Source organism: Salmonella sp. 741265055_HSA, assembly GCF_046569525.1.
GTDB classification, from domain to species: domain Bacteria; phylum Pseudomonadota; class Gammaproteobacteria; order Enterobacterales; family Enterobacteriaceae; genus Salmonella; species Salmonella enterica.
On sequence record NZ_JBKFSQ010000013.1, the window covers coordinates 57,079 to 106,644 of the forward strand.

General features: G+C 51.6%; 45 protein-coding genes, 1 tRNA gene and 1 pseudogene (1 of these 47 only partly in view). 24 read left to right on the top strand and 23 right to left on the bottom strand.

Annotated elements, in window-relative coordinates:
- Positions 1 to 39, top strand: partial view of an NAD-dependent dihydropyrimidine dehydrogenase subunit PreA gene (gene preA, locus ACLD4K_RS09625; RefSeq protein ID WP_000956097.1) — the final stretch only. 1,197 nt of this gene lie to the left of the window's left edge; 39 of the gene's 1,236 nt are visible here — the last part of the coding sequence; its start codon lies off the left edge, out of view; the stop codon is at positions 37 to 39.
- 74 nt (positions 40 to 113) lie between these two features.
- Here the strand turns inward: preA and mglC are convergent, their stop codons facing one another.
- The 6 genes from mglC to folE form a co-directional block, all read right to left on the bottom strand.
- Positions 114 to 1,124 carry a galactose/methyl galactoside ABC transporter permease MglC gene (gene mglC / locus ACLD4K_RS09630; RefSeq protein ID WP_001275101.1) on the bottom strand — a complete coding sequence of 337 codons (1,011 nt, stop codon included), beginning with the start codon at positions 1,122 to 1,124 and terminating at the stop codon, positions 114 to 116.
- 15 nt (positions 1,125 to 1,139) lie between these two features.
- Positions 1,140 to 2,660, bottom strand: a complete 1,521-nt coding sequence (gene mglA / locus ACLD4K_RS09635) for a galactose/methyl galactoside ABC transporter ATP-binding protein MglA (protein ID WP_000535907.1) — start codon at positions 2,658 to 2,660, stop codon at positions 1,140 to 1,142.
- Positions 2,661 to 2,793: 133 nt separating this feature from the next.
- The gene (gene mglB, locus ACLD4K_RS09640; RefSeq protein WP_001036942.1) at positions 2,794 to 3,792 is read right to left on the bottom strand and encodes a galactose/glucose ABC transporter substrate-binding protein MglB; all 999 of its coding nucleotides are present in this window, start codon (positions 3,790 to 3,792) and stop codon (positions 2,794 to 2,796) included.
- 498 nt (positions 3,793 to 4,290) lie between these two features.
- Positions 4,291 to 5,313 (bottom strand): HTH-type transcriptional regulator GalS, encoded by a 1,023-nt coding sequence (galS, locus tag ACLD4K_RS09645; RefSeq protein ID WP_000628634.1) that lies wholly within the window; start codon positions 5,311 to 5,313, stop codon positions 4,291 to 4,293.
- 149 nt (positions 5,314 to 5,462) lie between these two features.
- Positions 5,463 to 6,605, bottom strand: coding sequence for a DUF418 domain-containing protein YeiB (gene yeiB / locus ACLD4K_RS09650; protein ID WP_023224104.1), 1,143 nt, complete (start codon positions 6,603 to 6,605; stop codon positions 5,463 to 5,465).
- 14 nt (positions 6,606 to 6,619) lie between these two features.
- A complete protein-coding gene (gene folE / locus ACLD4K_RS09655) occupies positions 6,620 to 7,288 on the bottom strand; it encodes a GTP cyclohydrolase I FolE (RefSeq protein ID WP_183059265.1) in 669 nt (222 codons plus the stop codon).
- Positions 7,289 to 7,617: 329 nt separating this feature from the next.
- Between folE and fghA the strand changes: the two genes are divergently transcribed.
- Positions 7,618 to 8,475: an S-formylglutathione hydrolase gene (gene fghA, locus ACLD4K_RS09660; protein ID WP_411011758.1), complete on the top strand. Its 858-nt coding sequence runs from the start codon at positions 7,618 to 7,620 to the stop codon at positions 8,473 to 8,475.
- Here fghA and ACLD4K_RS09665 read toward each other — a convergent pair.
- Positions 8,464 to 8,853 (bottom strand): helix-turn-helix domain-containing protein, encoded by a 390-nt coding sequence (locus ACLD4K_RS09665; RefSeq protein ID WP_000876817.1) that lies wholly within the window; start codon positions 8,851 to 8,853, stop codon positions 8,464 to 8,466. The genes fghA and ACLD4K_RS09665 overlap by 12 nt on opposite strands.
- Before the next feature lie 4 nt (positions 8,854 to 8,857).
- A complete protein-coding gene (locus ACLD4K_RS09670) occupies positions 8,858 to 10,225 on the bottom strand; it encodes an L-serine ammonia-lyase (RefSeq protein WP_411011759.1) in 1,368 nt (455 codons plus the stop codon).
- Between the two features lie 216 nt (positions 10,226 to 10,441).
- Between ACLD4K_RS09670 and serB the strand changes: the two genes are divergently transcribed.
- Positions 10,442 to 11,329 (top strand): phosphoserine phosphatase SerB, encoded by an 888-nt coding sequence (gene serB, locus ACLD4K_RS09675; protein WP_183059263.1) that lies wholly within the window; start codon positions 10,442 to 10,444, stop codon positions 11,327 to 11,329.
- A 32-nt stretch (positions 11,330 to 11,361) separates the two neighbouring features.
- Positions 11,362 to 12,684 carry an MFS transporter gene (locus ACLD4K_RS09680; RefSeq protein WP_411011760.1) on the top strand — a complete coding sequence of 441 codons (1,323 nt, stop codon included), beginning with the start codon at positions 11,362 to 11,364 and terminating at the stop codon, positions 12,682 to 12,684.
- A gap of 43 nt (positions 12,685 to 12,727) precedes the next feature.
- Here the strand turns inward: ACLD4K_RS09680 and cirA are convergent, their stop codons facing one another.
- From cirA to yieE, 3 genes are all read right to left on the bottom strand, one after another.
- Positions 12,728 to 14,719 (bottom strand): catecholate siderophore receptor CirA, encoded by a 1,992-nt coding sequence (cirA, locus tag ACLD4K_RS09685; RefSeq protein ID WP_411011761.1) that lies wholly within the window; start codon positions 14,717 to 14,719, stop codon positions 12,728 to 12,730.
- Between the two features lie 346 nt (positions 14,720 to 15,065).
- Positions 15,066 to 16,535: a lysine-specific permease gene (lysP, locus tag ACLD4K_RS09690; protein ID WP_079945176.1), complete on the bottom strand. Its 1,470-nt coding sequence runs from the start codon at positions 16,533 to 16,535 to the stop codon at positions 15,066 to 15,068.
- 189 nt (positions 16,536 to 16,724) lie between these two features.
- Positions 16,725 to 17,588, bottom strand: a complete 864-nt coding sequence (gene yieE / locus ACLD4K_RS09695) for a DNA-binding transcriptional regulator YeiE (protein ID WP_000548316.1) — start codon at positions 17,586 to 17,588, stop codon at positions 16,725 to 16,727.
- A 120-nt stretch (positions 17,589 to 17,708) separates the two neighbouring features.
- On the opposite strand from yieE, the gene ACLD4K_RS09700 reads away from it, so the two are divergent.
- Both ACLD4K_RS09700 and nfo read left to right on the top strand, forming a co-directional pair.
- Positions 17,709 to 18,758, top strand: coding sequence for a YeiH family protein (locus ACLD4K_RS09700; protein ID WP_000137966.1), 1,050 nt, complete (start codon positions 17,709 to 17,711; stop codon positions 18,756 to 18,758).
- A 78-nt stretch (positions 18,759 to 18,836) separates the two neighbouring features.
- Positions 18,837 to 19,694, top strand: coding sequence for a deoxyribonuclease IV (nfo, locus tag ACLD4K_RS09705; RefSeq protein WP_411011762.1), 858 nt, complete (start codon positions 18,837 to 18,839; stop codon positions 19,692 to 19,694).
- Positions 19,695 to 19,758: 64 nt separating this feature from the next.
- Here nfo and fruA read toward each other — a convergent pair whose 3' ends face one another.
- Genes fruA through fruB form a run of 3 tightly spaced genes read right to left on the bottom strand, consistent with a single transcriptional unit; the run spans position 19,759 to position 23,532 of the window.
- Positions 19,759 to 21,447 carry a PTS fructose transporter subunit IIBC gene (fruA, locus tag ACLD4K_RS09710; protein WP_000854412.1) on the bottom strand — a complete coding sequence of 563 codons (1,689 nt, stop codon included), beginning with the start codon at positions 21,445 to 21,447 and terminating at the stop codon, positions 19,759 to 19,761.
- Positions 21,448 to 21,463: 16 nt separating this feature from the next.
- Positions 21,464 to 22,402: a 1-phosphofructokinase gene (gene fruK / locus ACLD4K_RS09715; RefSeq protein ID WP_000091249.1), complete on the bottom strand. Its 939-nt coding sequence runs from the start codon at positions 22,400 to 22,402 to the stop codon at positions 21,464 to 21,466.
- Positions 22,402 to 23,532, bottom strand: coding sequence for a fused PTS fructose transporter subunit IIA/HPr protein (fruB, locus tag ACLD4K_RS09720; protein ID WP_411011763.1), 1,131 nt, complete (start codon positions 23,530 to 23,532; stop codon positions 22,402 to 22,404). Before fruB ends, fruK begins: the two co-directional genes overlap by 1 nt.
- Before the next feature lie 367 nt (positions 23,533 to 23,899).
- On the opposite strand from fruB, the gene setB reads away from it, so the two are divergent.
- Positions 23,900 to 25,081: a sugar efflux transporter SetB gene (gene setB, locus ACLD4K_RS09725; protein WP_000551939.1), complete on the top strand. Its 1,182-nt coding sequence runs from the start codon at positions 23,900 to 23,902 to the stop codon at positions 25,079 to 25,081.
- 64 nt (positions 25,082 to 25,145) lie between these two features.
- On the opposite strand, the gene ACLD4K_RS09730 is transcribed toward setB, so the two are convergent.
- The 3 genes from ACLD4K_RS09730 to ACLD4K_RS09740 all read right to left on the bottom strand — a co-directional run bounded on the left by ACLD4K_RS09730 (position 25,146) and on the right by ACLD4K_RS09740 (position 26,577).
- Complete coding sequence (locus ACLD4K_RS09730) at positions 25,146 to 25,811, bottom strand: GNVR domain-containing protein (protein ID WP_411011764.1); 666 nt, start codon at positions 25,809 to 25,811, stop codon at positions 25,146 to 25,148.
- Between the two features lies 1 nt (position 25,812).
- A complete protein-coding gene (locus ACLD4K_RS09735) occupies positions 25,813 to 25,935 on the bottom strand; it encodes a membrane protein (protein ID WP_024134661.1) in 123 nt (40 codons plus the stop codon).
- 387 nt (positions 25,936 to 26,322) lie between these two features.
- Positions 26,323 to 26,577, bottom strand: a complete 255-nt coding sequence (locus ACLD4K_RS09740) for a zinc/iron-chelating domain-containing protein (protein ID WP_057459919.1) — start codon at positions 26,575 to 26,577, stop codon at positions 26,323 to 26,325.
- A gap of 323 nt (positions 26,578 to 26,900) precedes the next feature.
- Between ACLD4K_RS09740 and yeiP the strand changes: the two genes are divergently transcribed.
- The 9 genes from yeiP to yejF all read left to right on the top strand — a co-directional run bounded on the left by yeiP (position 26,901) and on the right by yejF (position 37,969).
- Positions 26,901 to 27,473, top strand: coding sequence for an elongation factor P-like protein YeiP (yeiP, locus tag ACLD4K_RS09745; RefSeq protein ID WP_001136822.1), 573 nt, complete (start codon positions 26,901 to 26,903; stop codon positions 27,471 to 27,473).
- 212 nt (positions 27,474 to 27,685) lie between these two features.
- Positions 27,686 to 28,672, top strand: a complete 987-nt coding sequence (locus tag ACLD4K_RS09750; RefSeq protein ID WP_000169350.1) for a CobW family GTP-binding protein — start codon at positions 27,686 to 27,688, stop codon at positions 28,670 to 28,672.
- Between the two features lie 29 nt (positions 28,673 to 28,701).
- Positions 28,702 to 29,421: a phosphatase PAP2 family protein gene (locus ACLD4K_RS09755; RefSeq protein ID WP_411011770.1), complete on the top strand. Its 720-nt coding sequence runs from the start codon at positions 28,702 to 28,704 to the stop codon at positions 29,419 to 29,421.
- A gap of 413 nt (positions 29,422 to 29,834) precedes the next feature.
- Positions 29,835 to 30,407, top strand: coding sequence for a bifunctional murein DD-endopeptidase/murein LD-carboxypeptidase (gene mepS, locus ACLD4K_RS09760; RefSeq protein WP_000241015.1), 573 nt, complete (start codon positions 29,835 to 29,837; stop codon positions 30,405 to 30,407).
- A gap of 373 nt (positions 30,408 to 30,780) precedes the next feature.
- Entirely contained in the window at positions 30,781 to 32,337 is a 1,557-nt protein-coding gene (locus ACLD4K_RS09765; RefSeq protein WP_411011765.1) for a cyclic di-GMP phosphodiesterase, read from the top strand.
- 106 nt (positions 32,338 to 32,443) lie between these two features.
- Positions 32,444 to 34,249 carry an extracellular solute-binding protein gene (locus ACLD4K_RS09770; RefSeq protein ID WP_000561742.1) on the top strand — a complete coding sequence of 602 codons (1,806 nt, stop codon included), beginning with the start codon at positions 32,444 to 32,446 and terminating at the stop codon, positions 34,247 to 34,249.
- Between the two features lie 9 nt (positions 34,250 to 34,258).
- Positions 34,259 to 35,353 carry a microcin C ABC transporter permease YejB gene (locus tag ACLD4K_RS09775; protein ID WP_000501623.1) on the top strand — a complete coding sequence of 365 codons (1,095 nt, stop codon included), beginning with the start codon at positions 34,259 to 34,261 and terminating at the stop codon, positions 35,351 to 35,353.
- Positions 35,353 to 36,378 carry an ABC transporter permease gene (locus ACLD4K_RS09780; RefSeq protein WP_411011766.1) on the top strand — a complete coding sequence of 342 codons (1,026 nt, stop codon included), beginning with the start codon at positions 35,353 to 35,355 and terminating at the stop codon, positions 36,376 to 36,378. The genes ACLD4K_RS09775 and ACLD4K_RS09780 overlap by 1 nt, the downstream gene beginning before the upstream one ends.
- 1 nt (position 36,379) lies before the next feature.
- On the top strand, positions 36,380 to 37,969 hold the full coding sequence (gene yejF / locus ACLD4K_RS09785; protein ID WP_000203619.1) for a microcin C ABC transporter ATP-binding protein YejF: 1,590 nt from the start codon (positions 36,380 to 36,382) through the stop codon (positions 37,967 to 37,969).
- 3 nt (positions 37,970 to 37,972) lie between these two features.
- On the opposite strand, the gene ACLD4K_RS09790 is transcribed toward yejF, so the two are convergent.
- From ACLD4K_RS09790 to rsuA, 3 genes are all read right to left on the bottom strand, one after another.
- Complete coding sequence (locus ACLD4K_RS09790) at positions 37,973 to 38,317, bottom strand: YejG family protein (protein ID WP_001094639.1); 345 nt, start codon at positions 38,315 to 38,317, stop codon at positions 37,973 to 37,975.
- A 390-nt stretch (positions 38,318 to 38,707) separates the two neighbouring features.
- On the bottom strand, positions 38,708 to 39,898 hold the full coding sequence (locus tag ACLD4K_RS09795; protein ID WP_000213349.1) for a Bcr/CflA family multidrug efflux MFS transporter: 1,191 nt from the start codon (positions 39,896 to 39,898) through the stop codon (positions 38,708 to 38,710).
- A gap of 27 nt (positions 39,899 to 39,925) precedes the next feature.
- A complete protein-coding gene (gene rsuA / locus ACLD4K_RS09800; protein WP_001234836.1) occupies positions 39,926 to 40,621 on the bottom strand; it encodes a 16S rRNA pseudouridine(516) synthase RsuA in 696 nt (231 codons plus the stop codon).
- Positions 40,622 to 40,772: 151 nt separating this feature from the next.
- Here rsuA and ACLD4K_RS09805 point away from each other — a divergent pair, with 151 nt between their 5' ends.
- The gene (locus ACLD4K_RS09805; protein WP_000578115.1) at positions 40,773 to 42,533 is read left to right on the top strand and encodes a DEAD/DEAH box helicase; all 1,761 of its coding nucleotides are present in this window, start codon (positions 40,773 to 40,775) and stop codon (positions 42,531 to 42,533) included.
- Between the two features lie 124 nt (positions 42,534 to 42,657).
- Entirely contained in the window at positions 42,658 to 42,942 is a 285-nt protein-coding gene (gene rplY / locus ACLD4K_RS09810; protein ID WP_183059257.1) for a 50S ribosomal protein L25, read from the top strand.
- 108 nt (positions 42,943 to 43,050) lie between these two features.
- Here rplY and ACLD4K_RS09815 read toward each other — a convergent pair whose 3' ends face one another.
- The gene (locus ACLD4K_RS09815; RefSeq protein ID WP_000033440.1) at positions 43,051 to 43,671 is read right to left on the bottom strand and encodes a hypothetical protein; all 621 of its coding nucleotides are present in this window, start codon (positions 43,669 to 43,671) and stop codon (positions 43,051 to 43,053) included.
- Positions 43,672 to 43,698: 27 nt separating this feature from the next.
- A complete protein-coding gene (yejK, locus tag ACLD4K_RS09820; RefSeq protein ID WP_000050812.1) occupies positions 43,699 to 44,706 on the bottom strand; it encodes a nucleoid-associated protein YejK in 1,008 nt (335 codons plus the stop codon).
- A 179-nt stretch (positions 44,707 to 44,885) separates the two neighbouring features.
- Here yejK and ACLD4K_RS09825 point away from each other — a divergent pair, with 179 nt between their 5' ends.
- From ACLD4K_RS09825 to ACLD4K_RS09845, 5 genes and pseudogenes are all read left to right on the top strand, one after another.
- Positions 44,886 to 45,113, top strand: coding sequence for a YejL family protein (locus ACLD4K_RS09825; RefSeq protein WP_001135904.1), 228 nt, complete (start codon positions 44,886 to 44,888; stop codon positions 45,111 to 45,113).
- Positions 45,114 to 45,144: 31 nt separating this feature from the next.
- Positions 45,145 to 46,905 carry an LPS biosynthesis-modulating metalloenzyme YejM gene (gene yejM, locus ACLD4K_RS09830; protein WP_411011767.1) on the top strand — a complete coding sequence of 587 codons (1,761 nt, stop codon included), beginning with the start codon at positions 45,145 to 45,147 and terminating at the stop codon, positions 46,903 to 46,905.
- A 73-nt stretch (positions 46,906 to 46,978) separates the two neighbouring features.
- Positions 46,979 to 47,055: transfer RNA gene (locus ACLD4K_RS09835), tRNA-Pro, on the top strand.
- Positions 47,011 to 47,103, top strand: a pseudogene (locus ACLD4K_RS09840) (hypothetical protein); the annotation flags it as partial. The gene ACLD4K_RS09835 and the pseudogene ACLD4K_RS09840, both read left to right, overlap by 45 nt.
- Positions 47,097 to 47,285: a DinI-like family protein gene (locus ACLD4K_RS09845; protein ID WP_350387976.1), complete on the top strand. Its 189-nt coding sequence runs from the start codon at positions 47,097 to 47,099 to the stop codon at positions 47,283 to 47,285. The pseudogene ACLD4K_RS09840 and the gene ACLD4K_RS09845, both read left to right, overlap by 7 nt.
- 192 nt (positions 47,286 to 47,477) lie before the next feature.
- Here the strand turns inward: ACLD4K_RS09845 and pagL are convergent, their stop codons facing one another.
- The gene (pagL, locus tag ACLD4K_RS09850) at positions 47,478 to 48,041 is read right to left on the bottom strand and encodes a lipid A 3-O-deacylase PagL (protein WP_411011768.1); all 564 of its coding nucleotides are present in this window, start codon (positions 48,039 to 48,041) and stop codon (positions 47,478 to 47,480) included.
- Between the two features lie 820 nt (positions 48,042 to 48,861).
- Between pagL and narP the strand changes: the two genes are divergently transcribed.
- On the top strand, positions 48,862 to 49,509 hold the full coding sequence (narP, locus tag ACLD4K_RS09855) for a nitrate/nitrite response regulator protein NarP (protein ID WP_001115500.1): 648 nt from the start codon (positions 48,862 to 48,864) through the stop codon (positions 49,507 to 49,509).
- Positions 49,510 to 49,566: the final 57 nt, after the last annotated feature.

The following is a 49,566-nucleotide window of genomic DNA, read 5'->3' on the forward strand; positions in this document are numbered from 1 at the left end:
TTTAAAAAAGGCGAAAAAGAACACGCGTTAACGCTGTAGCTCACGGTATGAAGCCCGGCGCGCAGTTTCGCTGCGCCGGGTTATCTGATAAGCAAAGCAATAGGTCTGGAGAACTACTTCTTACGCGCGTATTTCAGCGAGTCCAGCGCCACGGCGAAAATGATAATGCCGCCTTTGATAATGTACTGCCAGTACGGGTTTACCCCGATATAGGTCAGGCCGTAGTTGATGACGGTAAAGATAATGACGCCGGTCACCACGCCGAAGACCGTCCCCACTCCGCCGCTAAACGATACGCCCCCGACCACGCACGCGGCAATCGCATCCAGTTCATACATAAAGCCGAGGTTGTTGGTGGCAGAACCAATACGCCCTGCTTCCAGTAAGCCGCCGAAGGCATAAAACACGCCGGAGAGCGCATAAATCATCAGCAGGTTCAGCGCCACGTTTACGCCGGAAACTTTTGCCGCTTCCGGGTTGCCGCCAATAGCAAAAATGTTTTTACCAAAGCGGGTCTTATTCCACAGCACCCAGACAAACGCTACCGCAATCAGAGCGTAAAAGGTGATGTAGGAGAGCCGGAAACTGCCCATCGCCACAAAGCCCTGCGCAAAGGTGGAAAAGCCGCTGTCAAAGCCGGAAATGGGCGAAGCGCCGACAAAGTCATAGTAAAGGGAGTTGATCCCATAAACGATAATCATCGTGCCAAGCGTGGTAATAAACGGCGTCACGTTCAGGTAAGCAATGATGATGCCGTTCACCAGGCCAATCACCGCGCCAATCGCGCAGACAATCAGGATGACCAGCGCAATCGGCATGGTCGCCATTTCCGGAAACACTTTATTGGCGTTTTCCATTGATTGCAGTAATGTGGCCGCCACGACCGCCGCCAGCCCCACCTGACGCCCAGCCGACAGGTCTGTCCCCTGGGTGACAATGAGTCCCGCCACGCCCAGCGCGATAATAATACGTACCGAAGATTGCGTCAGAATATTACTTAAATTCAACAAACTTAAAAAAGTCGGGTCCTGGAAAATAATAATCGCCAGCAACACTAAAAGAACGACGTAAATTCCGCCCTCTTTCAGCCAGGTCAAAAAGCTTTTCTTGTTTAACGCACTCATAAGGAGCCCCTGATCTTAAAGGTGCAAAGAAGCAAGACGCAAAATTTCGTTTTGCGTTGTTGTTTTAGTATCGACAATGCCGGAAACGAGACCGTTACTCATCACCAGGATACGATCGGTAATCCCTAACAGCTCCGGCATTTCAGAAGAGATAATGATGATCCCCTTGCCTTTTTTCGCCAGTTCCGCAATAAGCTGATAAATTTCAAATTTTGCGCCGACATCAATGCCGCGGGTCGGTTCGTCCAGCATTAGTATTTCCGGCTGCGTTAATAGCCAGCGACCAATGATCACCTTTTGCTGATTGCCGCCGGAAAGCGAACCAATTTGCGTGCGATGCCCCGGCGTTTTTACCCGCATGGAATCAATGACCCATTGGGTGTCGCTTTTCATCCGGGAATTATCCAGTAAGCCCACTTTATTTTTATAATTACGGATATTCGAAATTAATGAGTTAAATCCGATATCCAGATAGGCGTAAATTCCGGTGGAACGACGTTCTTCCGTCACCAGCGCAAAACCGTGGTTAATCGCTTCGTTCGCAGTGTGATTATTAATTTTCTTGCCATGTAAAGTGATTGTCCCGGACGACTTCTCACGAATGCCAAACAGCGTTTCGACGATATCGGTACGCTTTGCCCCAACCAGACCGGCAATGCCCAGAATTTCGCCCTTGTGCAAATCAAAGGAGACATCGCGAATGGAAGGCTGGCGCAGCGAGGTCAGGTGACGAACCTCCAGAATCACATCGCCCGGCTTATTTTCTTTATCCGGAAAGCGCTGGTTCAGGGAACGCCCGACCATCATCGCAATGATCTTATCCATATCCAGCCCTTCCAGCGGCTGGGTGGCAATCCACTGACCGTCGCGCAAGATAGTAATTTCATCGCACAATTGAAAAATTTCTTCCATTTTATGCGAGATATAAACAATACCGCAGCCGCGTTCTTTCAGCTTGCGAATAATGGTGAACAGATGATTAACCTCTTTCTCAGTTAACGATGAGGTCGGTTCATCCATAATAACGATCTTAGCGTTATAGGAAAACGCCTTCGCAATTTCGATCATCTGCATTTGCGAAACGGATAACGTTCCTACGCGCGCGCGTGGGTCAATATCGATATCCAGTTCATCAAATATCGCTTTGGTATCCTGGTACATTTTATCCTGGTCGACAAACATACCTTTGGTGGGATAACGTCCCAGCCACATGTTATCCATGACCGAACGTTGTAATACCAGGTTTAACTCCTGGTGTACCATCGAAATCCCATTCTCCAGCGCTTCTTTCGCCGAATGGAAGTCCACTTCTTTTCCCTGAAATACAATGCTGCCGGAGTCTTTTTGATAAATACCGAAAAGACATTTTAATAATGTTGATTTGCCTGCGCCGTTTTCGCCCATTAATGCATGAATAGAGTGCGGACGAACGTTTAAGTTGACATTATCAAGCGCTTTCACGCCGGGAAATGATTTGTTAATGCCACGCATTTCCAACAAATATTCACCCGACGGCGGAGAGATCGTGCTGCCCATAATGATACCCTGTCGGCCTTTTTAATTATGACTATCCGCGCCGGATGGCAAAAGAAATACGTTATCCGGTCTGCGGCGCGTCACCCTTCCACGGTTTCAGGGCGCAACAAAATTGCGCCCACAGACGGAAAAGTTATTTTTGGGTAAATTCGCTCAGATTATCTTTGTCCACGCCGACATAAGGCACGCGCACGATTTTATTCTCAATCTTCCAGTTGGTGCCGTCAGCCGCGCCCTTGCCTTCGGCGAGGTTTTTCGCCAGATCGAATGTCGCTTTCGCCTGATTGTTAGCGTCATTCAGTACCGTACCGGCCATCGCGCCTGATTTCACCAGCGCCAGCGCTTCCGGTAACGCATCGACGCCAAAGACCGGAATCGACGATTTATTATGCGCTTTCAGCGCCTCTACCGCGCCCATCGCCATCGCATCGTTATTCGCGATAACCACTTCAATCTTGTTAGCGTTCGGGCCAGACAGCCAGGCATCCATCTTATCTTTTGCCTGCGCGGTATCCCACATGGCGGTGTCTAACGCCAGTTGCTCGGTCTGAATACCTTTATCATTTAACTCTTTCACCACATACGTCGTACGGGCTTCAGCATCCGGGTGCCCCGGCTCGCCTTTCAGCAGAACATACTGAATTTTACCGTCTTTATTCAGATCCCAACCCTGATTCGCCTGCCAGTGTTTGGCAATCAAGTCGCCCTGAATCACCCCGGATTCTTTAGAGTCAGTCCCGACATAATACGCCTTGTCATAGCTGTCCAGCGCTTTGCGGGAAGGCTCTTTGTTAAAGAACACCACCGGCACATTTTGCCCGCGCGCTTTCTCAATCACCGTACCGGCGGCTGCCGGGTCGACCAGGTTAATCGCCAGAGCTTTAACCCCTTTCGCCAATAAAACGTCAATTTGATCATTCTGTTTGGACTGATCGTTTTGCGAGTCATTCATCAGTAGCTGAACATCCGGCGCGGATTTGCCATCTTTTTCAATAGCCTTACGCACCACGGACATAAAGTTATCGTCATATTTATAAATCGTCACGCCAATACGAGTATCAGCCGCGTGCGCGTGCGCGCCGAATAACAGACTTGCCATCACGGCAGAAAGGGTCAGTACCTTCTTATTCATGGTAGCTCCGGTTTTATTATGTAGGGTATAGCGTAAAAAAATGCCCGGCTGTTCAGCACGTTAACGCGTGTTACTGAACGCCGAAGCGTATTTAGAGCCTATCCCACCAGGCGTTATTGGCGCAGCCAGTTTGGACACGGACAGCGCGCAAAAACCGGAGCGTACACGTAGTACGTGAGGTTTGACTCGCTACGCTCGCCCTTCGGGCCGCCGCTAGCGGCGTTCAAAACGCTAACGCGTTTTGGCGAGCACTGCCCAAGTCCAAAATGGCAAGTAAAATAGCCCTAATGGGATAGGCTCTTATTCAACTCTTTATTTTTGTCCGGTAGTCGCGGGATATTGTGATAACGGTTTTTATAAGCGAAATACCCCAGCAAAACTGACAACTAACTGTTACACATTAGTTACAGTGCGACAAACGTTGTCATCATAGCTATCACAATGTTAATAAACTGTGAATTTACTCACAGATTGAAAACGGTTACATGCGGGGCGTAATCAGTTAGTGATCAGTACCGCATTCTGTCGCCACGCCACCGAATGGCGCCGTACCAGGGTCGGCATAAAGCAGTGCGTCGCCGTGATATCCAGCGTGCCTGCGGCCCCCTGTAACGCCAGCTCGGTCGCGATTTTCGCCATAGAAGCAATAGGATAGCGCACGGTAGTCAACTGAGGATCGGTATAACGAGCAATAGGGATATCATCGAAACCGATGACAGACAGATGCAAGGGAATGGCGATGCCGTTATCTTTTAACGCCGTCAGCGCGCCCGCCGCCATGTTATCGTTATAGGCAAATACCGCCGTCAGTTGCAGATTGCGTCCCAGCAACTCAACCATTGCCGACTCGCCGCCCTGCATATCCGGCGTACCGGTGCCAATCCAGCTCTCCGACGCAGCAACCCCCTGCTCTTGCAGCGCGTGTAACCACCCTTCTCTGCGCATCGCGTCATCTTCAATACGGTGGCTGGAGGCCAGGTAGCCGATGCGTTGATGTCCATTATTCAGCAACATTCGGGTCGCCATTCTGGCGCCGCTCACATTGTCGAGACAGACACAACGATGCGCATAACCCGGCACGATACGGTTAATCAGCACCATACCGGGGATCTGATCCATAAAGTCGCTCAGCTCGCGATCGGTTAAGGCTTTTGAGTGAACAATCAATGCGTTACAACGCTGACGGATCAAGACTTCAATCGCATGGCGCTCTTTTTCCGCCTCATGATAACTGTTGCCAATGAGAACATATTTCTGGTGCTGCTGCGCGACCAGATCTACGGCTTTCACCAGAGCGCCGAAAAAGGCATCGGAAACATCCATGACCACGACGCCGATGGTGTCGCTCACCTGGGTGGCCAGCGCTTGCGCATTCGCATTTGGCCGATATCCCAGCAGGGTGACGGCCTGCATAACGGCGTCACGGGTGTCGGGACTGACCAACGCGCTGTTATTCAGTACGCGGGAAACGGTCGCTACAGACACGCCAGCCTGGCGCGCTACATCACGAATGGTGATCATATTCACAGCCCTGTTTGAGTTCAAAAATGCTCACAAATGCCCCGTTAGCAGGCGGCTATTTTGTCAGCACCCTGCCCAGGGCTGCGTGAGAAACATCACAGGGATGGAAACGGTTACAGCCATTTTGTTAATGAATGTGATCCAGATCGTTATCTGAGCGATCCTGACGCGCGCAACGTCAGTTGACGCCATAACCACTCGACCGGTCCCTGTCGCCAGAAACGTAGCCAGATGACGGAAAAGAGAAGGTTTATTGCCCATACCGGAACGACAAAGAACAAGAGTTCCAGTCGATTGAATTTCATAAATAAGCCAAACTGATAAAACAGCGTGGTACAGATGATCGTCTGCAGCAGATAATTGGTCAGCGCCATTCGCCCTACGCAGGCAATGGCAAGCGTCAGTCTGCATCGGCTAAGCTGCGGCCAGAAGCCAAACATCAGCGCGGCATAGCCCAGCGTTTGCAACGGCGCGCTCAGTTCGCGCGGCGCCTGCAATAAGAAGGCGCACCAGCGGTACGCCCAGTCCAGCCGCCATTGTAAAATGACCGCAGGCAGGTTGATCATTAGCCCTAACGCCACCAGCAGAACCCCGGTACGGCGATAGTGCCGCAGACTGTACTGACCTTTCAGCCAGCCGCTACGCATTAGCGCAGCGCCCAGCAGCATCATACCTGCCAGTTGCCAGCCATACTGCGCGCCGAGCGCCAGTAAACTATTTGACAGCATCTCTGCCCGGTTGCTGATAGCCTCCATGCCGCCGTTCAGCTTCCAGTATTTTTCATACAATATTGCCGACGCATCCGGCGTCCAGGCGCGGCTGGTTTCGCTACTCGATACCACGCCCAGCAGCAGCAGCACGCCAATCCCGACCAGATAAAGGAGTATGCCGGTATTGAACAGGCTTTTTACCGAAGGCGCGTCGCGTATCAGTCGCCAGCAAATTAATCCGACCAGACCGTAGGCCAGCAGAATGTCGCCGTCCCAAAAGAATAACGCATGGATAAAACCTAACAGTACCAATAGCGTTAAGCGCGACTGAATCCACTGTTTACCACGCGGAAGCAGCATTTGTAGCCCCGCGCCAAACAACAATGCGAACAGCGTAAGAAATTTAGCCTGCGCCACAATATCGAGAATCGCCCAGGACCAGGCGTCTTCGGGAACGATCGCGCCATACCAGGCGGGATTGAGATAAGCCGCCTTCGGCAATCCAAAGGCGCTAATGTTAAGAAGCAGGATACCGAGGATGGCAACGCCACGTACAAAATCCAGCGTGACATTACGCTCCATCGTCTCCGCCTTAATCATGGATGATGGCGAACGGCACGCAGAAACTCCTGGCGCGTATTCTGGCTGGACTTAAACAATCCGCCCAGCGACGTCGTCGTCGTGGCGCTGGTTGCGTCACGAATACCGCGCGCTTTCACGCAGTAATGCACCGCATCAATCGATACCGCTACATTATTGGTGCCGAGCAAGGTTTGCAGCGCCGTCAGAATTTGTTGGGTCAAACGTTCCTGAACCTGCGGACGCTGGGCGAAGAATTGCACGATGCGGTTAATTTTCGACAGGCCGATCACGGAATCTTTGGGGATATACGCGACGGTCGCTTTGCCATCAATGGTCACAAAGTGATGTTCACAGGTGCTGGTCAGCGTGATATCGCGGACGGTGACCATTTCATCCACCTTCATTTTATTTTCAATGAGGGTAATTTTCGGGAAATTGGCATAGTCGAGGCCGGCGAAAATCTCGTCAACGTACATCTTAGCGATACGATGCGGCGTTTCCATCAGACTGTCATCGCTCAAATCGAGATTCAACAACTGCATAATCTCAGTCATATGCCCTGCGATAAGGCTTTTTCGCGTTTTATTATCCAGTTCATCCATAGGCGGGCGCAGCGGCGTTTCCAGCCCCCGGGCAACCAGCGCGTCATGAACCAGGGCCGCTTCTTTACTGAGTGATGGCATTAATCGTGTTCTCCTGCAGGTGTGGCGCCTCTGCCCTACATGGGGCAAAGTTTGTCAATATTGTGACAGTGTGATTATTGTGCGTGAGGTAGCGCACATAATCCAGTATTCACGCCCATAATTGTTGAAATTGTCGCTGCCTTTCATGACATCTTTTCCGGTGCGAGAATGCTGGCAGGACAAAGGGCATATTTGTTAACGCAACGTTATTTAAATGATGAAGCATGTTTATGTATTACGGAAGTGAAAGTTACTCACAACGCGGTGAATAATCTGTATTATGAAGAATCTGCATACCTTATCAGGTTCACCATAAAAGGAGCCCCCGCATGGAAATGCTCGAAGAGCACCGATGTTTTGGCGGCTGGCAGCAGCGCTGGCGTCATCATGCCGCCACGCTAAACTGCGCCATGACATTCAGCATTTTTCTTCCGCCGACTCAGGATAATGAACCGCCTCCGGTACTGTACTGGTTGTCCGGATTGACCTGCAATGATGAGAATTTTACCACCAAAGCAGGCGCGCAGCGTATCGCAGCAGAACTGGGCATTGTATTGGTGATGCCGGATACCAGTCCACGCGGTGAACAGGTCGCCAACGATAGCGGATACGATTTAGGCCACGGCGCCGGGTTTTATCTCAATGCCACACAGCCGCCCTGGGCCAGCCATTATCGTATGTACGATTACCTGCGCGATGAGCTTCCGGCGCTTATCCAGACACAGTTTAACGTCAGCGACCGTTGCGCCATCAGCGGGCACTCGATGGGCGGCCACGGCGCGTTAATCATGGCGCTGAAAAATCCGGGCAAATACACCAGCGTCTCTGCTTTTGCGCCCATCGTCAACCCCAGCCGCGTGCCGTGGGGAATCAAAGCGCTTACCGCTTATCTCGGCGACGATGAATCAGCGTGGACTGAGTGGGATAGCTGCGAATTAATGCTGGCCAGCCAGCCGCAGGACGCCATTCCTGTGCTCATCGATCAGGGCGACAGCGATCAATTCCTCGCCGATCAACTTCAGCCCGCCGTACTGGCGGAAGCCGCGCGGCAAACCGCCTGGCCGATGACGCTACGAATCCAGCCCGGTTACGATCATAGCTATTATTTTATTGCGTCCTTCATCGAGGACCATCTGCGCTTTCATGCCCGGTATTTACGGGACGAGCGTGAGACGTCACCAACATAATGAATTTTCCAGCGCCGCGCTGTAATTCACCTCCTCCGACTGCGGCGCGGAAGATTTATTATTTAAATCCGCGGCCTGCTGGCGTACCTGAAGGCGGCCGCTGCCCTCTCCGCCTTCATAACTTTCGTGAAAATTACGCAGCTCGGATTCAAACAGCACCGCATCAAGATTATGCAACTTATCCAGCGCCCGCAGGAGAGAAATTAACGTATCAAGATTGAGCCCTCCCCCCTTCTCGATACGCTTGATGGTGGCAATGCCAACGTGCGCGCGATCGGCAAGCTGCTGCTGGGTCATCGAAAGAGACAGACGCGTCTCCTTTAAGCGGGCGCACAACGACAGGATAATCTCGTCGTTATTCATCGTATTGTATTTCACGCTGTTACCCTCTCTTGCGCGGCTGAATTTTCCCCAGCGAACCATGATACGTTTCACGGTATTTAGCGCTCATGTCTTTACCGGTCTCGTACATCGCAGCAATGATCTCATCGAGCGAAATACAGGGTTCGCTTACACGACTCATCGCCATCGTCGCCGCGTTTATCGCTTTCACGGCAGAGATGGCATTTCTCTCTATGCAGGGAATTTGTACCTGTCCGCCCAGCGGATCGCAGGTCAATCCCAGATGATGTTCCATGGCAATTTCAGCGGCGCTCAGCGTTTGCTCCACGGATGCGCCCATCAGTTCAGCCAGGCCCGCAGCCGCCATTGAGCACGCCACGCCGATTTCCCCCTGACAGCCAACTTCAGATCCCAGAATAGAGGCGTTTTGTTTAAACAACATCGCGATAGCGGCGGCGGTCAGGAAGAAACGGGTCAGAGCACCGGGCTCCAGCGGCGTGACAAATTTATCATACCAGCAGAGCGCTGCCGGAATGATGCCGCACGCGCCATTAGTTGGCGCGGTAACAATCTGTCCGCCGCTGGCATTTTCTTCGCTTACCGCAATCGCGAAGGCATTGACCCAGTTCAGCGCGGTTAAAAAATCGCTGGCGGAACGGTTAGCCTGTAACGTCTTATGTAACGCACAGGCACGCCGCGGTACCTGATAGGGACCGGGTAATACCCCCTCAGTATGCAGGCCGCGATAAACCGCCTGCTGCATCACGTCCCATATTTGCACCAGATAATTCTGCAATGTCTGTGGCGAGTGGCGGCACAGCTCATTTTTCATCATCAGCGCCGCCACGGACAGGCCGTTATGCCGACACAGCGCCAGCAACTGCGCGGCATGACTAAATTCAAAGGGCGACACTGTACGCAAAGGAAGCGATGGCGTCAGCGGCTCGCCATGCTTGCGAACCTGCCCGGCGCCGGTCGAAAACCAGGTCTCTGCATACACCGTGAAATAATCATCTCTGGCGCGAAACGTCATGGCATAAGGATGGCCTGGATGCGCCTGGTGATTGGCGATAATCTTGACTTTTATCGTGATTCCGCCCGCGTCGGAGAGCGGGAGTTCGATTTTGTTTTCATTTTCCGCACGCTTAATCACCGCCATATGCGAACGGAGATTGACATTCTCCGGCTGGTAGCCCAGCAGCCCAAGATAAAGGGCGGTATCCACATTGTGGCACTTGCGGCTTAACGATAACGCGCCATACAGCTCGATTTCAACTTCCCGAATTAGCGGCAACGTCTCTTGTTCTCTGAGCAATGAAATAAAGTGACAGGCGGCGCGCATCGGCCCTACGGTACGTGAGCTGGATGGACCTATTACTATTTTGAATATATCAAGGCAACTCTCCATCGTTATATCAATCCTTTCAGTCTCATTCGCGTTCAGTAATAAATAACATCCTCGCACAGTTGGCATATCAAAAGTGATACCTTTTGTGTCTGAACTTTACCTGGTATCAAAAACAACGCTTTTTTAGCCCTTTTCTGGCGGTGATATCTGTGATAGCACAAGATTCCACGCCGCAAAAGAGCCATTATAATACCCGTAAATTAAGGGAGTTATCATATGAGCATTATTTATTTTATTACTACACAGGATATCGATACGTTTCAGAAAAAATTACAGGAAACGTTATTTAATGCCGTCACCATGCCGTTTCCGCTATTATTTGATAAACGTTATGCCGCGCTTATCAATACCGCTTATTTAAAGCTTACGCTGCCAGCGGAATGTCTGACGCCTGAATTTTATCGCTATTTACGCGAACTCTCATTGCAATGGCAGTTTGATTTTTTTATTAAGCCGCAGCCACTGCCTGCTAACGGTATTATCGCGTTTGATATGGACTCGACATTTATTGCGGAAGAAGGCGTGGATGAAATTGCCCGCGAGCTTGGCATGTCGACGCAAATCACCGCCATTACCCAACAGGCGATGGAGGGCAAGCTTGATTTTAACGCCAGTTTTACCCGACGTATCGGAATGTTGAAAGGCACACCGAAAGCAGTGCTGAACGCCGTATGCGATCGCATGACCCTTTCGCCAGGCCTGTTAACTATTCTGCCAGTCATCAAGGCCAAAGGATTTAAAACCGCGATTATCTCCGGGGGACTGGATATATTCACCCAGCGTCTAAAAGAACGGTATCAACTGGATTATGCCTTTTCGAATACGGTTGAAATACGCGATAACGTTCTGACGGATAACATTACCTTGCCGATTATGAATGCCGCAAACAAAAAACAGACTCTGGTTGACCTGGCTGCCCGGTTAAATATTGCCACGGAGAATATTATTGCCTGCGGCGATGGTGCCAACGATCTGCCGATGTTAGAACATGCTGGCACCGGTATTGCCTGGAAGGCGAAGCCGGTTGTACGGGAAAAAATCCACCATCAGATTAATCATCACGGTTTCGAATTGCTTCTTTTTCTTATTGAAGATGAATTATAACGCGACTCACCTCGCCGGAAGGGAATTTTAAAATGAGTATAAAAACATTTATTTTCAGCCAGCCCGATAAGCCGATTGTAAAAGAGAAAAAAGAGATAGACCAGACCTATAAAAAATTTCGTCTTGAGATTATCGCCTCGGTCTTTATCTCTTATGCCGTCTTTTATCTTACCCGTAAAAACTTCTCCGCCGCGATGCCGGCCATGCTGACGGAAACGTCGCTGACCGCAGAAGACTTCGCCATTATGTCTTCTATTTTTTACATTCTTTATGGCGCGATGAAGTTTGTCGGCGGGATGCTGGTCGATAAAATTAACCCGAAAGCCATGACCGGCCCGGTGCTGATTGGCGTGGGGATTGTAAATATTCTGTTCGGCTTTTCCGATAGCGTGGCGGCATTCTACGTGTTGTACAGTCTCAATGCGATATTACAGGGCACCAGCTTTCCGCCGATGGCGAAAATTATGGCCTCGTGGTTTTCGAAAAACGAACGGGGACGCTGGTGGGCTATCGTTGAAGCGGCGCACAATATCGGCGGCAGCCTCGCGCCGCTGCTGACCAGTTTTGCTATCGCCTTTAGCGGTAGCTGGAAAATGGGGTTTTATGTTCCCGGCGCCATTTCGCTGCTGATGGGGATAGTGGCGCTATTTACCATTAAAGATCGTCCCGGTACGTTAGGTTTGCCCAACGTGGGGCGGTGGCGTAACGACCCGACGGAACTGGCCCAGGTCAAGGCCAGCCCGGTCAACCTGAGCTTCTGGCAGATTTTTGTGAAATATATCCTGACCAATCCACTGGTATGGATCATTATTATCGGCGATATGTCGGTTTATATTGCGCGCACCATCCTTAACGACTGGCCGCAGATTTACTATTCGCAGGTTCACGGCTGGAGCCTGATAAAAGCGAACTCGATTATTTCCTGGTTTGAGGCGGGCGGACTGGCAGGTGGGTTGCTGGCAGGCTACTTGTCTGACTTTATGTTCAAAAGTAACCGCTGGATGACCGGGTTAATCTTCGCGTTAGCGCTGTGCATATGCATCGTGCTGGTGCCGCTGGTTCAGGATACCTCTTACACCCTCACCGCGATTCTGTTCACCATCATGGGCTTCGCCTTATACGGACCGCATATGCTTTTTGCCGTCGGCTGTCTGGATGTGACCCATAAGGATGCGGCGGGATCGATTACCGGCTTTCGGGGATTGTTCAGCTATGTCGGCGCGGCAATGGCCGGTGTGCCGGTAATTATGGTGAAAAATAGCTGGGCGTGGTCGGGCGTTTATATCTATGCGTTAATCGCCATTCTGCTAACGACTCTGTCGCTGGCGCTGCTCTCCAGGCTGCATCGGTTATAACATTCTGGCGACAGCGGCAAAACGCGGCTGTCGCCAGTCTCTGTCAGAAACGGTAATCCACCGCCATAAAGTAACGACGTCCGTCTTCGGTATAACCGTAGTCGTCGCGTTTGAGATCTTTATCGCCCACGTTCAGAACGCCCGCACGCAGTTTAACGTTTTTCGTCGCCTGCCATGCCGCGCCGGTATCCCAGACCACGTACCCACCCGGCGTTTTCGCCGTTGCGCTGTCGGCCCGCTTACGCCCGGTATAATTCCCTGATACGTAGAATGACCAGTCTTCGAGCTGCGTCGGTTTCCAGTCCAGCGTACCGTTCGCGGTGTGGAACGGCAGATCGGAAAGCGGCTTGTTCCCGCCATTACTGACGTCGCGTCCGTCGTTATAGGTGTAATTCAACGACAGTTTCCACGCCTCGTTAAACGGAACTTTCAACTCGGTTTCCACGCCCTGAATACGCGCTTTATTCACGTTGTAATAACGGAAGACCGGAACGCGCTGTCCCCGACTGTTGGTTTCGAAACCGACAAAGTTGGAATAGCCGGGCGCGGCGTTAACGTCAGCGGTACGGCTAATGCTGATGCGATCGTCTACATCGTTACGGAACGTGGTAACGCTCGCTTCCACGCCCTCCAGTATGCCCTCTTCACCCCGGTAATAAAGGCCGAGCTCCCAGCTTTCACTGGTTTCAGGTTTCAGATCCGGGCTACCGACAATGCGGCATCCGCCACGGCAGGAGTTGGTCGTCCAGTCCGGACTTAATTGCAATAGCGACGGCGCTTTAAAGGCCGTGGCCCACCCACCTTTCACCGTCAGGGTATCCGTTGCGTTATAGACCAGATAAGCACGCGGGCTCCAGTGATCGCCATAGGTTTCATGGTCATCCATACGAATACCGGTGGTCAGCGCCAGCGGTTCGAAGATGCGCCACTCATCTTCAAGGAACAGAGCATACTGGCTGGCGGAGGTTTTAGTACTGGAACCGCCGGTCAGGTTCACCGCATCGCTCAGTTTATCGTGACGCCATTCGCCGCCGAAGGTGAGGAACTGGTTGACAGGCGCTAACGGCAGAACGTATTTCCCGTCAATCGAATTGCTTTCTGACGTGATAGGGCTACTGTTGCCGGGGTTTTTGTTTTCCACTTTTTCGCCGTAGAACTTGAGCTCGCTGTTGCCGAGATCCCAACGTCCGTTATGGCTCAACGCGTAGTTTTGCCGTTCCAGACGGTTTTTATCCAGCGAGTCGGAGTCCCGGTCCTGGCGATCAAAACCGTAGCCTGCGGTAACGTCATGATTTTCGTTTGGTGTCCAGGCAAACTCGACGTTTCCATCCCGGCTGGTAAATCCTTCAATGCGCGGCGTTTCACCCGTAGCAGTGGTGGCGGAACTCTGCTGCTCGTCTTTTTCGCGTTTCGCCAGGCTACCGTAGGCTTTCATTCCCAGCACGCCGTCGATCAGCGGACCGCTGGTAAAGAACTGACCGTTATAGGTATCGCCACGGTCGCGATGTTCCTGAATAGTGGAGTCAACCGTGACGCTGCCATGCCATTTCTGACCAATCTTTTTGGTGATAATGTTGACCACACCGCCCAGCGCATCGGAGCCATACAGCGAGGACATGGGGCCACGCACCACTTCAATGCGTTCGATAGCGTCAACCGGTATCCAGTTCAGATCAAAATCATTATGGCGGAAGACCGCGTTACGGGAGTTAACGCGCTTACCGTCGATCAGGATCAGCGTATAACTGCTGTCCAGACCACGAATACTCACGCCTTTACGGTTATCCCCTTCGTTAGTGAGCTGTACGCCCGGCACCTCTTTCAGGACATCTTTCAGGTTTTGCACGGGCCTGCGCTGTAAATCTTGCTGGGTAATGACGCTGATACTTGCTGGCGCATCTTTCAGATTTTGTTCGATGGCGGACGCGGTAACGACCATGGTTTCACCATCATCCGTTGCCGCGGCAACCGGCCAGGCCAACGTAACTGCGGACATACAAAGCCCTACCCGAACGAAAGGGTTAAACCTAAACATTCCATTTCTCCATGAGGTAAATACGACAAAAAAAAATCGGTTATCGCTCACAACGCATTACGTTTCGCCTGCGATAACGGTTATCACGGCGAACTCTTTTTATGCAGGCGAGTCGGGCTCATGAGTGACGGTCGCGCCCGAATCTTCATCCTTTCTGATTTCGAGCGTAACGATAAAGCAAACGATAATAATTATCAATTTAATTGTTAATAATTATGTCATTTGAACCAATCATGAAGAAAAAACAAAAAACCCTCTCGAATGAGAGGGTTAGAAGGGTCAGGTTCAGGCAGTCCGTGCCGAATAGCGGCATAAAGCCTATCTGGCCTATGACGAGAATACCGCGTTACTTTTTAACGCGTTCCGGGAAGTGCATTTCGCTATAGCGCACGAAATGCGTACCTTTTATCAGCTTGTAGCCGAACCAGATAATCAGGAACAGCGGAATACCGATATAGGTCGCCGCGACGCCGCCCCAGTCGATGGTATCTTTCAGGAACGCTTCATAGTTCTGCCCCAACGTAATAATCAGGCACAGTACAAAGGCGAAAATCGGCCCCAGCGGGAAGAACCCGGAACGGTACGGCAAATCATTCACATCATACCCTTGTATCACGTAACCGCGACGGAAGCGATAATGGCTAATAGCAATCCCCAGCCAGGCGATGAAGCCCGTCATACCGGAGGTGTTCAACAGCCACAGATAGACCGTCTGGTTGCCGAACATTGAGGTCAAAAAGCAAAGACCGGCAATCACGGTGGTGGCATAAAGCGCATTGCGCGGTACGCCGCCGCGGGACAATTTCGCAAAAATACGCGGGGCCTTACCGTCACAGGCCAGGGTGTAGAGCATACGGGTCGAGGCATACATCCCGGAGTTACCCGCAGACAGTACCGCTGTCAGGATAACCGCATTCATTACCGCCGCCGCAGACAACAAGCCCGCATGCTGGAACACTAAGGTAAACGGACTGACGCTAATGTCTTTGACGTCGTTACGCAGCAGATTTGGATCGGTATAAGGAATGATCAGGCTGATAATCAAAATCGCGAAAACATAAAACAGCAGAATACGCCAGAACACCTGACGCACCGCGCGCGGAATATTCTTCTCCGGGTTTTCAGATTCCCCGGCGGCAATACCAATCAGCTCAGTTCCCTGGAAAGAGAAGCCCACGATCATCGCGACGCCAATCATTGCCGCAAAACCGCCAGCAAAAGGCGCATCGCCCGTCGTCCAGTTGCTCCAGCCGACCGGCTCGACACCTTTAAAGATACCGATAATCATCGCTACGCCAACGATGATGAAGATAATAACGGTCGCGACTTTAATTAACGAGAACCAGTACTCCGCCTCGCCAAAACCGCGCACGGAAATGTAGTTCAGCAAGAAAATGACGCAGAGGAATAGCGCGCTCCAGATCCAGCCCGGCGTGTCCGGGAACCACCAGCCCATCACCAATTGCGCGGCAACCAGGTCAACAGCGATAGTCACCGCCCAGTTGTACCAGTAGTTCCAGCCCAGCGCGAAACCAAAGCCTTCTTCCACATAGTTCTGACCATATGTCGCAAACGAGCCAGATACTGGCATATAGGCCGCCAGCTCGCCAAGGCTGGTCATCAGGAAGTAGACCATCAAACCAATCAGAATATAAGAAAACAGCGCGCCGCCTGGCCCCGCCTGAGAAATTGTCGCACCAGATGCAACGAAAAGACCTGTCCCGATGGAGCCGCCAATGGCAATCATCGTCAGGTGACGCGCCTTTAATTCGCGACGTAGCGCGGGCGCTTCTGTGGTTTTAGTTTTGGAACCCATGTGAAAATGCTATCCATCCAAAAAATGAGGCGCGATTGTAACAGACGAAATACTATCCTTCCGACACAAATGCGCGGTTATAAGAGACCTTCATGACCGGCCACGGATTATAAGTAAAGCAGAGAATAACGTATACGTAAGCGGATACTAAAAATGGCGATGCCGCCCGGGCAGCCCTCCTCTTCACCTTTATTCACAGTAACTCAAAAAACGCTGCAACGCGTTAGAAAGATGTTTCTGCCGATGATGAACACGCCACAACGTGCGCACCAGGCGCGGTAACGGCACCGCGACTTCGCCCAGGGTTCCCGCCTGAAGTTGTTCAGCAATCACCCGGCGCGATAAACAGCTTATCCCCAGTCCATGACGCACTGCATGTTTGATCGCTTCTGAATTCCCCAACTCCATCGCCATATGAAAGCGCGGCAAATGCGACAACAGCAAATAATCGACAATTTCCCGCGTACCGGAACCGCGCTCGCGTAAAATCCATGGGGATGCCGCAAGCTGTTCCAGCGTCACCGGCCCCTGCGTCAGCGGCGAGGACGGCGCGGCAAAGACCACCAACTCATCTTCCAGCCACGGCTCAGAGATAATCTCTGTACTGTGACACGGCCCTTCAATCAGGCCGATATCAACCCGAAAATCCAGCACCGCGTTAATCACGTCCTGGCTGTTTCCCACGCTGAGTTCCAGCGGCAAGGCCGGATAATGCTGGCGATAGCGGGCAATCATGGCGGGTAAAATGTAATTGCCGATGGTGCTACTGGCATAAACCCGTATCGCGCCGTTATCTTCACGAAATAGCTGCTCAATTTCTACCGCTTGCTCCAGCAATGCCAGCGCGCGCGGATATAACAAGCGCCCATGTTCGTTGACCACCAGCCGTTTCCCCACCCGATCAAACAACTGTACGCCGAGCTGACCTTCCAGATCGGTGAGCGCGGCGCTAACGGCGGACTGCGATAATGACAGCATGACCGACGCCTGGGTTGTTGAACCGCTTTTCAGTACTTCAGCAAACACTTCAAGTTGTCGTAGCGTAATATGCATAGTCGTATCCCACCGATAGCGTTTCACTTACCACTTATAAAGATTAATTATAAATATATAATCAATTTTATTTTTAAACCAGATCACCGTAACCTTATTGTCCATATACAGGAGAAGGTTATGACAGAACTCACCTTGCAGAATCATCGTCGTACAATGTGGCATTTTATACCGGGGCTCGCTCTGAGCGCCGTCATTACAGGAGTCGCCCTGTGGGGCGGCGCTATCCCTGCCGTTGCAGGCGCGGGGTTCAGCGCCCTGACCCTGGCTATCCTGCTGGGTATGGTTATCGGGAATACCGTCTATCCACAAATATGGAAACAATGCGACGGCGGCGTGCTGTTTGCAAAACAACATTTACTGCGTTTAGGGATTATCCTTTACGGCTTCCGCCTTACCTTTTCACAAATCGCCGATGTGGGTATTAGCGGTATTGTGATTGACGTATTAACGCTTTCCAGCACGTTCATGCTGGCCTGCTTCTTAGGCCAAAAAGTCTTTGGTCTGGACAGGCACACCAGCTGGCTGATTGGCGCCGGTAGCAGTATCTGCGGCGCGGCGGCGGTACTGGCGACAGAACCGGTGGTAAAAGCGGAAGCCAGTAAGGTTACTGTAGCCGTCGCGACTGTCGTTATTTTCGGCACCATCGCCATTTTCCTTTACCCGGCAATGTATCCGCTGCTGGCGCACTGGTTCAGCCCGGAAACTTACGGCATCTATATCGGCTCAACCATGCATGAAGTCGCGCAAGTGGTCGCAGCGGGTCACGCCGTTAGCCCGGATGCGGAAAATGCGGCAGTTATCGCTAAGATGCTGCGTGTCATGATGCTGGCGCCGTTCCTGATCATTCTGGCGGCGCGCGTTAAACAGCTTTCACCGGCGACCGGCGCGGAAAAAAGCAAAATTACCATTCCGTGGTTTGCTATTTTCTTCATCGTAGTGGCGATCTTCAACTCTTTCCACCTGCTGCCGAAAGCCGTGGTGGATATGCTGGTAACGCTGGACACGGTGCTGCTGGCGATGGCAATGGCGGCGTTGGGTCTGACCACTCACGTTAGCGCATTGAAAAAAGCGGGGGCGAAACCGCTGCTGATGGCGCTGGCATTATTCGCCTGGCTGATTATTGGCGGTGGCGCCATTAACGTCCTAATCCATAGCCTTATCGCATAAATTATTACGTTTCACGCCTGTTAACCCGTTATCATAGCGTTCGTAATGAACCGTTAGCGGGTTTAACAGGAGTCTTTTATGAAATACATCGGAGCGCACGTCAGCGCTGCTGGCGGTCTGGCTAACGCCCCTGCCCGCGCGGCTGAAATTGGCGCAACGGCCTTTGCGCTTTTCACAAAAAACCAGCGTCAGTGGCGTGCCGCCCCCCTTACTCCCCAGGTCATTAATGACTTTAAAATCGCCTGTGAAAAGTATCATTTCTCGGCGGCGCAAATCCTTCCCCACGATAGTTACCTGATTAATCTGGGCCATCCGGTCAGTGAAGCGCTGGAAAAATCACGCGATGCCTTTCTCGATGAAATGCAACGCTGTGAACAACTCGGCTTAACCTTGCTTAATTTTCATCCCGGTAGCCATCTGATGCAGATTGCACAGGAGGATTGCCTGGCGCGGATCGCGGAATCCATCAATATTGCCCTCGCGCAGACCGAGGGCGTTACGGCGGTTATCGAAAATACAGCCGGTCAGGGCAGTAATCTGGGGTTTGAGTTTGAACAGTTAGCCGCCATCATCGACGGCGTGGAAGATAAGTCGCGCGTTGGTGTCTGTATCGATACCTGCCATGCCTTTGCCGCCGGATACGATCTGCGTACGCCAGAGGCGTGCGAAAAAACGTTCGCCGAATTCGGGAAAATTGTCGGATTTCAGTATTTGCGCGGAATGCATCTTAACGACGCCAAAAGCGCCTTCGGTAGCCGCGTTGACCGTCATCACAGCCTGGGTGAAGGCAATATCGGCCACGATGCGTTTCGTTGGATTATGCAGGATGCGCGTTTTGACGGTATTCCGCTGATACTGGAGACCATCAATCCTGATATCTGGGCGGAAGAGATTGCGTGGTTAAAAGCCCAGCAAATTGCCGAAGCGGTGGCCTGACGCTCAATGTTCTTCAGGCAATAAAAAAGGCAGAGCGCGCTCTGCCTTTTTTAGCGTGTTTCTCTTACGCCGCTTTTGCCGCGACTTCCGTCTCCGGACGTTTCAGGACGGCATAAGCCAGCCCTGCCACCAGCGTACCGGCCACAATTGCCAGCAGGTATCCCAATACCGGCGTAATTGCGCCTGGGATAAGCAGAACAAACAGACCGCCATGCGGCGCCATCAATTTTGCGCCTACCGCCATAGAAATGGCCCCGGTCAACGCGCCGCCAACGATACAGCACGGCAGTACACGCATCGGGTCGCGTGCCGCAAACGGAATAGCACCTTCAGTGATAAAGCACAGCCCCAGCACCAACGCCGCTTTACCGCCTTCCTGCTGCGCTTTGTCGAACTTACGACGCGCCACCATCGTTGCCAGACCCAGCGCTAACGGCGGTACCATACCTGCGGCCATGATCGCCGCCATCGGCGCGTAAGTTTGCGTACTCAGCAGACCAACGCCAAACGCATACGCCGCTTTGTTCACCGGGCCGCCCATGTCGGTACACATCATCCCGCCGAGAATCGCGCCCAACAGCACCGCGTTTGCCGTCCCCATGGTTTGCAACCAGTGGGTGAGCCCTTCCAGAATCCCGGCAACCGGTTTACCGATCAGGTAAATCATCGCCAGCCCCACCACGAGACTGGAAATTAACGGGATGATCAGGATTGGCTTCAACGCTTCCATACTTTGCGGAAGTTTCAGTTTGGTACTGATAAGCTTCGCCATATACCCGGCAAGGAAGCCGGCAATGATCCCGCCGATAAAACCGGAACCGGTGCTAACCGCCAGCATACCGCCAATCAGACCTGGCGTAAGGCCTGGGCGATCCGCGATGGAGAAAGCGATATAACCCGCCAGTACCGGCACCATCAGCGCAAACGCCGAACCGCCGCCGATCTGCATCAGCGCCGCCGCCAGCGTGTCCGGCACCTTAAAGGCTTCAATACCAAAGGCGAAGGAAAGCGCAATACACAGTCCCCCGGCAACCACCATAGGTAGCATGTAAGAAACGCCCGTCAACAGATGCCGGTATGCGCCAGCGCTCTCTTTCTTCCCTTCGGTCGCCGCTTGCGATGCCTTACCCGCCGGTTGATACGGCGTCGCTTCCGCTACAGCTTTATCCAGCTCCTGCGCCGTCTTTTTCAGCGCCAGGCCGGTCGACGTGCGGTACATTGGGAGACCGGCAAACTTCGCCAGATCCACTTCGATATCCGCCGCCACAATCACTAAATCCGCTTCCGCCACCTCTTCCGGGGTGATGGCATTGCCGGCCCCCACGGAGCCGCGCGTTTCGACTTTTACCCACCAGCCGCGTTTTTTCGCTTCTGTTTCAATGGCTTCAGCCGCCATAAAAGTATGAGCGACGCCGGTCGGGCAGGCCGTTACCGCGACCACGCGTTTCGGACCGCCGCTCGCCGCAGGAACAGCCGCAGCAGGGGCGCTGTAAGGGGTCGCATGGCTTTTGGCTTCACTCAGAAACAGTTCCGGATGCGCGACGGCGCGACCAATATCCCCCAGCCAAACCTTTTTGCCGTTCAGAGCATTGTCGTTCGGCAGAGATTCGCCCAGCACGATCGCCAGCTCAGCATCATTCGGATTGTCGATAATTTCCAGATTTGCTTTATGCGCCGCCGCTCCAAGCAGGGTTTTCGCCATGTAAGCGCGAGCCTGGCCGAGATTAGCGTCAATTATCAGCAGCGTTTTCATTATGCCTCTCCTGCTGTCAGTTAAACGGTTGTAAGTCGACACGCGCCATCATTGCGGCCAACTGAGGACGATCGGTAATACCCACATTGCTCTGGCTGACCGCCAGCGCGGCAACCGCCGTCGCCAGACGCAGCGTATGTTCGCTGGACTCGCGCATCAGCAGGCCGTAAATCAATCCGCCAACCATGGAATCGCCTGCGCCGACGGTACTTACCACGTCAACCGCCGGTGGTTTAGCGATCCATTCTCCTGAGGCGTTAACCCACAGCGCGCCTTCCGCCCCCAGCGAAATCACCACATGAGCGATACCCTGTTCGCGTAACGCGTGCGCCGCATCAATTACATCTTTCATTTCCGGGAGCTTACGACCCGCCCAAATTTCCAGTTCGCGGCGATTCGGTTTCACCAGCCACGGCGCAGCTTTAAGACCGGCGACTAACGCTTCACGGCTACTATCAAAGATAATGCATGGACACTGGCTGCGCAGACGCGTCATCCAGTCGGTGAACGCTTCCGGGCTCACACCAGCCGGTAAGCTACCGCTGACGCAGACCATATCGAACTGACCCAGCCAGCTCAGGGAGTCGTTAACAAAGCGTTCCCAGTCTGCGGGGGTCACGTCAAAGCCGGAAAAGTTGAAGTCGGTCACTTCGCCATCTTTTTCCGTCAGCTTCACGTTGATGCGGGTCCGGCCCTGAACCACCTGAAAGCGGTTAGCGATACCCAGTTCGCTGAACAATTGCTGAAAACCGTCCTGGTTATCTTTACCGAGAAAACCGCCGACGGTGACGTCGATGCCTAAGTCTTTCAGCACTTTGGCAACGTTAATGCCTTTGCCCGCCGCGTGCAGACCCGTGGTTTTCACCAGGTTCACTTCGCCGCGTTCGATTTCAGGGCAAAACCCAACCAGATCATAAGCCGGATTAAGGGTAATGGTGGCGACACGCCTGCTCATTATGCGCCCTCCCCGAGACCGGCGGCGATCGCATCGCCAATCGCTTTCAGCGCCTGTTCAGCATCTTCACCCTGCGCGGTAAAGCGCAGACGATGGCCTTTCTTCACGCCTAATGCCACCACTTTCATCAGACTACGTCCGTTTGCCGGTTTGCCGGTTCCATCAAGGTTTGTCACGGTAATTTCACTGTTAAATTGTTTAATCGTATTCACCAGCATGGTGCCCGGACGGGCATGGAGACCATGCTCATTACGCACTACAAATTCCGCACTCAGTACGTCATCCGTCAGCGCATCATCACTGGTCAGCAACGCCAGCAGCGTCGCGGCGTCGGCGTTCAGCAGACGATCGGCTTTATTGTTCAGCAACAGGTCGCTGAGGCGTTTTAGCACGGCAATCGGCTGCTCGTCGTTCATCGCGACAGTGACTAATAAGGCTGCTTTTTCACCCTCTACGTCAAACGCCTGTGTCGCACGGCTTACCGCAACAGCGCTGCGCAAATTGCCTTCCGCGCTGTCGTTCAGCCAGATGCCTTGTCCCAGATTCATCGGACTGTCGTTAATCGTTTTTGCGACGAATGCCGCATCAACCGCTCCCGCCTCTTTCAGACGCGCCGCATTTAGCGCCTGCAATGTGACCAGCGAGCTGGCGATGACATCCAGCGTCATCGTCTCGTTATCAAGTTTTAATTGTTCACTTTGCTTCTCGCCCATCAGCAATGCGCGCAGCTCTTCCGCCGTTGTCGCGGATTTCAGCTGTTCAGCCACGGAGTCATCACTCAGCACATGCGTCAACTGACGCAGCAGGCCGAGGTGTTCGTCCGAACTGGCGGCAATACCAATCGCCACGTAGGCGACCTGGCCTTCTCCCCAGGTAACGCCCTGCGGGAATTGAAAAACCTGGACGCCGGTTTTCAGCACCTGATCGCGCGTGTCTGTTGTGCCATGGGGAATCGCAATACCATTGCCAAGAAAGGTCGAGGTTTGCTGTTCGCGCGCCAGCATACCGTCAACATAGCCGCCCGCCACATTCCCCGCCTGCGCTAACGCGGCGGCGATTTGCCGAATGGCCTCTTCTTTATTTCCGGCCTGCTCGCCCGGATGGATGTCCTGAACCGATAACTGGAACATGTGTCTCCTCTCCTGCTGAATTGAAACGATTCAGCCACTATGAGAAAAAAAGCGCCAATCTGGTTGGTCTAAAAAACAAGATCGCGCTGAAACGTTTCAAGAAGTCTGGATCTTTCTGCTTCAGCACGCAAGAAAAGTTACCGGTTTTGTAGCGATTTTTTGAGGTAAAGCACATTTTTTCTCCAACAGACCCTCAATAGCTGACGCATAAAAGGCTTCAATTTTTTCTTTCAGCTTGCGTCAGCACACCCTGGTAACAAACTGGAATGCTATTTTGATTTTTCGTGTCGATTTTGATTCAGACGCCTGTTTATTTTCTGACGGGCAGCGTAAACTCCGCCTCTCTTCACACCACTGATATAGAAACATGCACAACAGTCCCGCCGCCGCTGCGCCCAAATCGTTTGACCTGACGTCTACCGCCTTTTTGATCGTGGCCTTTCTCACCGGTATTGCCGGTGCGTTACAGACGCCGACGCTCAGTATTTTTCTGACGGATGAGGTTCACGCCCGTCCCGGCATGGTGGGATTCTTTTTTACCGGCAGCGCGGTTATCGGCATTATCGTGAGCCAGTTTCTGGCGGGTCGCTCAGATAAAAAAGGCGATCGCAAAAAACTGATCGTTTTCTGTTGCGTGCTGGGCATGTTGGCCTGCGTGTTGTTTGCCTGGAACCGCAACTACTTTATTTTGCTGTTCATCGGCGTCTTTCTCAGTAGCTTCGGCTCTACCGCCAACCCGCAGATGTTTGCGCTGGCCCGCGAACATGCCGATCGTACAGGTCGTGAAGCGGTGATGTTCAGCTCAATCCTCCGCGCCCAGGTCTCATTGGCCTGGGTCATTGGGCCGCCGCTGGCCTATGCGCTGGCGATGGGTTTTAGCTTTACGGTGATGTATTTGAGCGCGGCGGTAGCTTTTATCGTCTGCGGCGTCATGGTGTGGTTCTTTTTACCATCAATGCGCAAAGATGCGCCGCTGGCGACCGGCACGCTGGAAGCACCGCGCCGTAATCGCCGCGATACGCTGTTGCTGTTTGTCATCTGTACGTTAATGTGGGGAACTAACAGCCTGTATATCATTAACATGCCGCTGTTTATTATCAATGAGCTGCATCTTCCGGAAAAACTTGCAGGCGTGATGATGGGCACCGCCGCCGGGCTGGAGATTCCCACAATGCTGATTGCAGGTTACTTCGCTAAACGGTTGGGAAAACGCCTGTTAATGCGCATCGCCGTTGTCGCCGGACTGTGCTTTTATGCGGGTATGTTGCTGGCGCACGCGCCGGCGACGTTGCTCGGCTTGCAGTTGCTGAACGCGATTTATATCGGCATTCTTGGCGGGATTGGCATGCTCTATTTTCAGGATCTCATGCCAGGCCAGGCGGGTTCAGCCACCACGCTGTATACCAATACCATTCGCGTCGGCTGGATCATTGCCGGTTCGCTGGCGGGAATCGCCGCAGAAATCTGGAATTATCATGCGGTCTTCTGGTTTGCGTTAGTTATGATTGTCGCCACCATGTTCTGCCTGGCGCGTATTAAAGATGTTTAACTTGCAAGCCTGATACTTTTATTCTTCGACACATTTCAGCGCAGAGTTTATCTCTGCGCAATGTTCATGCGCGGTCATTCATTGTCTTTTTCTCAATACGATATTCTGTTAGCGCCCTCCTACATAAGAGACCAGTTATTGAGAAAATTACGCCCATCAGCCCGCAAAGGACCAATACCAGCCGCATCTTATATTTTGGTGTAACAGCAACATCTATCATTTCAATGTTAGCATTATTTTTAACCGCCTCCGACAACAATGATAGCTTTGCATATGTTTCCGTTTGCAACATATTTTTATGCACGCTATAGCGTTTAATGTCACCATCATCGATATACCATGCTGCCATTTTATCGACACTATTTTTCAGGGTGGAAATAATATTATTGACGCTTTCCTCCCTCCCCTGCGCCTTAAAAAGGATAAGCTGATTTTTTGCGTCAAAACTTATTTTATTTTTATAGTCCGCAGGCAAGAAACGGCTAAACTGGTTAAGGATAACCGTTGTTTTACATTGAATATCATTAGTATAGCCACATAACGCATAGGTAGCAGGCGTATCCAGATTGGGTTTGATTGTCATACTCACAACCCTGGTATCATGCTGCACGCTCACAAAAACATAGCCAATGGCAACAAAAATAAAGGTAGCGATCATGATACTTAGCCATTTTCTTATAAGGAATAAGGAAACGTCGACTAAATCAATTTCACTATTCTCTCCCCGCATTTCACATCCCTTTTAAAACGCTAATAGTCAACCCGAATATTGAAATAACAAAAAGCAACACCAGAGTGAAAATAAACGCCCTGGCTGCGAACGTATATTTCTTCATAAGATAAAACCCACACATAAGAATTCGAGTATTTTAAAGGAAAATAACAACACATTCACACTGGTTATATCGATCGGTAAATACATTAATTATAGATATAAACTATCAAATTCATGATATCGATCGCTATAAATAATTAAAATCGATCAAAATTCCTCTTTTTAATAGATAAAAACTATCATATAAGTAAAATTGATCGTTTTTGTTTTATGTGACGGTTTATTCGGTACACGTTCAGGCACCAACGGGGTTGAGCGGCAACATCTACCGTTTCAGAAGCCACGAAATAAGGGAATCATGTATTACGCTATTTAATGGTAAAAGGAGGTAATTTGATGCGCAGCTTTTGCAGACTATTTCGGGATATAACGTAAGCCCCTGCACGTTTATCAAAAACGGCTTAGCTCATGGTAAAGTTTTCTGTTCGAGTTCCAGCAAATAAATAATGGCCTCTTCCCGGGTCGTTAAACACATGTCCTCTGTCGGTTGCAAACCAGAGCACACTTTTGGGCGTAAAGGCGAGCCAAAGATAAGGCACAAGTTATCTTCCGAAAGCTGCACGCATCTGGTATTCATCGGCTTGCCATTCGGCATTCCGGGTATCGGCGACGAAATTGAAGGCGCAATACAGCAAGCGCCACAACCGCTACGACAGTCCATGCTTAGCCCCTCTATTTATAACCAAATGAAAGATAACAGAATTTGTCCAAAGAAAAATCCAGATTTAAAATATGGACGTCATCATAATCAGGCCTGCCCTCAGACATTCCGAAGACAAGGCTGGAAACAGAAGGGACAACACAGCACACTCCCCCCTCCGGGCGACATGCCATCGCGTATTTTCGTTGAATGCGGGGCGGAAAGCGGGCGAACAGTATCACCTTTTTTGCACCAGCAAAAGTGACAATTCCACTTGCCTGGACGGCCCGGCGCGAGTAGTTTTACGCGATATTTTAGATAATCTCTACAACAGGATCTCCTCGATGCCAAGAGCGAACGAAATCAAAAAAGGTATGGTACTGAACTACAACGGCAAATTGCTGATTGTGAAAGATATCGACATTCAGTCGCCTACCGCCCGTGGCGCCGCCACACTGTATAAAATGCGTTTTTCCGATGTCCGCACCGGTCTGAAAGTGGAAGAACGTTTCAAAGGCGACGATATCGTTGATACCGTCACCCTGAGCCGTCGCGGCGTTGACTTTTCTTATGTCGATGGCAACGAATACGTGTTCATGGATAAAGAAGACTATACGCCGTATACCTTCACCAAAGATCAGATTGAAGAAGAGTTGCTGTTTATGCCTGAAGGCGGAATGCCGGATATGCAGGTTCTGACCTGGGACGGCCAACTGCTGGCGCTAGAGCTTCCGCAGACCGTGGATCTGGAAATCGTCGAAACCGCGCCGGGTATTAAAGGGGCGTCAGCCAGCGCACGTAACAAACCCGCGACATTAAGCACCGGTCTGGTGATTCAGGTTCCCGAATACCTGAGCGCAGGTGAGAAAATCCGCATTCATATCGAAGAGCGCCGTTATATGGGGCGCGCGGATTAAGTTTCGCATTTTTCGGCTGCGCCCCAGGGCACAGCCTGACCCTTTTCTTTATTGACTGTTCTGCACCAGGAAAGAGAAACGTTAAAAATTTAACATTTTCTGCTCTTAAGATGGCAGAAGCGCGACTTCGTCAACTCAGCGCTTCTCTTTTTCACGTTTATTCGCCAGGATTATTAAAAGTTGTTATGTTGTATCAATATTCTGGAGCTGACGTGACCAAAACCAATCTTATTACTGGATTTCTCGGTAGCGGAAAAACCACCTCTATCCTTCATTTATTAGCTCATAAAGATCCGGCTGAAAAGTGGGCCGTCCTGGTTAATGAATTTGGTGAAGTGGGTATTGACGGCGCGCTGCTTGCCGACAGCGGCGCACTGCTAAAAGAGATCCCCGGCGGCTGCATGTGCTGCGTCAACGGATTGCCTATGCAGGTGGGGCTCAACACGCTGCTGCGCCAGGGCAAACCTGACCGGTTGCTGATTGAACCAACCGGACTGGGACACCCAAAACAGATTCTGGATTTATTAACTGCGCCGGTTTATGAGCCGTGGATTGATTTACGCGCCACGCTCTGCATCCTGGACCCTCGCCTGCTACTGGACCAACAGAGCGTCGCCAATGAAAATTTCCGCGATCAGCTCGCCTCAGCCGATATTATCATCGCCAATAAGACCGATCGCGCCACGGCGCAGAGCGATGCCGCCCTGCAACAGTGGTGGCGACAGTACGGCGGCGATCGTCAACTGATTCATGCCGAACATGGACAGATAGACGGTAAGCTTCTGGATTTACCACGACAAAATCTGGCGGAACTGCCGGCCAGCGCCGCGCACTCTCACACTCATGCCAGTAAAAAAGGACTCGCCGCGCTAAATCTGCCCGCCCAGCAGCGCTGGCGACGCAGCCTCAATAGCGGACAGGGTCATCAGGCCTGCGGCTGGATTTTCGATGCCGATACCGTGTTTGACACCATTGGCCTCCTCGAATGGGCTCGTCTGGCGCCGGTGGGCCGGGTGAAAGGCGTTATGCGCATACAAGAGGGGCTGGTACGCATCAATCGCCAGGGCGATGACCTGCACATCGAAACACAGAGTGTCGCGCCGCCGGATAGCCGGGTTGAACTTATCTCAAACACAGAAACCGACTGGAATACGTTACAGACGGCCTTGTTGAAGCTTCGTTTAGCGACGCACGCGTAAGGTTGCCACCGTTTAAAAACTATGGCGAAATAACGATGAAAACCCGCTATTCCTTGATAATTCTGCTTAATGCCGCCGGTCTGGCGCTGTTTTTGTCATGGTATCTTCCCGTCAATCACGGTTTCTGGTTCACCATTGATTCCGGCATATTCCACTTCTTTAACCAGAAACTGGTGGAAAGCCACGCGTTCCTCTGGTGGGTCGCTATTACCAATAATCGGGCGTTTGACGGCTGTTCGCTGCTGGCGATGGGGGGACTGATGCTCAGTTTCTGGCTAAAAGAAAACGCATCGGGCCGGCGGCGCATTGTGATAATCGGATTGGTCATGCTGCTAACAGCGGTGGTGCTTAACCAACTCGGTCAGGCGCTGATCCCCGTCAAGCGCGCCAGCCCAACGCTCTCTTTTGAGCATATTTATCGCGTCAGCGAGTTGCTGCACATCCCGACAAAAGACGCGTCAAAAGACAGTTTCCCAGGCGATCACGGTATGATGCTGCTGATATTTTCCGCCTTTATGCTGCGTTATTTCGGCAAAACGGCGGGGATTATCGCCCTTATTATATTTGTGGTTTTCGCGTTTCCGCGCGTTATGATTGGCGCTCACTGGTTCACCGATATTGTGGTCGGGTCGCTCACGGTTATTTTGATTGGCCTCCCCTGGTGGCTGATGACCCCGCTCAGCGACCGGGCGATAGCGCTTTTTGAGAATTATCTTCCGGGCGGAAACAAACAAATTCCAAACAAATAACCCATGTAATTAACATTACCTTCAGCGATAGTTTTACATCGTTGAAGGTAATTTATGATGATATTCCCCCAACCCATCATTTTTCGGTCATATTATTCCTCTGCAAAATGAACAGGTTGCCCGATTTTTAAACGATTTGCGCTTAATTTGACCCGTGCTGATAGTTCACTTTTCGTATCATAAATTCTTATAAAAAATCACGCGAAATCGCTCGCAATGACAACAACAATCGGGTAATCTCAAACTCGTTTTGCCTCGCCAGATAATTATTCTCATTGCGAATAAATTTGTGCGTTCCGCCACAGATTTGTGCTCAAAGAATTGTCTCAAGCTGTGCAGGTAATTAGTCTCATCACGTTTGGCATTTTTATAACGATATTTATCGTTAAGGACTTCAAGGGAAAACAAACAACATGGTCAAATCTCAACCGATTTTGAGATATATCTTGCGCGGGATTCCTGCGATTGCAGTTGCGGTTCTGCTTTCTGCTTGTAGCACAACCACCAATACCGCAAAGAATATGCATTCTGAGACGCATGCTGTGGGCAATAGCGATAGCTCTTCACTGCAAGCCTCTCAGGATGAATTTGAAAATATGGTGCGTAACCTCGACGTTAAGTCGCGGATTATGGATCAGTATGCTGACTGGAAAGGCGTGCGTTACCGCCTGGGCGGCAGCACTAAGAAAGGCGTCGACTGTTCCAGCTTTGTACAGCGCACCTTCCGTGAACAGTTTGGTTTAGAGCTTCCGCGTTCAACCTATGAACAGCAGGAAATGGGCAAAGCGGTTTCACGCAATAACCTGCGTACGGGCGATCTGGTTCTGTTCCGCGCCGGCTCCACTGGTCGCCATGTCGGTATTTATATCGGCAATAACCAGTTTGTCCATGCGTCTACCAGTAGCGGCGTCATTATCTCCAGTATGAACGAACCGTACTGGAAAAAACGCTACAATGAAGCGCGTCGAGTTCTGAGTCGCAGTTAATCTTCATCAGGCAGCACCTCCCTTGGCTTACTTGATGAGACGACATAAAAAGCACTGCTTCGGCAGTGCTTTTGCTTATTATCCCTTCTGAACCCGTTTTGCCAAATAGCGTATCCGGCCTGACAGAATAGCCGTCAGGCGGCACTGTGCCGAATGGCGACGTGTCGCCTCTTATCCAGCCTACAACACACGAACGTAGACCTGATAAACATAGCGCTATCAGACATTCAGGTCGTTTCCCCCAACGGTTACTGCGACAATACGCTTTCCTGTGCATCACAGAAAAGCATGACTATCCGGGGTATTCCAGGCTATAGTCTTATAAATCAACCAGTTTAACCGGCATCCGCCTTTTCAGGTCACACCAGGAATTATGCTTACACGCGACTCCTCTTCCGGTCGGAAAATCCTGCTTACCTGTATCATTACGGGGATGGCGGCAGCATTACTTATTGGTAGCCTGCAATTTTTCCTGTCGTGGCATAAACGGGATGTTAAATACAATACGCTCCTTTCTGATGTACAACATTACCTGGTCAGCTATTTCGCCGACCTGAAAGCCACCACCGATATTCTTCAGCCGTTGACGATCAACACCTGTCAGCAGGTTGGCGCAGAACTCACCTCAAGAGCCGCTTTTAGCCTTAATGTCCGCGCCTTCTTATTAATTAAAGATAAAAAAGTGTTCTGCTCTTCCGCCACTGGCGCCATGAATATGCCGCTTCAGCAACTAGTACCGGATATAGATATCCGCAAAGACGTTGCTATGGCGATTCTGCCCGGCACGCCAATGATGCCCAACAAACCGACAATGGTGATTTGGTATCGGAACCCATTATTAAATGACAGCGGCGTATTCACATCGCTGAATATTAACCTGACGCCCTACTTACTCTATACCACGCGCCAGGACGATTTTAACGGCATCGCGCTGATTGTCGGCAATACCGCGCTGTCGACCTTTTCTTCGCGTCTGCTGACCGTCGCGGAGCTGCCGGGCACGCCATCACGACAGGCAACTATCAACGGCCTGCCGCTTAAAATACAGCTTTATGCCGATAGCTGGACCTACAATGACTTGTGGTATGCGTTGATGCTGGGCTGCATTAGCGGCATCGTAGCGGGGTTTATCTGTTACTTTATCTATGCCCTCCGGACGCGACCGGGCAAAGAGATTTTAATGGCGATCAAACACGAGCAGTTTTATGTGGTTTATCAGCCCGTCGTCGATACTCGTACGCTGAACGTCACCGGGCTTGAAGTCTTACTACGCTGGCGTCACCCTACGGCAGGCGAGATTCCGCCGGATGCCTTTATCCACTATGCCGAAGCGCAGCAACTTATCGTACCGTTAACGCAGCATCTGTTCGAGCTGATCGCCCGCGACGCGCCCACGCTACAGAAGGTGATGCCCGTCGGTGCCAAATTTGGCATTAACATCGCGCCGGAACATCTGCACAGCGACAGTTTTAAAGAGGATATGCACCGGCTCAGGGACGCCCTGCCCGCGCACCATTTTCATATCGTGCTGGAAATCACTGAACGCGATATGCTTCAGCAGTATGAAGCGGCCAAACTGTTCGAATGGCTGCATTCCGCCGGGTTTGAAATCGCTATAGATGATTTCGGTACAGGCCATAGCGCCCTGATTTATCTGGAGCGATTTACTTTAGATTATCTGAAAATCGATCGCGGCTTTATCCAGGCGATCGGCACGGAAACCGTCACGTCGCCGGTTCTGGATACCGTGCTGACGCTCTCCAGACGCCTGAATATGCTGACGGTGGCCGAGGGCGTTGAAACGCCGGAGCAGGCCCGTTGGCTACGCGATCACGGTGTTAATTACTTGCAGGGGTACTGGATTAGCCGTCCTTTACCCCTTAAAGATTTCGTGCTGTGGATGTCGGCGCCTTCTGTGCCTGAATGGTAGTCCCCTTACGGTTTTAACGGATTCACATCAGACGCAACGTCACTTATTATTCAGCGAAACGCCTGCCGGTTTGCAGCGGGCAATACGATAAGGAAACCGCCTTCAGATGATTGCGCGCGTAATGCTTCTGCTTGTCGCACTGGTTAGCGCTGGCGCCCAGGCCCAGGAAATCAAAGAAAGCTACGCTTTCGCCGTACTCGGCGAACCTAAGTATGCTTTTAACTTTGATCACTTTGATTATGTGAATCCTGCTGCGCCGAAAGGCGGTCAGATGACGCTTTCCGCCATTGGTACGTTCGATAATTTCAATCGCTATTCACTGCGCGGCAATCCCGGCGTACGTACCGAAGCCCTTTACGATACGCTTTTTACCACCTCGGATGATGAACCCGGAAGCTATTACCCGCTGATTGCCGACCATGCCCGCTATGCCGCCGACTATTCCTGGGTGGAAATCTCGATTAATCCCCGCGCTCGTTTTCACGATGGCACGCCCATTACCGCCCGCGATGTGGCCTTTACCTTTCATAAGTTTATGACCGAAGGCGTACCGCAATTCCGTCTGGTCTATAAAGGTACTACCGTGAAGGCGATTGCGCCTTTAACCGTGCGAATTGAACTGGCGAAGCCTGGTAAAGAAGACATGCTTAGTCTGTTTTCATTACCGATCATGCCCGAAAAATTCTGGAAAAATCACAAACTCAGCGATCCGCTTTCAACGCCGCCCTTAGCCAGCGGGCCATACCGGATTACTCAGTGGAAAATGGGCCAGTACATTGTCTATTCACGCGTCAAAAACTACTGGGCGGCTAATCTGCCGGTCAATCGTGGACGCTTTAACCTCGACACTATCCGCTACGATTACTACCTTGATGATAATGTCGCTTTCGAGGCGTTTAAAGCGGGCGCATTTGATCTACGGCTGGAAAACGACGCTAAAAACTGGGCAACGCGCTACATCGGTAAAAATTTCGATAATCATTACATCATTAAAGAAGAGCAGAAAAACGAGTCGGCGCAGGACACACGCTGGCTGGCCTTTAACATTCAGCGCCCGGTATTTAAAGACCGGCGGGTACGTGAAGCCGTCACCCTGGCCTTCGATTTTGAGTGGATGAATAAAGCGCTGTTCTATAATGCCTGGAGCCGAACCAACAGTTACTTCCAGAATACCGAGTACGCCGCCAGAAATTACCCTGACGCCGATGAGCTGGTATTACTCGCGCCGATGAAAAAAGATCTTCCTCCTGAAGTCTTCACTCAGATCTATCAGCCGCCGGTCTCTAACGGCGACGGCTACGATCGCGAAAATCTTCTTAAAGCTGACGCCTTGTTGACGCAGGCCGGATGGGTGATCAACGGACAGCAACGGGTCAATAGCGTCACCGGTAAGCCTCTGACGTTTGAACTTCTCCTTCCTGCCAGCAGTAATAGCCAGTGGGTTCTGCCCTTCCAGCATAATCTTCAGCGTCTGGGCATTACGATGACTATCCGTCAGGTTGATAATTCTCAACTCACCAACCGGATGCGTAGCCGCGACTATGACATGATGCCGAGGCTATGGCGGGCGATGCCCTGGCCCAGCTCCGATCTACAAATCTCATGGGCGTCGGAATACATTGACTCCAGTTATAACGCTCCCGGCGTACAAAGCCCGGTGGTGGATAAACTGATCGCGCAAATTATCGCAGCGCAGGGTGATAAAGCGAAACTGGTGCCGCTGGGACGGGCGCTGGATCGCGTGCTGACCTGGAACTATTACATGCTGCCGATGTGGTATATGGCGCAAGACAGGCTCGCCTGGTGGGATAAATTCTCCCATCCGGCGATTCGCCCGGTATATACCATCGGGTTAGATACCTGGTGGTATGATGTCAACAAAGCCGCCAAACTACCGGCAGCCAGGAGGTAGTAAGAATCAATGGGCGCCTATCTTATCCGCCGTCTGTTACTGGTGATCCCCACGCTATGGGCCATTATTACCATTAACTTTTTTATCGTGCAGATCGCTCCCGGCGGCCCTGTCGATCAGGCTATTGCCGCGATTGAATTTGGCCAGGGCGGCGCGTTGCCCGGCGCCAGCGGCGAAGGCGTTCGCGCCAGTCATGCGCAAACCGGCGTCGGCAATATCAGCGACAGCCATTATCGCGGCGGCCGGGGACTCGATCCGGAGGTGATCGCGGAGATCACCCATCGCTACGGCTTCGACAAACCGCTGCATGAGCGTTATTTCAAGATGCTACGGGACTATCTCTCTTTTGACTTCGGCGACAGTCTGTTTCGCAGCGCATCCGTACTAACGCTGATCAAAGACAGCCTTCCCGTCTCCATTACCCTGGGATTATGGAGCACGCTGATTATTTATCTGGTGTCTATCCCGCTGGGGATTCGCAAAGCCGTCCATAACGGCAGTCGCTTTGATGTGTGGAGCAGTGCGTTTATCATTATTGGTTATGCGATCCCCGCCTTTCTGTTCGCTATTTTATTAATCGTCTTTTTTGCCGGCGGCAGCTACTACGATATCTTTCCGCTACGTGGCCTGGTCTCCGCCAACTTTGACACGTTACCGTGGTACCAGAAAATCACCGATTATTTGTGGCATATTACGCTGCCGGTGCTGGCGACCGTCATCGGCGGTTTTGCCGCCCTGACGATGCTGACGAAAAATTCGTTTCTCGACGAGGTGCGTAAACAGTATGTCGTTACCGCTCGCGCTAAAGGTGTGAGTGAAAAAAACATTCTCTGGAAACATGTTTTTCGTAACGCCATGCTGCTGGTGATCGCCGGGTTTCCCGCCACTTTTATCAGTATGTTTTTCACCGGCTCGCTGCTAATTGAAGTCATGTTTTCACTCAACGGCCTGGGGCTGCTGGGTTATGAAGCAACCGTTTCGCGCGACTATCCGGTGATGTTCGGCACGCTTTATATCTTTACCCTGATTGGCTTATTACTGAATATCCTGAGCGATATCAGCTATACGCTGGTCGATCCACGCATTGATTTTGAGGGACGATAATGCCGCGATTAAGCCCGGTCAATCAGGCCCGCTGGGCGCGTTTCCGCCATAATCGCCGGGGCTACTGGTCACTATGGATTTTCCTGGTCATGTTCAGCCTGAGCTTATGCGCGGAACTGATTGCTAACGATAAGCCATTGCTGGTGCGCTATGAAGGCCAGTGGTATTTTCCGCTGGTAAAAAATTACAGCGAGCGCGATTTCGGCGGCCCGCTGGCGACAACGGCAGATTATCAGGACCCCTGGCTACAACGGCAGCTTGAGAATCGGGGCTGGGTGTTGTGGGCCCCCGTACGCTTTGGCGCCAGTACCATTAATTTTGCCACCACGCAGCCTTTCCCCTCCCCGCCTTCGGCGAAAAACTGGCTGGGCACCGATGCGAATGGCGGCGACGTTTTCGCCCGCATCCTGTACGGCACCCGCATTTCTATTTTATTCGGCCTGATGTTAACGATTTGCTCCAGCGTCATGGGCGTACTGGCGGGCGCGCTACAGGGCTATTATGGCGGCAAAGTCGATTTATGGGGGCAACGTCTCATCGAAGTCTGGTCGGGGATGCCGACCCTGTTTCTGATTATTTTACTTTCCAGCGTAGTGCAGCCTAACTTCTGGTGGCTGCTGGCCATAACCGTGCTGTTTGGCTGGATGAGTCTGGTGGGCGTGGTGCGCGCCGAGTTTTTACGGACCCGCAATTTTGACTATATCCGCGCCGCGCAGGCGCTTGGCGTCAGCGATCGTGACATTATCCTGCGCCATATGTTGCCTAATGCGATGGTCGCTACCCTGACATTTTTACCGTTCATTTTATGTAGCTCCATCACCACCCTGACGTCGCTGGATTTTCTGGGATTTGGTCTGCCGCTTGGCTCCCCTTCTCTCGGCGAACTTCTTTTACAGGGGAAAAACAACTTACAGGCTCCCTGGCTGGGGATCGCCGCCTTTCTGTCTGTCGCCATTCTGCTATCGCTGCTGATTTTTATCGGCGAAGCGGTACGCGACGCCTTTGATCCTGCTAAGGCGGTATAAGATGACATCTCCATTGCTTGCGATTGAAAATTTATCGGTAGGTTTCCGTCAGCAACAGCACGTGCGCCCTGTCGTTAACGCCATTTCGTTACAGGTGAACGCCGGGGAAACGCTGGCGCTGGTCGGCGAGTCCGGGTCAGGAAAAAGCGTGACGGCGCTTTCCATTCTGCGTCTTTTGCCTACCCCTCCCGCCGTCTACCTCTCCGGCGATATTCGCTTTCACGGCGAATCATTGCTTCATGCCAGCGAGCAGACGCTACGCGGCGTGCGCGGCAATAAAATCGCCATGATTTTTCAGGAACCGATGGTTTCACTTAACCCGCTGCATACGCTGGAAAAACAGCTCTATGAAGTGCTGTCGCTCCATCGGGGAATGCGTCGGGAGGCGGCAAGGGCGGAGATGATCGGTTGTCTGGATCGGGTCGGTATCCGCCAGGCGAGCCAGCGTCTGCGCGATTATCCTCATCAGCTTTCCGGCGGCGAACGCCAGCGCGTCATGATAGCCATGGCGCTGTTAACACGGCCGGAATTACTGATCGCCGATGAGCCGACCACCGCCCTCGACGTCTCCGTACAGGCGCAGATTTTATCTCTACTGCGGGAACTCCAGCGCGAGCTCAATATGGGATTGCTGTTTATCACCCATAACCTCAGCATTGTAAAAAAACTGGCGGATTCAGTGGCGGTAATGCAACACGGCAAGTGCGTAGAGAACCAACGCGCCGACACGCTGCTCTCTGCGCCGACCCATCCGTACACGCAAAAACTACTCAACAGCGAACCCACAGGCGATCCGGTTCCGCTCCCCGCCGGGCAGACGCCGTTGCTGGAAGTGGACAGGCTGCGCGTCGCCTTCCCGATCCGCAAAGGCATTCTGAAGCGCGTCGTGGATCATAATGTGGTGGTTAACAATATCAGTTTCACCCTGCATCCAGGCGAAACGCTGGGTCTGGTCGGCGAGTCAGGATCGGGAAAAAGCACCACCGGTCTGGCGCTGTTACGGCTTATCCGCTCCGAAGGCCGCATCGTATTTGACGGTCAATCGCTGGATACGTTAAACCGCCGCCAGCTTTTACCTGTTCGCCACCGTATCCAGGTCGTATTCCAGGACCCGAACTCATCGCTAAACCCGCGTTTAAACGTCTTGCAAATTATCGAAGAAGGCCTGCGCGTCCACCAGCCTACGCTTTCAGGCGCGCAGCGCGAACAGCAGGTGAAAGCGGTCATGATGGAAGTCGGCCTGGACCCGGAAACGCGGCATCGTTACCCCGCTGAGTTTTCCGGCGGCCAGCGTCAACGTATCGCCGTCGCCAGGGCGCTGATTTTAAAGCCGTCGCTTATTATTCTGGATGAACCGACCTCATCGCTGGATAAAACCGTTCAGGCTCAGATTCTTGCCCTCCTGAAATCGCTCCAGCAAAAGCACCGTCTGGCCTATATCTTCATTAGCCACGATCTGCATGTAGTACGCGCGCTGTGCCATCAGGTTATCGTGCTGCGGCAGGGGGAGGTGGTTGAACAGGGGCAATGCGAGCGCGTGTTTACCGCACCGCAACAGGCCTATACGCGTCAGCTACTCGCGTTAAGCTGACGCCTAAAAAGGATTATTGTTAGAAAAAGGTTCCGCTATCGCCACGCCGAAATTTTTCAGCCGACAGGTGGCGGCAAACTCATCCTGACGATTAACGAACAGGCACGGCTCCCCTTCGCACTCCAGCACGGAGCAAGGAACTTCAATATCGCTTAGCGCCTGGCTGAGCTTATGCATCACTGACCACGCGCTATCGCCTGCCGGACTCAACAGTTTAAGCGCCACCAGACTATTCTCGGTGCTCTGCCCGTTTTGCGGAATCGGTTCAACCTTTGACCCCGCAAAACCCGCCGACCAGCGATAGTTTTGCGGCAGACGGTGAACAATTGAGAGCTGTAATGTATTCACTTTCTTTCCCCGGAAGCACAATTACTTCACAATTTACTTACATTTATATTAACACATCATTGACAACCCGTCCTTAAACAGATTGCTAACGCCCTTCTCTCCGTCAGTGGCTCTACAGCAAGCGGGAGTTAAAATAGTTTTACCGACGCGGAGATAGCGGCGGGCTATATGTACCCGTTTCTGCGATCTAACTCAACCTTTTTAACTACAATGATGTGACTTTTTACATAAATGGATTTTACATAAAATAAACATAAATGAGGAAAATGATGAATTGGTAATTGATATACATCAACTATGAAAGCCGTTTGGCTTTGCCATCGTGTAGCGGATAGCGTCCCCCAACGCCGCCTGCGCATTCTCAGTCGCCATTGAGGGACAGCGCGCCCGTTACCGTTTTTTGGGACGGCTGGCGTAGAGATAAAACAGAATGGAACAGGCGGCGCAAAGCGCAATCGACCAGATCATCGGCCACGCACTGGTAAAGGTAGCCAGCGACAGCAACGCGCCGACGATAGCGCCAATACCAAAGCGGAAAGTGCCTGCCAACGAAGACGCCGTTCCGGCCATATGCGGAAACTCATCCAAAATGACCGCCATCGCATTGGACGAAACCATCGACACACAGCCGACAAACGCCGCAACGCCGACCACCAGCGCCCAGAATCCAATGCCCATCAGCGCACTGAAAACCATCCACACCGCCATCGCAAACTGAATCCATAGCCCGGCCCGAAACATGTTTAGCGCCCCTACCCGTCTGACAAAACGGCTGTTGATAATCGTCATCACAAACAGAAATACGATGTTCAATGCGAAGTAGTAGCCGAAATCCTGCGGCGGAACATGATTAATTTCGATATAGACAAACGGCCCCGCGCTCAAAAAAGAGAACATACCGGCAAAACTAAACCCGCTCGCCAGCATATAGCTCAGTACGCGTTTGTGGCGAAACAACGCGGCAAAGTTACCTATTGTGGTACGAATATGAAAAGGCTGACGCCGCTCAACGGGCAGCGTCTCTTTAATCAAAGCAAAGATCATGACTGACGCCAGAATCGCCGCAATGGCCAGTATCCAGAAGATATAGTGCCAGCTTAACCATACCAACACCCAGCCGCCGACAATGGGCGCCATTAAGGGCGCTATCGTAGTGACCAGCATGACAAATGACATCATGCGCGAAAACTCTTCCTTTGGATAAATATCCCGCATCAGCGCATTGATGACGACGCTTGCCGCCGCGGCCGCTAAACCGTGGAAAAAACGCATCACGATCAGTTGATCGATAGTCTGCGCCAACGCACAGGCGACCGCCGCAGCAGCAAATACCAGCGTCCCGCCCAGGATGACCGGCTTACGCCCGAGGCTATCCGCCATCGGTCCATAGATAAGCTGACCCAGCGCAAACCCCAGAATATAGGTGCTGAGCGTCATCTGCGCGCTACCGGCAGGTACGCCGAATTGCGCAGAAATCACTGGCAGCGCTGGAAGATACATATCAATCGACAGCGGCATTAACATGGCCAACAGGCCAAGAATAAAGACAATGGCAAAGGAAGAGTGCTGCCGGGTGGTCACATCGAACTCCTGAATTTAACGAGATAGTTAGCCGACGCTGGCGATTTCTTCTTCAGTCAACGGGCGGTACTCGCCGGGAGCCAGATTCTCATCCAGCGTAATGGCGCCAATCCGTTCGCGGTGCAGTTCCACAACGCGATTGCCTACTGCGGCAAACATCCGCTTCACCTGATGATAACGGCCTTCGCTGATGGTCAGACGAACCTGCACAGGCGTTATCACCTCCAGCGTAGCGGGTTTAGTGAGATCTTTTTCATTATGCAACTGCACGCCTTTCGCAAATTGCGCTGCCGTATCGTCGGCCACCGGCGACTCCAGGGTCACCAGATAGGTTTTTTCACAGTGATGGCGCGGCGACGTAATACGGTGCGACCACTGACCGTCATCTGTCATTAACACCAGACCGGTAGTATCGATATCCAGACGTCCTGCGGCATGCAGCTTATACGCCACCGGCTCATCCAGGAAATACAGTACCGTTGGATGATCGGGATCATCGGTTGAACAAACGTATCCCTGCGGCTTGTTAAGCATAAAATAGCGTGGCCCGTGTTGCTGCGCTAAGGGATTGCCGTCATACGCAACCGCATGTTCCGGGAGCAGTTTGAAGGCCGCATTTTTAATGATGTCGCCATCGACGGTAACGCGGTTACCACGAATTTCACGCCCGGCAATAGCGCGGCTGACGCCAAGCTGCTGAGCGATAAATTTATCAAGTCGCATGTGTGTGATTTAGCCTGTAATAATACGGAAATCGGGCATTCTACCCGAAAAAAGGGAATTGCTATCCGCTCAGTATAGCGGGCTAACTATATCCCTCAAGGGAAATGATTCATGGCATACTATTCCCGGAACCGTTTAACGTAGTGAGACCATGATTTTTACACTCCGCCCCTACCAGCAAGAAGCCGTAGACGCCACGCTCAGCCACTTTCGCCGCCACCGTACGCCCGCCGTGATTGTTCTGCCGACCGGTGCAGGTAAAAGCCTGGTGATCGCCGAACTGGCGCGCGTCGCCCGCGGACGGGTACTGGTGCTGGCGCATGTGAAAGAGCTGGTCGCGCAGAACCACGCCAAATATTGCGCGCTGGGGCTGGAAGCGGATATTTTCGCCGCCGGACTCAAACGTAAAGAGAGTCAGGGCAAAGTCGTGTTCGGCAGCGTACAGTCGGTGGCGCGTAACCTTGACGCCTTCCAGGAGGAGTTTTCGCTGTTGATTGTCGATGAATGCCACCGCATCGGTGACGATGAAGACAGTCAGTATCAGCAAATCCTCACTCACCTGAGTAAAGTTAATCCTCACTTACGTCTGCTTGGGCTCACCGCCACGCCTTTTCGCCTCGGAAAAGGCTGGATTTATCAATTTCATTATCACGGTATGGTGCGCGGCAACGACAACGCTCTGTTTCGCGACTGTATTTATGAACTGCCGCTGCGCTATATGATTAAACACGGCTATCTGACGCCGCCTGAGCGGCTTGATATGCCAGTGGTCCAATACGATTTCAGCCGCCTGCAGGCCCAAAGCAATGGGCTGTTCAGCGAAGCCGACCTGAACCGCGAGCTGAAAAAGCAGCAGCGGATTACGCCGCACATCATCAGCCAGATTATGGAATTTGCGCAAACGCGCAAAGGCGTGATGATTTTCGCCGCCACGGTCGAACATGCGAAAGAGATTGTCGGTCTGCTTCCGGCGGACGACGCGGCGCTGATTACCGGCGATACGCCAGGGCCCGAGCGCGATGCGCTGATTGATAATTTCAAGGCGCAGCGTTTTCGCTATCTGGTTAACGTCTCGGTGCTGACCACCGGCTTTGACGCCCCACACGTTGATCTCATCGCGATTCTACGTCCCACCGAGTCAGTTAGTCTTTACCAACAAATTGTCGGGCGTGGTCTGCGCCTTGCGCCGGGAAAGACCGATTGCCTGATTCTTGATTACGCTGGCAACCCGCACGACCTGTATGCCCCGGAGGTCGGTAGCCCGAAGGGAAAAAGCGATAACGTCCCTGTCCAGGTATTTTGTCCGGCCTGCGGCTTTGCCAACACCTTCTGGGGGAAAACCACTGCCGACGGCACGCTGATTGAACACTTTGGCCGTCGCTGCCAGGGCTGGTTTGACGATGATGACGGCCATCGCGAGCAGTGCGATTTTCGCTTTCGCTTCAAAAACTGCCCGCAGTGTAATGCCGAAAACGATATTGCCGCCCGACGCTGCCGGGAATGTGACGCCATTCTGGTCGACCCGGACGATATGTTAAAAGCGGCGCTCAGGCTCAAGGATGCGTTAGTCCTGCGCTGTAGCGGAATGACGATGCAGCATGGGCAGGATGAGAAAGGCGAATGGCTGAAAATCACTTACTATGACGAGGACGGCGCGGATGTCAGTGAGCGCTTCCGCTTGCACACGCCCGCCCAGCGTACCGCTTTCGAACAGCTATTTATTCGCCCGCATACGCGCACGCCCGGCGTTCCTTTACGCTGGATCACGGCGGCGGATATTGTCGCGCAGCAGGCGCTGTTGCGGCATCCCGATTTTGTGGTCGCGCGGATGAAAGGCCAGTACTGGCAGGTCCGTGAAAAGGTCTTCGATTATGAAGGACGCTTTCGTCGGGCACATGAATTACGCGGTTAATCGTACTTTTGATTGATGTACCAGCCGTTTGAGTATAGAATCTCGCCCGCTTTTGCATACGCAAAGCAGATCACTTACCTGTTGCTGGGTCGCCTGTAGCAGGAATTATTAAAGAGAGATTTAAATGTTTACTATCAACGCTGAAGTACGTAAAGAGCAGGGTAAGGGTGCGAGCCGCCGCCTGCGTGCCGCTAACAAGTTCCCGGCAATCATCTACGGTGGTGCAGAAGCCCCGATTGCTATCGAACTGGATCACGATGCAGTTATGAACATGCAAGCTAAAGCTGAATTCTACAGCGAAGTTCTGACCCTCGTTGTTGACGGTAAAGAAGTTAAAGTTAAAGCTCAGGCTGTACAGCGTCACGCTTACAAACCGAAGCTGACTCACATCGACTTCGTTCGCGCGTAATCGCCTGGAAGTTGAAGAAAAACCCCGCCCCGGCGGGGTTTTTTTATGCGTTTAATTGAATTTGACGACATGCAGAGCAACGAGAACCCACTTTGCTTTTCTGCTTTCTTACACCTCGCCACATTCAATTAGCGCCTCCCCTAATCGAGGATCTGTAGTTTCCGCCGCGGTATTCATACCTTTAAGCCGATTGAATAATGCCCGTTGACGAACGCTGGCACTTTCCGGTTTCCATGGCAAAATTCGTATTGGTATCGTTTGCCCATCATTCAACGCATCAAATACCTTTTCATTGGTCAGTAAGTCGCCGCAGCTCCATGTCTTGCTATCAAACTGAAAATCAAATAAGACATGGAGTTCCAGTTCATCTACACGCACTTGACGCTTTGCATTATCGATGCGTATTTCCACCTTCTCTTTATGCGTCAAAGTTGCATCAAGATTGAGTCCATACCGTTTCAACTGCCCCTTGTCGTAATAGTAACGTATGCTGGACCAGGTTGATTTAAAAGCAAATCCAGTAATGAATAAACCACTTAACAAGAACAGCGGGCATATGAACAAGCTCAGTAACCAGTTGGTGCCATAAGTATAAAACAGTACCAACGAGAGAACGGTGAACACCATGCCGAGCATCAACATCATCAAAAATGCGACAATGTGCGCATACAAAACCTGCCGAAATAAACTGAAATTAACAGGCGGCCTCTGACGTATTCCTTTACTCACTACTGCGTCCTTTTATGTAGTATGCCCTTATTTCCCGCCCGACGTGCGTCGCTGCAACTGGTCGCGCAGATTCGGCGGCGTCCCTTTGATAGTTAGGGTATCGGTCGCCGGGTCCCAGAAAATCCGCTCACCCAGCAGCATCGCATCAAAGTTAATCGTTAACCCGCCGCCGCTGCCGGCATATTTGGTTAGCTGGCGCAGCGTACTGCGATCCGCCGGGAAGCTCTCTTCCAGTTCATAGCCTTTTTCGGCGGTAAATTCGCTGAAGCTAACTTCACTGACGCCGGAAAGCTCTTTAGACAGCGATTCCAGCTCAATCTCTTCCCCGGCTTGTAATTGCTCGTTGCAGTAGCTGTACACCTGCTGGCGCACGTTCTGACGTTCTGCTTTATCCAACTGCGCTTCTGCGGTGAAATCATCCACTGCCTGCAACAGGCCGCGATTCTGCGCTTTGGCGTTCAACCCTTCGCTGGCGCCGAGGAAATCCATAAAGAAGTCAGCGACCTTGCGCCCTACCCGACCTTTGAGAAACGTCAGGTAGCGGGTCGATTGCGGATTAGTTTCCCACTCGGTAAGATCGATACGCGCCACGATATCCGCATGGTTAATATCAAGATAATGCGTCGGGTTAATGTCCAGATTTTCATTGACCCGCATACTGCTCAGGTTGTTCAGTACCGTAACCAGCAGATACTCCACCGCCAGGTAACGATAATGGCAGAACAATACAATGCCGCCGTCCGCAAAGGGATATTTCGCCAGTTCGTCACGCAGGCGTCCGGTCGCCGCCCGGCTAAAGGCAAGAAAATCTTCTTCCCCCTGACGTTGCAACCGCAGCGCTTGCGCCAGTTCACTCTCTTCGCTAAACAGGCCATACGCCTTATTCTTGGCGCTATAGACCCGATGCAGTTCAGCCACCATCTCGACAACGGTGGTTGTCGGCTCCAGCAATGAATCGCGCAAGACCAGCTCAAGATTTTGCTCATCGCGCTTGATAAGCTGGTGCAGGGCAATCTGGTTGATATCCAGACTCATGATAAACTCTCCTTTAAGACCGGGCGGTATTCAACCACCGCCTGCCGGAAGACGCAAGCAATCGCCCTGTCATTTCAGGCGTTATCCGTAACGCGAATGATTTAGGGGATAAAAATGCAGAAAAAAAACTGTTGCTACGGTAATATGTTGCCCTTTCATGAACAAACAGATTTTGATTTATGCCACAACTCTCCCGCTATAGTGATGAACATGTTGAACAACTGCTGAGCGAACTGCTCAGTGTACTGGAAAAACATAAGGCGCCGACCGATCTTTCCCTGATGGTGCTGGGAAATATGGTCACCAACCTTATCAACACCAGCGTGGCGCCGGCTCAACGCCAGGCGATTGCGAACTCTTTTGCCCGCGCCTTGCAGTCTTCGATTAGCGAAGACAACGCGCACTAAAAAGCCGACTCCGGAGAAACAAGCGACAGGTATGGTAACTCATCGTCAGCGCTACCGTGAAAAAGTCTCCCAGATGGTTAGCTGGGGGCACTGGTTCGCTCTGTTCAATATACTGTTGGCTACGTTGCTCGGCAGCCGTTACCTGTTTGTCGCCGACTGGCCGACAACGCTTGCGGGTCGCATATACTCCTACCTGAGCATTGTCGGGCACTTTAGCTTTCTGGTGTTCGCCACCTATTTGCTTATTCTTTTTCCGCTCACGTTTATCGTGATGTCCCAGCGGCTGATGCGGTTTTTATCAGCCATTCTGGCGACCGCGGGTATGACGTTGTTGCTTATCGACAGCGAAGTCTTTACCCGTTTTCACCTGCATCTTAACCCCATTGTCTGGGAGCTGGTCATCAACCCTGACCAGAACGAAATGGCGCGCGACTGGCAGCTTATGTTTATTAGCGTGCCGGTTATCTTATTGATTGAGATGCTATTTGCGACATGGAGTTGGCAAAAGCTGCGCAGTCTCACGCGCCGCCGCCATTTCGCAAGGCCGCTTGCGGCATTCTTTTTCGTCTCCTTTATCGCATCGCATCTTATCTACATCTGGGCAGACGCTAATTTTTACCGGCCGATTACCATGCAGCGGGCAAACCTGCCGCTCTCTTATCCGATGACGGCGCGACGTTTTCTTGAAAAACACGGTCTGCTGGATGCGCAGGAATATCAGCGCCGTCTGGTAGAGCAAGGCAATCCGGAAGCGGTCTCCGTTCAGTACCCGCTCAGCAATTTGCACTATCGCGATATGGGCACCGGTCAGAATGTGCTGCTCATTACCGTAGACGGCCTGAACTATTCTCGCTTTGAGAAGCAGATGCCGGAGCTGGCTACATTTGCCGAACAAAACATCGACTTCACTCGTCATATGAGTTCAGGGAATACCACTGATAACGGTATTTTCGGCCTGTTCTATGGCATATCGCCAGGCTATATGGATGGCGTGTTATCCACCAGAACGCCTGCGGCGCTCATTACCGCGTTGAATCAGCAAGGCTACCAACTGGGACTGTTTTCTTCGGATGGCTTCGCCAGCCCGCTTTACCGTCAGGCATTACTGTCCGATTTCTCGATGCCGGCAGCGCAGACGCAGTCTGATGCGCAAACGGCCAGCCAGTGGATAGACTGGCTGGGACGCTACGCACAGGAAGATAATCGCTGGTTCTCCTGGGTCTCCTTTAACGGGACAAACCTTGATGACAGCAACCAGAAGAACTTTGCCAAACGCTACGCCAGCGCCGCTCAGGATGTGGATGCGCAAATCAATCGGGTTCTGAACGCGCTGCGAGAGGCCGGTAAATTCGACAATACCGTCGTGATCATTACCGCAGGACGCGGCATACCGTTGACGCCGGAAGAAAATCGCTTCGACTGGTCGCAAGGTCATCTGCAAGTACCGCTGGTGATCCACTGGCCGGGGACGCCTGCGCAGCGTATTAATGCGCTTACCGATCATACCGATGTAATGACCACGTTGATGCAACGCCTGTTACATGTCAGCACGCCAGCGAACGAATATTCACAGGGCCAGGACATCTTTACCGTTCCACGTCGCCATAACTGGGTAACGGCGGCAGACAGCAGTACGTTGGCAATCACGACGCCGCAAATGACCCTGGTGCTCAATAATAACGGTCATTATCAGACCTATAATTTACACGGCGAGAAGATCAAAGATCAGAAGCCGCAGCTCAGTCTGCTGCTGCAAGTGCTAACAGAAGAGAAACGTTTTATCGCTAACTGATTAATTATAAATCAGTTAGCACCGTTTCCCCTTGCATTCGCGTTGGAAAGAGGTAGTATTAGCACCCACAAGTCGGCACGTAGCGCAGCCTGGTAGCGCACCGTCATGGGGTGTCGGGGGTCGGAGGTTCAAATCCTCTCGTGCCGACCAAAATTCCCCTTAAAAACCAGCCTCTCAGGGCTGGTTTTTTTATGCCTACAATTAAAAAGTTAGCTGATGCCAGAGACGTTATTTTGCATGAACTGATCGGACACCTTTCCTGTGCAGTGGTCACAGTAAAGTCAATGCAGGCAAATAACGTAAACCATGTTTGTACTAAAACAGAAAAAGCGCATCTACACCCTATGCTGGAAGAAATGTTTGCAGTGGCAGGTAAATGAGTAAGCAATCTGTCGCAGCAATAATAAAACGTTCTGGTAAGGTAAATGGCTTACCACTTCTTTGTCACTAACAATTAGCCTCCCTGTCGCCATAGGGCCGATAACGATCGGCTAGTCACAACACGTTTTTGTAGACAACGTACTGTGATTAATTTCTCCTTCAGCCAGCAACTCGCTAATTGTTATTCAACTTTAGAAATTATAACTAATTGAAGCACCTACAAAATTATGCCCTGAATTTTTATCCGTGAGTGATCCATTCGAGAAATGCCGGATATAAGCTTCTGTAGAAAAAGAGCCAAAGTTCCAGCCAAGAAACGCTTTTTCTCCAAAGGTAAATGCAGAATTGACACGCATATCATCTTGCGACTTAGATTTTATATAAGCCCCCAGACCAATACCGGTATAGATACCAGCGAAATGAACCAGCGCCACATCCTTCGAGATACCTAATACGGCCTGATTATATTTATTGCAGGGAACGCTGCCAGAATGTTTACTGCAATCATCGTTCCCCTTAGCCTTAAATCCTCCTAACTCCAGATTATTTCTTGCCTGTAAAAAGAAAAAATCGCTGGGTTCACTGTATGTCAGAAAGGCCGTATATAAGTGCTCAACCCCTCCTCTCCTTATACTTTCTCCCCCAGCAAAAGAGATCTGATGTTTGTTGCCCTTACCAAAAAAAACATTATCATTAGCAGAACATGCGAATGCACAAGGTAATAATATATATATAAATATTCTCTTCATATACACTCCATCACCATTTCAATGTCAATAGCTATTTTTAACCGACTAATATATTTAAAATTTTCTACGCCACACTTACGCTCTCAGAAACGGCTGATATAGCATCCAGTATTAATATTATTTTCATAATTATTCCATCCAGCATTTTTGATGCAAACAGGCTGGGCATGGACTGTGTGCAGAAATCAAAACATACTCACTACATTCTCCCCTTGAGTTGCCCCAACGGGTGCTCAAAACGCTGAGAGTGTTGTTCAGGCACCCAGGATAAGTTATAAGTGAGTGACTCTCATTCCTGACCACATTTTCATTTATGATAAGAATATCGTCAGAATCAATTTATCGCATAAAAATATCTCTACTATTGACTTGATATTTAATTTAACAGATGTCGCGGTTTATTCGTTCTGCTCAGATGTATTTCATTGACATTAATAAAACAATAAATAAATTCAATTAAAATAATTTGTTAATAATGACAAGCTTTAGACGCTATGACTTTTAATAAGGAATTTCCTGCCAGTAAAGATAGCCTGGACTTACGGGTGCAAGGGCGCAGCAACATATACCACACTTCTGTTATGTCGCATTGTCCGAAAAAAGCGTCCAGACCAGTATTCAGCCTCCTCGGGGGAGTATTCTGTTTTCCCTCGCAGCAGGTTGTTTTATCCTTTCTATCGTTCAGCTAATGACTCGCCTGTCACAGGTTTTACTACTTACCCATGCACTAATTAGGGTAAAATTTACGCGCTTGACAATGTGGCAAATCTGGACGATTTCCGTGCTGAAAACAATAATCATTCTAATAAAACTCAGGAGATATAGTATGCCTGAAGTAACACCTTTTCAGGTGCTTATTGTGGACGACCATCCACTTATGCGGCGAGGTATTCGTCAATTACTGGAACTGGACCCGGCTTTTTATGTCGTTGCCGAAGCGGGTGACGGGGCGAGTGCGATCGATCTGGCGAATCGCATTGAGCCCGATCTGATCCTGCTGGATCTGAATATGAAAGGTCTGAGCGGGTTAGATACCCTGAACGCGCTACGCCGGGATGGTGTGACGGCGCAAATTATTATTCTTACCGTCTCGGATTCCGCCAGCGACATCTACGCGCTGATCGACGCCGGCGCCGACGGTTATCTGCTCAAAGATAGCGATCCGGAAGTGCTGCTGGAGGCCATTCGCAAAGGCGCTAACGGCGGTAAAGTCTTTAGCGATCGGGTCAATGAATATCTGCGTGAGCGCGAACGGTTTGGCGCGCAGGAAGATCCCTTTAGTATCCTGACCGAACGAGAGTTAGATGTCTTGCATGAGCTGGCGCAGGGGCTTTCTAACAAACAGATTGCGTCAGTACTGAATATTTCTGAGCAGACGGTTAAGGTGCACATTCGTAATCTACTTCGCAAGCTAAACGTGCGCTCGCGCGTCGCGGCGACCATTCTATTTTTACAAACACGCGGAATGCAGTAACAAGCCAGGCCCGATGGCGCCACGCCACCGGGCCGTCAGGGTCTTATTTCTCCTGCG

Excerpts from the sequence above, each read along its gene's own strand:
- mglC (WP_001275101.1), bottom strand. The coding sequence starts at position 1,124 with ATGAGTGCGTTAAACAAGAAAAGCTTTTTGACCTGGCTGAAAGAGGGC.
- mglA (WP_000535907.1), bottom strand. The coding sequence starts at position 2,660 with ATGGGCAGCACGATCTCTCCGCCGTCGGGTGAATATTTGTTGGAAATG.
- mglB (WP_001036942.1), bottom strand. The coding sequence starts at position 3,792 with ATGAATAAGAAGGTACTGACCCTTTCTGCCGTGATGGCAAGTCTGTTA.
- galS (WP_000628634.1), bottom strand. The coding sequence starts at position 5,313 with ATGATCACCATTCGTGATGTAGCGCGCCAGGCTGGCGTGTCTGTAGCG.
- yeiB (WP_023224104.1), bottom strand. The coding sequence starts at position 6,605 with ATGGAGCGTAATGTCACGCTGGATTTTGTACGTGGCGTTGCCATCCTC.
- folE (WP_183059265.1), bottom strand. The coding sequence starts at position 7,288 with ATGCCATCACTCAGTAAAGAAGCGGCCCTGGTTCATGACGCGCTGGTT.
- fghA (WP_411011758.1), top strand. The coding sequence starts at position 7,618 with ATGGAAATGCTCGAAGAGCACCGATGTTTTGGCGGCTGGCAGCAGCGC.
- ACLD4K_RS09670 (WP_411011759.1), bottom strand. The coding sequence starts at position 10,225 with ATGGAGAGTTGCCTTGATATATTCAAAATAGTAATAGGTCCATCCAGC.
- serB (WP_183059263.1), top strand. The coding sequence starts at position 10,442 with ATGAGCATTATTTATTTTATTACTACACAGGATATCGATACGTTTCAG.
- ACLD4K_RS09680 (WP_411011760.1), top strand. The coding sequence starts at position 11,362 with ATGAGTATAAAAACATTTATTTTCAGCCAGCCCGATAAGCCGATTGTA.
- cirA (WP_411011761.1), bottom strand. The coding sequence starts at position 14,719 with ATGTTTAGGTTTAACCCTTTCGTTCGGGTAGGGCTTTGTATGTCCGCA.
- lysP (WP_079945176.1), bottom strand. The coding sequence starts at position 16,535 with ATGGGTTCCAAAACTAAAACCACAGAAGCGCCCGCGCTACGTCGCGAA.
- yieE (WP_000548316.1), bottom strand. The coding sequence starts at position 17,588 with ATGCATATTACGCTACGACAACTTGAAGTGTTTGCTGAAGTACTGAAA.
- ACLD4K_RS09700 (WP_000137966.1), top strand. The coding sequence starts at position 17,709 with ATGACAGAACTCACCTTGCAGAATCATCGTCGTACAATGTGGCATTTT.
- nfo (WP_411011762.1), top strand. The coding sequence starts at position 18,837 with ATGAAATACATCGGAGCGCACGTCAGCGCTGCTGGCGGTCTGGCTAAC.
- fruA (WP_000854412.1), bottom strand. The coding sequence starts at position 21,447 with ATGAAAACGCTGCTGATAATTGACGCTAATCTCGGCCAGGCTCGCGCT.
- fruK (WP_000091249.1), bottom strand. The coding sequence starts at position 22,402 with ATGAGCAGGCGTGTCGCCACCATTACCCTTAATCCGGCTTATGATCTG.
- fruB (WP_411011763.1), bottom strand. The coding sequence starts at position 23,532 with ATGTTCCAGTTATCGGTTCAGGACATCCATCCGGGCGAGCAGGCCGGA.
- setB (WP_000551939.1), top strand. The coding sequence starts at position 23,900 with ATGCACAACAGTCCCGCCGCCGCTGCGCCCAAATCGTTTGACCTGACG.
- ACLD4K_RS09730 (WP_411011764.1), bottom strand. The coding sequence starts at position 25,811 with ATGCGGGGAGAGAATAGTGAAATTGATTTAGTCGACGTTTCCTTATTC.
- ACLD4K_RS09735 (WP_024134661.1), bottom strand. The coding sequence starts at position 25,935 with ATGTGTGGGTTTTATCTTATGAAGAAATATACGTTCGCAGCCAGGGCG.
- ACLD4K_RS09740 (WP_057459919.1), bottom strand. The coding sequence starts at position 26,577 with ATGGACTGTCGTAGCGGTTGTGGCGCTTGCTGTATTGCGCCTTCAATT.
- yeiP (WP_001136822.1), top strand. The coding sequence starts at position 26,901 with ATGCCAAGAGCGAACGAAATCAAAAAAGGTATGGTACTGAACTACAAC.
- mepS (WP_000241015.1), top strand. The coding sequence starts at position 29,835 with ATGGTCAAATCTCAACCGATTTTGAGATATATCTTGCGCGGGATTCCT.
- ACLD4K_RS09765 (WP_411011765.1), top strand. The coding sequence starts at position 30,781 with ATGCTTACACGCGACTCCTCTTCCGGTCGGAAAATCCTGCTTACCTGT.
- ACLD4K_RS09770 (WP_000561742.1), top strand. The coding sequence starts at position 32,444 with ATGATTGCGCGCGTAATGCTTCTGCTTGTCGCACTGGTTAGCGCTGGC.
- ACLD4K_RS09775 (WP_000501623.1), top strand. The coding sequence starts at position 34,259 with ATGGGCGCCTATCTTATCCGCCGTCTGTTACTGGTGATCCCCACGCTA.
- ACLD4K_RS09780 (WP_411011766.1), top strand. The coding sequence starts at position 35,353 with ATGCCGCGATTAAGCCCGGTCAATCAGGCCCGCTGGGCGCGTTTCCGC.
- yejF (WP_000203619.1), top strand. The coding sequence starts at position 36,380 with ATGACATCTCCATTGCTTGCGATTGAAAATTTATCGGTAGGTTTCCGT.
- rsuA (WP_001234836.1), bottom strand. The coding sequence starts at position 40,621 with ATGCGACTTGATAAATTTATCGCTCAGCAGCTTGGCGTCAGCCGCGCT.
- ACLD4K_RS09805 (WP_000578115.1), top strand. The coding sequence starts at position 40,773 with ATGATTTTTACACTCCGCCCCTACCAGCAAGAAGCCGTAGACGCCACG.
- rplY (WP_183059257.1), top strand. The coding sequence starts at position 42,658 with ATGTTTACTATCAACGCTGAAGTACGTAAAGAGCAGGGTAAGGGTGCG.
- yejK (WP_000050812.1), bottom strand. The coding sequence starts at position 44,706 with ATGAGTCTGGATATCAACCAGATTGCCCTGCACCAGCTTATCAAGCGC.
- ACLD4K_RS09825 (WP_001135904.1), top strand. The coding sequence starts at position 44,886 with ATGCCACAACTCTCCCGCTATAGTGATGAACATGTTGAACAACTGCTG.
- yejM (WP_411011767.1), top strand. The coding sequence starts at position 45,145 with ATGGTAACTCATCGTCAGCGCTACCGTGAAAAAGTCTCCCAGATGGTT.
- ACLD4K_RS09845 (WP_350387976.1), top strand. The coding sequence starts at position 47,097 with ATGCCTACAATTAAAAAGTTAGCTGATGCCAGAGACGTTATTTTGCAT.
- narP (WP_001115500.1), top strand. The coding sequence starts at position 48,862 with ATGCCTGAAGTAACACCTTTTCAGGTGCTTATTGTGGACGACCATCCA.